We start from the raw sequence: 55,466 nt of genomic DNA, 5'->3' as shown, positions 1-55,466 counted from the left end.
CTCGCCGTTGCGCAGCGCCTCGCACGCGATGTGCAGCGCCACCAGCGCCGTCGAGCACGCGGTGTGCACGGTGTAGCTGGGACCGCGCAGGTCGAGCTTGTAGGAGGCGAGCGTGGCGCAGTAGTCGACGTGGTTGCCGACCATGATGGCCAGCCATCCGGCGTTGGCGTGCGCCTGGGCGTTGCTGCGGATGTTGATCCACTGGTAGAAGTCCGAACCCGACCCGGCGTAGACGCCTATCTCTCCCGGGTAGCGGAACGGGTCGTAGCCCGCGTCCTCCAGCGCCGTGTGCGACAGCTCGAGGAACAGCCGGTGCTGCGGGTCGCGAACCTCGGCCTCCCTGATCGACATGCCGAAGAACGCCGCGTCGAAGCCCTGATGGTCGTCCATCACCATCGCCGCCGGCACGAAGGCCGGGTCGGCGAGCGAGCTCTCGGACACGCCCAGCGCCCGCTGCTCGTCCAGCGTGTAGGTGGTCAGCGACTCCACGCCGTCGGCGAGGTTGCGCCAGAACTGCTGCGCGTCACCCGCTCCAGGGACCCGGCACGACAGGCCGATGATCGCGATCGGCTCAACCGTGGGCTCGTCGGTCATGCGCCCTCCCTGTGTGATTGATGACCTGGACAAGCTCGGTCATGGGGTCGTCCCTTTCTCGGTTCGGTTCCTCAGCCGGTCTCGCCGCACGGCGAGGCGGCGGGCCGCCCTGTCCAGGCCGGGGCTGCCGCCCCCGCCGTCGAGGTGGGCGGCGAGCGAGCTGATCGTGGGGTGGCGGAACAGCTCCACGATCGGGATGTCACGGCCGGTCGCGGCCTTCAGCCGCGCCTGGACGGCGGCGATGGCGAGCGAGTGGCCGCCGATCTCGAAGAAGTTGTCGTCGGGCCCGAGCCGTGGCACGCCCAGGACGGCGTGCCACACCTGGGCGACCACCTTCTGCGTGGGCCCGTCCAGATGGCTGTCGCCCTTGGCCGTCTCGGCGGCCCGCGCGGGCCGGCGGCGCAGTGCGTCCCTGTCCACCTTGCCGTTGGGCGTGAGCGGCAGCGCGGGCAGCAGCACCACCTCGCCGGGGACCGCGTGCTCGGGCAGGACGCGGCGGAGCTGCTCCAGCACCCGGTGCGCGGTCAGTCCCGGTCTGGCGGGCACCACGTAGCCGGTCAGCGTCCCGCCCTCCGCCAGGGCGGCGGGCACGGCCGCGGCGGCCCGCACGTCCTGGCAGGCGGCCAGGGCGGCCTCCACCTCGCCGAGCTCCACCCGGAAGCCGCGGACCTTCACCTGGTCGTCGGCGCGGCCGGCCGGGGTCACGGTGCCGTCGGGGTTGAGCCTGCCGAGGTCACCGGTGCGGAACCTGTCGCCGTCGAAGCGGTCCTTCGTGAGCTCCTGGTCGAGGTAGCCGGTGGAGAGGTGGCGGCTGCGCACCACCACCTCGCCCAGCTCGCCCACCGCGGCGCGGCGGCCGTCCGGGGCGAGGACGAGGATCTCGCTGCCCTCGACCGGCCGGCCGATGGGCACCGGGTCCGCCGTGGGCTCGCCCAGCTCGTACCACGCGTGGGCCTGCGGCGTCTCGGTGGTGCCGTAGAAGGCGACCAGCCTGGCACCCGGCACGAGCCGCCGGAGCCTGGCGGCCTCGGCCCAGATGAAGCGATCGCCGCCCACGCCGACGAGCCTGACGGCGGGCAGCGTGGTGCCGGTGCCCGCCAGCATGGCGGCGAGTTGCGGTGTCAGGTGCAGGACGGTGATCGCGTGCTCGGCCAGCCACGCGGCCAGCCGTACCGGGTCGCGGAGGAGCTCCTGTTCGGGGACGGACAGCGTCGCGCCCGCTCTGACCGGGACGAACATGTCGCGCAGCGCCGGATCGTGGCCGAGTCCCGACAGCAGCGCGAACCGGTCCTCCGGCGTTATCCCGAACGTCCTGACGTACCAGTCGGCGAAGTGGGCGAGCGGGCGGTCCGTGGTGACGACCGGCTTGGGGTCGCCGGTGGTGCCCGACGTCAGCGACAGGTAGCCGCGCTCGGCGTGGATCGTGGCGTCCTCCTCGTCGGTGAGGACGATCTCGGGCAGCCCCTCCAGGCCGGGCGCCAGCTTGATCACCGCCCGCGCCCCCGCCGCCTGCCTCTCCTGTACGGCGGGCGGATGGGCGGAGTCGACGACCAGCCACCGCGCCCCCGAGGCGAGCACGCCGAGCAGCAGCCCCGGCAGCTCCGGCACCCTGGACGCCAGCACGGCCACCGTCTCGCCGGGCCGTACCCCAGCGCGCCTGATGGCCGCCACGGTCCTGCGCCGCAGGCTGCCGTAGGCGTCGCCGTCCAGCAGCCCAGGGCCGTCCCAGCCGGGAAGCTCGGGCTCAGGGGCCTGCGGCTCACGACGTCCGGTCAGCAGCTCGCCGAGCAGGTCCACGTAGCCCTTGAGCATCGCGTCCATGCGTTCGGCCGAGTACAGGTCCGGGTTGTAGACCAGTTCGAGCGCGTAGCCGTCGGCGCGCTCGCTCACGTACATGGTCAGGTCGAACAGCGCGCCGGGCAGCCCAGGCCGCAGCGGCTCGCTCGCGCAGCCCGGCAGGTCCAGCCGCGCCTCGGCGAAGTTGTACATGTTGAACAGCACCTGCGTGACCGGGTTGCGGCCCAGGTCGCGCGGCAGGCGCAGCAGCTCCATCAGCGGCGTCAGCGGCACGTCCCTGTGCCTGATGGCCGCGTTGAGCTCCCTCGCGCATGCCGTCACCTGCTCGTCGAACCCGTCCTTGGGCCGCAGCCGCAGCGGGAGGATCTGCACGCACATGCCCACCAGCCGGTCGAAGGCCACGTGCGGCCGGTCCGCGTACGCCGCGCCGATCACCAGGTCGTCGCGGCCCGACAGGCGAGCCAGCTGCAGGCCGAAGGCGGCCAGCAGCACCGAGTAGGGCGTCGCGCCCAGCCTGGCCGCCAGCGCGCCTACCTGGCCGGCCGTCGCCGCGTCCAGTCCCGCGCGGCAGGCCGCTCCCCTGAACGTCTGCTCCGGCGGCCTGGCGTGGTCCCTGGGCAGGTCGAGCACCAGCGGCGCGTCGTTCAGGTGGTCGCGCCACCAGGTGAGGGCGCCGCCGCCCTGCTCGCGCAGCCAGCGCACGTAGTCGGCGAAGCCGTGGCCCGGCTCGACCAGTGAGTGCCCGCGGTAGGCGGCCGCCAGGTCGCGGTACAGGACGTCCTGGGACCAGCCGTCGAAGACCAGGTGGTGGACGGTCAGGCAGAGGACGTGGTCGTCGGGTGCCAGCCGGATCAGCCTCGCCCGAAGGAGCGGCCCCGCGGCCAGGTCGAACCTCGCCCGCGCCTCGGCCTCCAGGAGCCCGGCGAGATCCTCCGCGTCGGCGAGCTCGTCGACCGGGAGCTGGACCTCGTACGGCGGCGCCACCGACACCTCGGGCATCCCGTCACGCGAGGCGACCCGCCAGCGCAGCACCTCGTGCGCGGTCACGACCGCGGTCAGCGCGCTCCTCAGCGCCGCCGGGTCCAGCGGGCCGCGGACCCGCTCGGCCATCGCGATGTTGTGCGCCGTCGAGCCTGGCGCGAGCTGCTCCACGAACCACATCCGGCGCTGGGCCGGTGACAGGGCCGCTGGGCTGCCGGTGGGCGGGGCGTCACCGGTGTCGAGCGGCGCCCGCTCGACCAGGGTGTTCAGCCCGCCGAAGGTGCGCGCCGCGTAGACGTCCTCGACGGAGACGTCCCTGCCGAGTTCCGCGCGGACCGCGGCCACCAGGCGCATCGCCCGCAGCGAGTGGCCGCCGTGCTCGAAGAAGTCGTCCTCGTCGCCGGGGACGGGCGCGTCGAGCACGCGGGCCCAGATCCCGGCCAGCCCGCCGGCCTCGCCCACCTCTTCGGCCCGATCGGCCCGATCGGCCTGCGCCGTCCCGCCGGCGCTCGGCCGCGCCTGCGCCGTCCCGGCCTGGGCCGCCGCCTTGAGCGCCGCCAGATCCACCTTGCCCGAGGCGTTCAGGGGCAGCATGGCCAGCCGTACCAGCCTGCTCGGCAGCATGTACGGCGGCAGCCGCACCGACAGGTCCGCGCGCAGGGCCGCCAGGTCGGGCGCGTCCTCCGGCGTCACGTAGGCGACCAGCTCGCCCGCGAAGTCCACGACCGCCTGCAGCACTCCCGGGTGCGCCCGCAGCGCCGACTCGACCTCGCCGATCTCCACCCGCTGCCCCTGGACCTTCACCTGCCGGTCGAGGCGGCCCATGAACGAGATACGGCCGTCGTCCTCCCACGCCACGTGATCGCCCGTCCGGTACAGCCGCGCCCCGGGCTCGGCCGAGAACGGGTCGGGCACGAAGCGCTCGGCCGTCAGGCCTGGGCGGCCGAGGTAGCCGCGGCTGACCTGAGGGCCTCCGATGAACAGCTCGCCCGGCACGCCCGGCGGGCACTCGTTCAGGTCGTCGTCCAGGATGTGCGCCCTGCAGCCGCCCAGCGGACGCCCGATCGGCAGCGGGCGCTCCCACACGCCGTCGAACGCGCCGCCGACCACGCACACCGTCGACTCGGTCGGGCCGTACCAGTTGTGGAAGCGCGCGTGCGCCGACCAGCGCGCCACCTGCTCGGGGCCGGGCGGCTCGCCCGCCGTCACGAGATCCAGCAGGTGCGGCAGCCGCGCGGGATCGACGAGCGGCAGCAGCGCCGGAGGGATGAACCCCCAGGTGACCTCGTGCTCCTCGAGGAAGCGCTGCAACCTGGCGGGGTCCACCCTGTCCTCGTCGGGCACGAGCTGCACGCATCCGCCCGCGGTGAGAGGAGCCAGCATGTCCATCACCGAGACGTCGAACCCGAGGGCGGAGAAGGCGATCGAGCGGCAGGACCCGTCCAGGCCGAAGTGCGCGACGGTCGCGGTGGCGAAGGCGACGGCGCTGCGGTGGCTGACGACCACGCCCTTAGGCCGGCCCGTAGACCCCGAGGTGTAGAGAACGTACGCGGCGTTCCCCGCCACGGCCGGTCCCGCCGTGGCGCTGTCGCCTCCTGTGCCGTCCGTTCCGGGGCGCGCTCCTAGGCCGTGCGCTCCGGCGCCGTGGGATGCGGAGCCGCCGGCCCCTGTGCCGTCGGCCGCGACGAGCGTGCGGCCGCAGCCGTCGAGCAGCTCCCTGCCGGCTCCGTCCACGACGACCACGGCGATCCCGGCGTCGTCGAGCACCTCTTCGAGCCGCCTGCGCGGATGCCCCGGGTCCAGCGGCACGTACGCGCCGCCGGCCAGCAGCACGCCCAGCACGGCCACCGGCATCAGCGGCGTCCGCCGCGCGCACAGGCCCACGCGCGTCTCCGGACCCACCCCGAGCTCGGCCAGCCGCGCCGCCAGGCGTGCCGCGCGCGCGACCAGCTCGGCGTACGTCAGCGTGGCGCCCCACTGCCGGATCGCCGGCGCGTCGGGCGTCCGCGCGGCCTGCGCCAGGATCAGGTCGCTCAGCAACCCGTCCGGTGGCGTGTGCGCGGGCCCGTGCGTCCAGCTCGTGCCGAGCGAGGTCAGCGTCATCCTGCGGCCTCCACGCGATGCGGTTCCGTCTGGCCCTGCCGTACCGTTTCGAAACGCAGGCGGAAGCGGGGGGAACGCACGGCGACCGCGCCGATCGCCCGTCCCAGCGGCAGGTGCGTCACCTGCCACTCCGCCAGCCTCGCCACCTCGGGCGCCGCCTCGGGAACCCACGTCGCCCCCGGCTGCTGCCCCGCGAACCCGAACAGCGCGGGATCCACCCGCAGCCCGTCCCCGCTCGCCTTGAGCACTGCTTCCTTGGCCGTCCACGTGCGCAGCGCGCTCTGCAGCCGCAGCTCCTCGGGCAGCGCCGCGAACTCGGCCGCCTCCCGCTCGTCGAGCGCGCCCTCGCAGAACGCCTGCTCGTTGGCAAGCGGGCGGATCCGCTCGACGTCCGCGCCCACCTCGCGGCCCCAGGCCAGCGCCACCAGCACCAGCCCGCCCGACTGGCTCATGCTGAACGTCAGGTCCGTCCCCGTGTACGGCTTGCCGCCTGGCTTGATGCGCAACTCCTCGACGCCGGTCTCGACGCCGTAGTCGCGCAGCAGCCGCCTGAGGACCACCGAGCGGCCCACGTACCAGTCCTTGTGCTCCTGGCGCCGGAACCTGGCGGCCCGCGCCGCCTCCTTGGGCGACAGCTCGCCGACCGCCGCGCACGCCTCGGGCAGCCGCGCGAGGTCGGCCAGCCAGACGTGCACATCGTCCTCGCCGGGCTGGTCCGGGGTGCCCGTGCCGTGGAAGTCCTCGGCGATCGCCCTCGCCACCTGCTCGCCGTGCGTGTTGAGGAAGAGGTGGCCCGCGTCGAGCGTGTGGAGGCGGAACCCGGAGGAAGTGTGGCGGGCCCAGCCGAGCATCGACGGGTCAACCACTTCGCGGTCGTGCGCGCCGGCGAAGGCGACGATCGGGTGCGACAGGGGGGCCTGCCGCGTGTGGCGGTAGCCGCGCAGCCACGCCATGTCGGTACGGAGCGCGGGGACGAGCAGCGCCTTGACCTCGGGCTGCGACCGTAACTCCGTGGGCGCGCCGAGCCGGTGGATCACCTCGTCGAGGAGTTCCTCGTCGTCCAGGCTGGTCCACCGGGCGAGCGTCTCCTGGCGCTCCGGCGGGTGCGCGGCGCCGACGTAGAGGCGCAGGGGCGGGTGCGCGCCGAGCCGCCGTAACTCGCGGACCACCTCGAAGGCCAGCCGCGCGCCCATGCTGTGCCCGTAGATCGCGTACGCCGGGCCGGCGACAGGGGGGAGGTGGGCGGCGATGGAGCGGGCGATGGATTCCGGGGCGAGTGCCCCGGGCCTCGCGATCCGGCCATCACGGCCGGGGAGCATCACCACCCGCACGTCGAAGGCGCCCTCGAAGGCATGCCGCCACGCCCAGAAGGCGGAGACGTCGCCGCCGGCGTAGGGGATGCAGAACAGCAACGGAGCGCCGGGCAGGGATCGCGTCAGCGAGGCGAACGGTGGATCGAGTAGCACGTCATCCTGTCGCATTGCTACGCGAAGTCACCCCCAGACGGATCCGTCAGCCCATGCGAGGTCGTCGCACGAACAGCGGAGTACGGGATCGCTCGTGCAGGGTTTCGTCCTGCCGAGGATCGGTCAGCGCCAAGCCACGCCCTTCCTATTATTTCGTCCGAAACTCAGTCAAGGGGTGAAGTTTCAAGCAATGTCTAAATATTGATTTCGGGCATTGTGACAAATTGGACATTCAATTGTCTCGAAACGAACAAGATCGAGGTCATGGGGGGTTTCGGTTGGGGCGAGGTCTGACGGTTGGGGCGCTGCGCTCCTGGTGCGACGTTGTATCGGACACTCCCTGTCACGGTGGATCACCAGGAGGATATGACCGAAACGAGTGTTCCGGTCCCTTACTTTCGGGCAACGGACGCCCGAATCGACCTGTGGAGTCGATTTTTGGTCAACCAATGTGTCAAACAGGGCATAAGTGCTGGCTGGCGCGTTACCGGCGCGTTTACCAGGAGAAATGGCGCGTTCCATTCCGTCCGGTCAGGTGCTCAGTCCGTGATCGACCTGACCGGTCGCCTGCCGCCGCCGGGCCGGCAGGCGGCTCGGCGGCGCGACCGTGACGGGCAACTCTGCTTTCCTGTTCGTGCAGGACGACGTCGCTCGCCGGCCACCAGGAGGCTCGATGACGCTGGAAAAGCATCCAGGCATGTGGACCTACGATCCCGAGGCCGAGGCGGCCTACATCTACCTGCGCGGGCCGATCGCGCCCGGCGGGGTGGCCAGGACGGTCCCCGTGGACCACGCGATGGTGAACCTCGACCTGGACGAGGACGGTCAGGTGATCGGCATCGAGATCGTCGCCGCCTGGCCGGCGAAGGAGGCCTGAGGCGGGTCGAACGCTCTCCTGCGGCTCGGGCCGGTCACGCGGTGGCGGGGACGTCGTCCGGGGCTCGGAGTGGTCACGCGGTGGCGGGGACGTCGTCCGGAGCTCGGAGCGGTCACGCGGTGGAGGGCAGGACGTCGTCAGCGATCCGCTGGAGTTGGCTCGCGAGCCGCTCGGGCGGGAACAGCCAGAGCCCCAGGGAGTCGGCGCCGGCGGCGCGCAGCTCCAGGAGCCGGTCCCGCACCCTGTCGGGGGTGCCGGCCACCGCGAACTCGTCGATCCAGGCGTCCTCGACGACGGGGGGCTCGCCGTCCGCCAGGCCCGCGATCCGCTCCCGTACCTCGGCGCCGTGCTTCGACCGCGTGACCAGCGCCGTGTGGGACTCCGCTCTGAGGAAGAAGCCGACGGCCTCCCGTGCGGACTCCCGCGCCACCTGCTCGTCGTCGGACACCGAGGCCAGGACGAACGCCGTGATCGGCGGGGCCGGCCGGTCCGCGGCGGCCGACCGCTCCCTGGCCCAGGACACGTACGAGGGGCCGGCGAGAACGGACAGCAGGATCCCGTCGGCGACGGCCCCCGCGGCTCGGAGCGCGCGCTCGTTGACGGCGCCGATCCACAGCTCGGGCGGCCGCTCCGGCGGGAACTCCAGTCGGATCCCGGCGAACTCGTGCGTGCTCGTCCGGCGGTCGACGGCGGCGCCGTTCAGAAGCTCCCGAACCACAGCTCGCCGAAACCGAGCCGCTCGGCGAGCGCCGCGCCCCCGGTCAGTTCCTCCGGCGGCGTCAGGCTGCCGAAGACGACCCCGATGTTGCTCGTGTCCATCGTGCTCCCTCCGGATCGGAGGCCAACCGGACGGTGTGCCCACTTGGCATGGAACCGTAACCGGACGGATCGTCCACTTATTCCGAGAGGCGCAGGGCGGTGGCGACCGCCTGGCTCATGGCGCGGTAGCCGGCGTCATTGGGGTGCAGCTTGTCCCCGCTGTCGTAGGCGGGGTCGAGCAGGTCGGGGTCGGACGGCGCGGCCATCGCCCGGTCGAGGTCGGCCACGGCGTCGTACTCACCGGAGGTACGGATCCACCGGTTGAGCTCGTCACTGACGGCCGCCGCGTGCTCGCCCCAGTGGTCGGAGCCCTTGAACGGCAGCAGCGTCGCGCCGATCACCTTGACGCCCCTGGCGTGCGCCTCCCTGATGAGCCGCCGGTGCCCGTCGATCATCTCGCGTGCCGACACGACGGGATTCGGCTTGTAGGTGGGTGTGTCCGACTCGCTGAAGCCGATGTCGTTGACGCCCTCCAGGACGATCACCGTGCTCGCCCCCGGCTGGTCGAGCACGTCGCGACGGAACCGGGCCGTCGACCTCTCCCCGTACCAGGCGGAGTCGTTGAGCACCATGTTCCCGCCGATCCCGGCGTTCAGCACGGGCCGTGGGTCGCCCGCGGCGGCGAGAAGCTCGGCCAGCTCGTCCGGGTAGCGGTTACCGGCGTCGTTCGTGGACCCGAAGCCGTCGGTGATGGAGTCGCCGAAGGCCACCACCGCGCCGCGGCCGCCCGCGCCGCCGATCACGTCGACGCCGGTGAGGTAGTACCACGAGTGCGTGGTCCGGGTGAACGCGGCACCGCCCTGGTCGTCGCGATGGTCGCCGGCCGCGCGGTAGCTGGTGGCGTATGCCTGGGAGTGGAAGGTGGCCGGACCGGTCGTCCCCGCGAAGTACAGGGTGACGGTCAGCGACTCCATGGGTTCGACCTGTAGCGGCACGGGGTCGCTGGCCGCCTGGCCGTGCGCGGGGACGAGCGTCGACCTCGTCCGTCCGAACGTCAGGTGCCGGAGCGAGCCCGGCCGTATCGAGGCGCCGTCGCCCGCGCGGGCGACGGTCGCGCCCGTCAGCCGCAACGGCGAGGTGCCGTAGAGATTGGACAGCCGGACACGGAGCGCCGAGCCGCCGGCGGTCATCCTGACGACCTGCCGCACGCTGTGCTGGGAGAAGCCCTCCTCCGACCAGTTCGGCTCGAACCCCGCGCTCGCCCGTTGCGGCGAGGCGATCCAGCCGGCGGTCCAGCCGCGACCGCCCGCCGCGGCGGTGGGGGCCGCGCTGGAGGCCGGGGTGGTGGCCGTCGCGTGAACGGGGGTGGGGGCGGCCTCGGGTGGCTGTGCGGCGGCGCCCTCGACGCCGACCGCCATCGCGGAGAGCGCGAGCAGCGGAGCGACGAGCAGCCCTGCGCGGATCTTGCGCTTCAGCGGGCTCATGGAGATCTCCTTCGTGGCGGTCCATCTAACGGGGCTGTTTTCCCGTTAAGATGTGAACGACGGTAGCAGAATTAACGGAACTGGAGAACCGTTATGACCGGTGAAGGCGCGGAGCCCGGCACGACCAGGCCTGGAGGCCGCACCGCCCGGGTACGCGCGGCGGTGCTTCAGGCCACGGGGGACGCCCTGGTGGAGAAGGGTTTCGCCGCCCTCGACCTGGCCGACATCGCACGCCGCGCGGACGTGGGCAAGACGACGCTGTACCGGCGCTGGGGAACCACGGCCGCCCTGGTGGCCGACCTGCTGGTCGACATGGCCGAGCAGTCGCTGCCGCGCGCGGACACCGGCACCCTGCTCGGCGACCTCCAGGCCAACGCCCTCCTGGTACGGCGCACGCTGACCGACCCCCGGCAGGGAGAGCTCTTCAAGGCGATGATCACCGCCGCCACCTGCGACGAGAGGACGGCCGCCGCGCTGCACCGCTTCTACGAGATCCGCATCGCGGAATGGGCGCCCTGCGTCGAGCAGGCCGTAGAGCGGGGAGAGGTGCCCGAGGGAACGGACGCGCACGAGGTGATCCGCGCCGTCTCGGCCCCGCTCTACTACCGCCTGCTCGCCAGCGGCGACCCGCTGGACGAGGCGGCCGCCCACCGCGCCGCCGAGGCGGCCACCGCCGCGGCCCGCGCGGGGGTGTACGCCGGCGAGGCGGGGAGGGTTGGATAGGTTTCCACCGCGGACGGGGGTTCGAGGGATCACCTGCACATGGCGACTGCGGTTCCCGATCGGATACGGCCGCATCCGCGTGATCTTTCTGGCCCTGATGTACGTGACTATGGTGATCTAGTTCTGTTGAGGGGCGAAAGGCGAACAATGGCGACGGGCGGGTCCGAGGAGTCTCTGGGAAGCCGGTACGTCCTCGTGGAGGAGATCGGCGCCGGCGGGATGGGAACCGTCTGGCGGGCGCGCAGCCGGGACTCCGGCGAGATCGTGGCGGTCAAGCTGCTGCGCGACGGTCTGGCCGGAGACCAGGACCTGGTCCTGCGGTTCGTCCAGGAGCGCAACGTGATGCGGGCGCTGCGTCACCCCAACGTCGTCACCGTGCGGGACTTCGTGATCGAGGGCGAACGGCTGGCCCTCGTGATGGACCTCGTCGAGGGCGGGGACCTGCGCGCCCTGCTCCAGCGGTCAGGCACGCTGCCCCAGGCGGCGGCGGCCGAGCTCATGGCGCAGGTCGCCGACGCGCTGGCGGCCGCCCACGCGCTCGACATCGTGCACCGCGACGTCAAGCCCGGCAACGTCCTCATCGACGCCGCCACCGGCCAGGCGCGGCTGACGGACTTCGGCGTGGCCCGCATCGTCCACGGTCCCGGACTGACCCAGACCACCTCGGTCATCGGCACGCCGACCTACCTGGCGCCCGAGGTGGCCGACGGCAGCGCCCCCACGCACGCGGTCGACGTCTACGCCGTGGGCCTGATCCTCTACGAGCTGGTCGCCGGGCGGCCGCCGTTCGTCGGCGAGCATCCGATGGCGCTGCTCAGGCAGCACGCGAGCGCGACACCCCGGCGGCTGCCCGGCATGGCCGACGCGCTGTGGGCGGTCGTCGCGGCCTGCGTCGCGAAGAACCCGGCCGAGCGGCCCGGCGCGGCACAGGTCGCGACGGCACTCCGTACGGCGGCGCCGTCGCTGGAGGGGCTGCCCGCGCTGCCCCGCGTCGCCAGGCAGGAGCCCCCCTCCGCCACCTCGAAGCCCCTCCCGGTGTCGGCGGCGTCCGCATCGGGAGCGCCGGTTCCCCCGGTCGCGCCGGGTTCGCCCGGAGGAGCGTCGCGGCCTCTCGTGAGCGCCGAAGAGACCGTCGCCTCGGCTCGGCGCGGGCCTTCCCGCCGGCCGTTGACGGTCGCCCTCGCCGCCGTCGCGGCCCTGGCGCTGAGCGCGGCGGCCGTGGCCTTCGTGGCGCCGTGGCGGGCGCCGGAGGCCGTGGCGAACGCCCCGGGCGCATCCGGCGGGTCGACCGCCGACTCGAAGGCCGACGTGGGGACGGAGGCCACCACCCCGCCTCCGCCGGTCGTGACGACGGAGACGAAGCAGGACAAGACCGGCAGGAACCCCCCGGACCGCTCGGAGACCACGAAGGTGGCGGAGGCGCGGCCGCCGCAGGACCACGACGAGAAGGAGACCGACACCGAGCAGGTGAAGACCACCAAGGAACAACCGCCGGAGACGCCGCGCCCCGAGGAGACGACGTTCGTGGACGGCGATCCGGTGGGAGGGGATCGCCCGGACGGCTCCGCGAAGCCCGACTGGAAGTGCCGCCCGTGGATCTCCGCCGGGCCGGGCACCGACGTGGAGATGTCGCCCTGCATCGCGGTGAAGGGCGACACGATCCTCCTCAAGGGGAAGCTGAGAGGGCCCACCCGGGTGCTCTCCGACATCCACGTCCAGGTGTACGACACGGTCGCCGAACGGGTCGTCTCCCGGCCCTTCATCTGCAAGGGCCGTCCCCTGCCCGGAGGCGGCGGCATCGTGCACTGCGGCCCGCACGCCGCCACGGTCGCGCAGAGCGGTGCCACGCTCGACGTGCGGCAGCGGTGGAGGAGGACGGGAACGATCACGTGGGCAGGCGGTCGCGAGAGTCCCACGATCATCTGGTAGCGCTACGTCCCCGCGATCCGTAGGCGACGAGCGGTCCCACGGCCAGCAGGACGGCCAGGGCGGCGAAGCCGTACCCGAGACCGAAGACGGTCGCCACGCCCGCCACCAGCAGCGGGCCGCCCGCGTCGCCGAGCTCGCGGCCCAGCTCGGCCGACCCCATCGTCTGGCCGAGGCGCTCGTGCGGGGTGGCGGCTGCCAGGGCGGCGAACCCGAGCGGCGTGATCAGCCCTGTGCCCGCGCCGACCAGGGCGGCGGCGGTCAGGATCCCGGGCAGTCCCGGCAGGACCGCGCAGCCCAGTCCCGCGGCGGTGACCAGCAGTCCCGCGGTCAGCCCGGTGCGGGTGGTGAGGCGTCCCGCGTCGAGGGCGCGTCCCGCGGCCGGTTGCACGACGGCGGCGCACGCGGCAAGCAGGGACACGGCCGCGCCTGTCGCCACGGGGTTGAGACCCGCGGCGGCGCCTGAGACGGGCAGGAAGCCGACCCCGACCGACAGCGCGGCGGTCGCGCCCGCCAGGGCGGCGGTCGGGCCGAGAAAGGCGGGGGAGGCGAGCCGCCTGGCCAGGTCGAGCACCGTCTGACGGGCGCGGGGCAGCGGGGGCACGGCCGGAACGGCGACGGCCGACCAGCCCGCGACCGCGAGGCCGAGCACGGCCATGATCGCGAACAGGAGCGACAGCCCGCCCGCCCAGACCACGACCCCGCCGAGCAGTGGTCCGAGCGTGTAGCCGATGGACTTGTAGAACCCGTAGCCGCCGAAGGCGCGGCCGTGCGCGGTGGCCGGGTTGAGCCTGGCGACCAGGGCGGAGGCCGAGGGGGAGAAGGCCGAGGCGGCGGCGCCCTGACCGAGGCGGGCCGCCCACAGCCAGCCGGGGCTGTCGGCCACGGCGTAGAGGGCGGAGGCGGCGGCGAAGGCGAGCAGACCGCCGAGCAGGACGGGGCGGGCGCCGACGCGGTCGGCGAGAGTGCCGAAGACGGGTTTGAGCAGGACCTCGGCCCCGTCGTACAGGGCCAGCAGCCCGCCGAGCACCAGCAGCGAGGTCACCGCGTCGTCGCTGAAGCCGCCCAGGTTGGCGGCGACGCCGTGGGCGCCGAACGCGGTGGTGAACCCGGCGGCGTACAGCGGCCACATGGCGCGAGGACGCCCGCTCACGCCGCGCCCTTCCCGCGCGGGACGGCCGCCCGGCGCCGCGAAGGCTCCGCCGCGGGATCGGTCACCAGGATCGGCCGCCGCATGTCCATTACACCCGTTCCATGATGACCAAGGGGATCTCGCGATCGGCCTTGGCCTGGTAGCTGTCGTACAGGGGGAAGATCGAGGTCATCGCCGCCCACAGCGCGGGCTTCTCCTCCGCTGTCGCGGTGCGCGCCCTGGCGGCGAACCTGTCCGCCTTCACCTGCAGAGTCACGTCCTGGTCGGCCATCACGTTGAGGTACCAGGCGGGGTGCGCGGCCGAACCGCCGTTGGAGGCGACGAGCAGGTAGCGGTCGGCGTCCTGACCGTAGATCAGCGCCGTCCTGCGCAGCCTGCCCGACTTCCTGCCGCGCGTGGTGAGCAGCAGGGTCGGCCAGCCCTGGTACATGTGGCCCTTCTCGCCGCCGGTCTCCAGGTAGGTGCGGATGTGGTCGGCGACCCAGCCCGTCGTGCTGTCGTAGATCTCTTCGTCCATGGGGATCAGCTTCGGACTTCAACAGGGGTTCACGTCAAGGGTGGATACGGTGTGTTCATGGTGGATTGGGTACGGCTTGAGCTGGATGTGGACGGATTCGACGAGGCGGTCTTCGAGCCGTACCTCCAGCGGGCGCAGGGCGCGGGGATCGTCTTCACGACGATGGCCGAGCTCGGCGACACGGCCGAGCACCGTCGCGCGCTCTACGACCTCAACAGGACGTGCAGCGCCGACATCCCTGAGCGGGGCACGTTCTACACCTACGACGAATACGTGGCCCAGCGTATCGAGGTGCCGTCGTTCGAGGCCTCAGGGGTCATGCTGGCGGTGCACGACGGGCGGTGGGTCGGCATGTCGGGGACGTCGCTGCACCCGGACAAGGGGTACGCGTTCAGCGAGATGACCGGCGTGCTCGCGCCGTACAGGGGGCGGGGGCTGTCGCTGGCGCTGAAGCTGCTGGCGGTCCGCTTCGTCAGGGCCGCCGGATACCGCAGGCTGGCGACGTTCCACCACCCTCTCAACGCGTCGGCGATCGCGATGAACCGGCGGCTCGGCTTCGTCGACCAGCCCGCCCGGTGACCCTCCTGGAGATCGCGGCGCACCTCCCGCCCGGGGACCGTCAGGCGCGGCCGGCGACCTCCGTCCAGGGAGACATGACGATCTCCTCGTCGACGTTGTCCTCTTCGTACCAGCCGCGGCCTGCCAGCCATCGTTCGAGCCACTCGGCGAGGCCTGGCGCGTCGACGAACCAGGCGTCGGCCCAGTTGCCGTCGGAGATCGGGTTGGGCTCGAACAGCAGGACGGCGCCGTCGTCGCTCCTGCAGTCCACGCACGCGTACATCGCGCAGCCCCAGGTGAGGATCGGCAGCACGCCCTCGGGCCAGAACCAGCCTGGATCCGAGGGGTCGGCGTCGCGGCGGCTCCCGTACTCCTCGACCGCCGAGCGCAGGCCGAGCACGCCGTAGTCGGGGCCGAAACCGCCGTCGCCCACCCGCTCGTAGAGCGCGCGCAACAGGGGGTGGAGGGGAAAGCCGAGGCGGGTCTCGGCCTCGGCGACGGCGTCCTCCGAGGCCGGCCGGAGGTCGTCGCATTCGGCGGAGGCGCGGGCAAGGACCCTGCTCACCAGGTCGTCGGATTCGATCACCGGCCCATCATGCCCGCCGCCGGGCGGGATCGGGACGGCGGCACCGAGCAGGTCTCGATGCCGCCGCCGTACCGCGATCAGGTGGTCGACAGGGCCACGGTGGGGGACAGGCGGGCCGCGCGCATGGCCGGGTAGAGGCCCGCGATGGTGCCGATGACCAGCGTGGCCGCGACCGCTCCGCCGATCGCCCACGGGGGCACGACGGGGGGCCAGTCGCGCGACATCGCGTACCCGATGGTGGCGAGCGCCCCCAGGAGCGCGCCCGCCACCCCGCCGAGTGCCGACAGCAGCAGCGACTCCGACAGGAACTGGATGCGGACCTGCCCGCGCGTCGCCCCGAGCGAGCGCCGCAGGCCGATCTCCCGACGGCGTTCGAGCACGGAGATGACCATCGTGTTGGCCACGCCCACCCCGCCGACCAGCAGCGCGACCGCGCCGAGGCCGAGCAGCAGGTTGGTGAAGGCGCCCGCGGCCGCGGCCTTGGCGGTCAGGGCGTCGGAGGGGCGGCTGACGTCGACCTCGTTGGGGTGCTCGGGGTTGACCGTGCGCGGCAGCACGTCGCGCACCGCCTCGACGGCCTCCTCGGCCGAGCGCTCGTAGAGCGTCGTGGGATGCCCGTCGAAGCCGAGCAGTTCCTCGGCGACGGGGAAGCCGACCAGCGCCGAGCGTTCGATCTCGGGCGCCAGCGGCGTGGGACGCAGGATCCCGATCACCGTGAACCAGCGCCCGCCCATCCACACCCGCACACCGGTGCGGGTGATGCCCAGCCGTTCGGCGGCCTTGGCGCCGAGGACGACGGCGGGCTGGCGGGAGGTGGCGTCGTTCAGCCAGGTTCCCCTGGCCACGCCGCCCTCCAGCGTGGCCAGCAGCGACGTGGTCGCCGCCTGCACGCTGATGCCGCTGGTCACCGCCTCGTCGATGTGGGAGGTCCGCCGCACGGTCGCGGGCACGGTCCCCGTGGCCGAGGCCGAGGTGACGGGGCCGATGCGCGCGACCATGTCCACGGCCTCGACGGGCAGCTTGGCGGGCTCGCCGAAGACGGTGTTTCCCGCCGAGACGGTCAGCATGTTGGTGCCCAGCTTGTCGAGCTGGCGCAGCAGCTGCTCCCGCGAGGACGACGAGATGCCGATCACCGCGATCATCGTGGCGATCCCGATGGCGATGCCGAGCGCTGACAGGATCACCCTGGTCGGGCGGGCGCGCAGCCCCGACGCCCCGACCCTGAAGACGTCGGGGAGGCTCAGCCTGGCCGGTTTCATGCCAGCACCAGCCCGTCCCTGACCCGCACCTGCCGGGGACACCATTCGGCGATCTCGTTGTCGTGCGTGATGATCGCGATGGTCGTCCCCGCCTCGCTGAGCTCTTTGATGATCTTCAGCACCTCGGCTCCCGCGGCCGAGTCGAGGTTGCCCGTCGGCTCGTCGGCGAGCAGCAGCGGAGGGTCGCCGACGACGGCCCTGGCCACCGCGACGCGCTGCTGCTCGCCGCCCGACATCTGGTTCGGCTTGTGGTCCAGCCGGTGGCCGAGGCCCACCCGGTCCAGCGCGGCCGCGGCGCGCTCGCGACGGACCCGCAGCGGGGTGCCGGTGTAGAGGAGGCCGTCGGCCACGTTGTCCAGCGCGCTCACCCCTGGCGCGAGATGGAACTGCTGGAAGACGAAACCGAGATGGCGGGCGCGCAGCGCGGACAGCTGGCGGTCGTTCAGGTCGAGGACGGAATGGCCCGCGATCCGTACGGTCCCCGAGGTCGGCCGGTCGAGCGTGCCGATGATCTGCAGCATCGTGGACTTGCCTGACCCCGAAGGCCCGATGATCGCCAGCAGCTCCCCGGCGGAGACCGTCAGATCCACCCCGCGCAGCGCGTGGACGTGCCCGTTGTAGGTCTTGGTGACCCCGCGCAGCTCGATGATGCTCATTCCGCGGGCACCCCGACCTTCATGCCCTCGGCCAGCCCCTCACCGGTGACCTCGACCATGCCGCTGCCGAACGCCCCGACCTTGACCGGCAGCAGCCTGGTGCGAGCGCCCTCGACGACCTCGACGCCGAACCCGCCCTCGCGGAGGGCGAGCAGCGCCTCCACCGGTACGGCGAGCACGTCCTCGCGCCGCTCGCTGACCAGCTCGACCTCGACGGGCGCCTGGTCCAGCTTGGTGCGAGGAGTCTTGTTCAGCGTGATGTCGACGTCGACGGTCGTGCTCTCCTTGGCGGTCTTGGCCACCGTGCCGACCGAGGTGATCCTTCCGGCCATCTTCTCGCCGCCCGGCAGCTCGACGCTGACCTTGGCCCCCTTCTTGGCCAGCGTCTGGTCGTCGGTGTCGAGGTCGACGTGCACGACCCTGTCGAGGCCGCTGACCGTGAGCACCTGCCGGCCAGGGGCGGTCCTGGCGCCGACCTCGCCCCTGGCGTCGGTCACCCTGACCGGCGACGGCAGGAACACCACCTGCGCCGCGTCCACCCGTCCCGTCTCGGGCAGTCCCCTGTCCTCCTGCCACTCGACGACGGCCTCGTAGGTCGCGTAGGTGAACTCGTCGTCCACCGTGAAGCCGTCGTAGCCGAGCGCGGCCAGGTTGCGTTCGAGCTGCTCGACGTCCGGCCCGTCCTCGACGCCGAGTTGCAGGGTGCGGTAGAGGGGGAGCTTGCCGTACATCAGGACCGTGGGGTGGCGGTCGGTCCTGAACAGGGGGCGGCCCCGCCTGATCACGGAACCCTCGTCCGCGACCCAGGTGAGGGTGCCCGTCGCGCCCGCGGCCACCTGGCGTTCGCCCGAGTAGGTGAGCGCGCCGTCGACGGTCTTGGTGTCGATCAGGTCCTGCTTGGTGACCTGTGCCGTGGCGGGCGCCACCGCGGCGGCCGGCGCCGCCGCCCCGGTGCCGCCATCGGCCAGTACGGCGACCGCCGCACCCGCGACGGCGACCGCGAGGACGCAGGCGCCGGCGAGAGCGACCTTCTTCACGATCCGCCCCCCTTCATCATGCCGGGGGCGAACTCCTTGCAGGCTTCCTGGGCGGCCTTCATCGCCTGCTCGCCGCCCTCGTTGCCGAGCATCTTGATCATGCCGTCGGCGCCGGGGTCCTCCATCTTGACGCCGTGCTCGCGCATGCACTGCGCGAACTTCAGCAGCTGGTCGCGTTGCGCCGGGTCCATGGCCTTGCGCTCGCCCGCCGCCGCGTCGAGGTACTGCTTGCACGCCTTCATGGCGGCTTCGGTCTTGGCCTGCTCGCCCTTCTTCCCCTGGATGCGGATGCCTCCGCTGCCGTCGGGGTCGGGCATGTCGACGCCGTTCTCGCGCATGCACTGCGCGAACTTCAGCCGTGCCTCGTCGCGGTCCATGCTGGCCGAGGCGCTCGGCCTGGCGGCGGCGGCGGTGCCACCGTCGCCCGTACTGGCCACCTGCGCGGTGGTGGAGGGGGCCGATCCGCACGCGGCGGCGAGGAGCAGTGGCAGCGCGGCCACGAGTACTCGTGTTCTCATGCGGCTCACTTCACCCAACCGGGCGCTAAAGCCAGATAAGCGGCTTACTCGCGGCTAACAGCCCTTGCTGCACTCTCGTCAGCATGCGGGTGCTGATCGTGGAAGACGAGGAACAGCTGGCCGACGCCGTGGCGCGCGGTCTCAGGCTGCACGCCATGGCCGTCGATGTGGCCTACGACGGTCAGGAGGCGCTGGAGCGCGCCTCCTACACCGACTACGACGTCGTCGTCCTCGACAGGGACCTTCCCGAGGTGCACGGGGACGACGTCTGCGGCGAGCTGACGCGAAGGAGCAGCATCCTGATGCTCACGGCGGCAGGGCAGGTACGCGACAAGGTGGAAGGGCTGTCCCTCGGCGCGGACGACTACCTGGTCAAGCCGTTCGCCTTCGCCGAGCTGGTGGCAAGGATCAGGACGCTGGCCCGCCGTACCTCTTCCGCGGCGCCGCCGGTGCTGGAGCGGGCGGGGGTCAGGCTCGACCCCGCCCGCCGTACGGTCACCAGGGACGGGCGGCCTGTCTCGCTGAGCCGCAAGGAGTTCGACCTGCTGAGCGAGCTGATGCGAGCGGAAGGCGCGCTGGTGACCTCGGGTGAGCTGCGCAGGAGCGTGTGGGACGAGTACGCGGGCACCGACACCAGCGTCCTGCGCGTCACCATGACCGCGCTGCGCAGGAAGCTCGGCGCGCCCGCCCTCGTCGAGAACGTCCCCGGCAAGGGGTACCGGTTGTGAGGCTCGGGCTGCGCGCCAGGCTCACCGTCCCGTACGGCGTGCTGTTCTTCGTCGCGGGCACGGCGCTGCTCTGGCTCACCTACCTTCTGACCGCCAACGCGCTGAGCAAGCAGTTCGTGCTGGCCTTCGCCAAGATCGGCCCGGAAGCGGCGCTGCCGACCAGGGAGCAGATGCAGACCGCGCTCAAGAGCGACGTGCAGGCGCGGGCGAACGAGGTGCTGGCCGAGATGCTGCGCTCCTCTCTCATGGTCATGATCCTCATCGGCATCATCGCGGTGGGGCTCGCCTACCTGATCGCCGACCGCGCGCTGCGCCCGATCGACAGGGTGACCGAGACCGCGCAGCGCCTCTCGGAGAGCACCCTGCACGAGCGGATCGGGCTGAACGGCCCCGACGACGAGGTCAAGCGCCTGGCCGACACCTTCGACGCGATGCTCGACCGGCTGCACAAGGTGTTCGACGCGCAGCGCAGGTTCATCGCCAACGCCTCGCACGAGCTGCGCACGCCGCTGGCGATCAACCGCACGGTGCTGGAGGTGTCGCTGGAGGAACCCGAGGCCTCGCCCGACCTCAAGGCGCTGGCCAGGGCACTGCTGGGCACCAACGCGCGCTACGAGCGGCTGATCGAGGGACTGCTGCTCCTGGCGCAGTCGGAGCAGGAGCTCACCGCGCGCAGGCCGGTCGAGCTGCGCCACATCGTGCGCACCGTGCTGGAGCAGTTGGAGCTGCAGCCGCGCAGACGCCGCGTCACCATCCACCAGGACCTGTCCGACGCCGAGGTCGAGGGCGATCCGCTCTTCCTCGAAAGGGCCGTCTTCAACCTGGTGGAGAACGCGATCAAGTACAACGTGCGCGACGGCCAGGTCTGGATCAGGGTGTCGGCCGACGGGCTCATCACGGTGGAGAACACCGGGCCCGTGGTCCCGCCGTACGACGTGGACGACCTGTTCGAGCCGTTCAGGCGGCTGTCGGGCGAGCGCGTGCGCTCCGACAGGGGCGCGGGGCTCGGGCTCTCGATCGTGCGTGCCATCGTCGAGGCGCACGGCGGCACCGTCACCGCGCTGCCCCGGCCGGAGGGCGGTCTGGGCGTCACCGTGAGCCTGCCCGGACCCGCGGCGGCGAGCGCCGCGGCCCCGGGCAGGCCACTGAGGGGGACCGGTGTTCTCAGAGAGATCAGCAGGTGAAGTGGACGCCGGAGAAGTTCCGCCGCCACGCCGTGACCTCCGGCGCGACCGACGCGGGATCCACGGAGGGGTCCAGGCTGCGGGCGATGAATCCGGCCAGGGCGGGCATGTCGTCCTCGGTCATGCCCAGGCGCGCCACCTCGGGCGTGCCCAGGCGCAGCCCGTTGACGTCGCCGGGCACCGCCGCCATGGGCAGTCCGATGCCGCAGGCCAGCAGGTTCGCCTGGCGCATCCTGCGGGCCGCGGCCTGGCCGCCGCCCCTGGCGACGAGCGCGAACTGGTGGGAGTTGGTGCCGCCGCCGAAGACGGGCAGGCCGAGCTCCTGCAGGCCGGTGGCCAGCTGGTGGGCGGTGCCCACCATCATCTCCGCGTACGCCTTGCCCGCCACCTTCCAGTCCAGCAGCGCGATGGCCAGCGCCGCCGTACGGCCGGCGTCGAAGTTGGCCGTGAGCCCCGGGTAGGCGATCGCGTCGAGCCGCTCGGCCAGCGCGGCCGAGTCGGTGACGACCAGGCCGCCCGCGGGGCCGCCCAGGCTCTTGTAGGTGCTCATCGTCATCAGGTGCGCGCCCTGGGACAGGGGGTTCGGCCAGACACCCCCGGCGATCATCCCGCACACGTGCGCGGCGTCGAACAGCAGGGAGGCCCCGACCTCGTCGGCGATCTCGCGAACGGCGGCCACCGGGTGGGGGAAGGGGTTGAGGCTGCCGCCGATGGTGATCAGCCTGGGCCTGGCCCGTACGGCGAGCTCGCGCAGCGCGGGGACGTCGACGGTGTAGCCGTCGGCCATGACGGGGGCGTCGAGGGTGGTCAGGCCGTACAGCCCGGCCGCGCCCGCCGCGTGGTGGGTGACGTGCCCGCCGATGGAGGGCGGCGGGGCGATGATCGTGTCACCCGGCTTGCAGGTCGCCATGAACGCGTAGAGGTTGGCCAGCGCGCCCGATCCCACGCGGACCTCGGCGTAACGGGCGGAGAACACCTCGGCGGCCAGCTCGGCGGCGATGATCTCGATCTGCTCGATGGCCTCGAGACCCATCTCGTACTTGTCGCCCGGGTAGCCGAGCGAGGGCCTCGAGCCGAGGCCGGCCGACATCAGGGCCTCGGCGCGGGGGTTCATGATGTTGGTCGCGGGGTTGAGGTTGACGCATTCCACGTCGTGGATCCGGTGGTTGCGCTCGGTGAGCCTGCTGATCTCGGCGAGTGTGTCCGAGGCGGGCTGGGAGGAGACGGTCGCCGCGCCGCGCTGCACGAGGTCATCGGAGGCGGCGGGCACCCATGAACGAGGGGCGAGCATACGGCCAGGTTAGGCACACGCCTGCCGCGAGCGCATGGTGTGGATGAAGGGACCCGCTCCTACACTTGTCGGAATGCAGGCATGGCTCGACGCGCTCGCCGCGGCCATCGAGAGGAGCGTCTCCGTCGACGACTCCGACGGCCGCCTGATCGCCTACAGCTCCCGGCATGCCGACGCCGACCCCGTCAGGGTGGCGGCGATCCTGTCCAGGCAGGTGGCGCCCGAGGTCAGGCGGTGGCAGGACCTGCACGGCATCGCCACCGCCACCTCGCCGGTGCGCATGCCCGCCAACGAGGAGCTGGGGATGGGCGCCAGGGTCTGCGTGCCCATCAGGGACGGCGGGCGGACGCTGGGCCATCTGTGGCTGCTCGACCCCGGCCAGACGCTGGACGGCAGGGCGCTGGCGCTGGCCGAGGAGACGGCCCGCGAACTGGCGGCGGCGTGGCACGAGGACCCCGACGCGATGGTCCGCCGCCTGCTCACCACGGGCCAGGGCTGGAACAGGACGGCGCCGAGGCTCGTCCAGGTGTGCGTCGTCCTTCCCGGCTCGGGGCGGCCTGAGCGCAACGCCATCGGCGGGTTCGTGACCGATACCCATGCCGCCTACCTGCTCCGCCAGCCGGCGGACGGCATGCCGGAGGAGGAGGGCGTCACCCGTGGTTACAGCGAGACGACGGGGCCCGAGGCGGCTCCCGAGGCGTACCGGCAGGCGTTGACCGCCGCCCACCTGGCCGCCGCGGATCCCGCGCTTCCCCGCCACGTGTCGTGGGCGGGGCTGGGGCCGTACCTGATGCTGCTCGGCGCGGCGGACGACCCGCTCGCCGCGCTGGACGGCGAGCAGGCGCACACTCTGGAGACCTATCTCGACCTCGGCGGTAACGCGCAGCGCACCGCCGCCGCACTCCACCTGCACAGGACGACCCTCTACTACCGGCTCGGCCGCATCGGTGACGCGCTCGGCGCGGACCTGGACGACGGCATGACCAGGCTGCATCTCCACCTGGCGCTGAAGAAGAGAAGGCTCGACTCGGGCTTTCCGGAGTGAGCCCCTGCTCCAGCTCCCCTGCCGGAGGCGGAGAGCTGGAGCCCGTTCATTCGGCGGCTAGCCGTTCGGCCTCCTCGTGCAGCGCGACGACCAGCAGGAGCTCCAGCCCCAGCTCGGTCAGATCGGGCGCCGCGAGGCCATCGAGAACCTGCATGGTGGGCCTCCCTGATCAAGAGACGCCCCAGTGGTCACAGTGGTTTACCTGAACCTTTCCCACGCCGACTGGCGGGTCATGTTCAGGGAGGCGCCGATGCGCTCCCAGCTCACGTCGCGGGTGCGGAGGTGGCGCACCCAGTCGTGGAGGTTGTCGTCGATCTGCACCTGCACCGCCGCGATCTTGGGAAGGTGGTCGAGGATCTGGTCCACGGACATCTCCTCCCACATGGGCAGCCGCGGCCCTGACTGCGCGGCGAGCCGCTCGGTCTCGAGGATCTCGTTGCACAGGGCGACGCACTGGTCGCAGATGTGCACGCCTGGACCCGCGATGAGCTTGCCGACGTCCGCGCTCTTCTGGTGGCAGAACGAGCAGCGGAGCTTGTCCTTCCAGTTGTCAGGCATGGCCTGACGTTAACTCTGTCAGGCCACACCTGACAAGCCCTCGTGGACGGCGGTTCTGGTCTCCTGGACCTGGGCCATGATGATGGCGTTGCGCTCCTCGCCGATCTTGCGGCAGATCGTGGTGTATGCCTGCAGGATCCTGCGGTAGGCCGCACGTGCCTCCTCGAGTTGGGAGCTGAGCGCCAGCACTCTGATGGGGTCGTCGTACAGCTCGGCCTCGGCGAGCATGGCACGCGCCTCGTTCACGATCTGCTCCGCCCGCTGACGCGTACGGCGTAGCAACGCCGAGCACTCGTAGAGCTCGGCGAGTCGTGCGGAGGAGACGACGCGTTCGGCAGATCGCACGGCTGGATCCTCGGTCGTCTGACGGCTGAGTTCCGTTCCCATTCCCGCCACCTCTCAGTCAAGGTTGCCTGAGTGTAGACGCGCCATTCCCGCCTCTGGATCACGCAGGTTGGCAGGGGGTAGGGCACTGTTCCCTGAGGGGATGATTCTCTACGCGCGGGGGAATTCAGCGCCACCGCGGGACGGCTATTCACCCAACTTAATCAGCAAATTTGCGCTGTCGGGGGATATGTCGGTTGTCCTGAAAGTAAAGCCGTCAACACGCCGGATCGGCCACGCGAAACCCCGGCATGGTCACATACTGGATCGGAGTGGAAGCGGAACGTGACGGCTGAGGGGCGCGGCTGTGGCTGAACAACCAGCGGGGTGCGACGAGGACAGTGTGGACGTCAGCGTCATCATCCCCGTCCGCAACTGCCGTGACTATCTTGATCGCAGCCTGACCTCCGCACTGGTCCAACGAGTGAAGAAGGAGATCGTCGTCGTCGACGACGGGTCCACCGACGGCAGTGCCGACCTGCTCGAGCTCTACTCCCACTACCACCGCGGCATCGTGCGGGTCATCCACAAGAAGCACGCGCTCGGCGCCGGCGGCCCGCGCAACACGGGGCTCGAGCACGCCAGGGGCCGCTACGTCTTCTTCTGCGACGCCGACGACTACCTCGGTCCCGAGGCGCTCGAGCGCATGGTCGCCATGGCCGACAGGAACGGCTCCGACATCGTGCTCGGCAAGATCATCGGGCACGGCCGCCGCGCGCCCGTCTCGATGTTCCAGCGCAGCGTCGACCGGGCCGACCTGGGCGAGAGCGCCGTCTACAACAGCCTCAGCTGCTTCAAGCTCTACCGCAGGGAGATGCTCGACCGCCACCGCGTGAGGTTCGCCGAGGGGCAGCTCATCGGCGAGGACATCGTCTTCAGCGTCCACGCCTACTGCCACGCCGAGGTCATCTCGATCGTGGCCGACTACGACTGCTACCACCTGGTGGCCAGACCCGACGGCAGCAGCATCATGCAGCAGCCCGCCAGCCGCGACCCGCTCGGGTGGCTCAGCATGATCAGCAAGCCCATCGAGCTGATGGCCGCCCACGTCGAGGCGGGCCCGCTGCGCGACCACCTGCTCCGCCGTCACTTCAGGCTCGACATCTTCGCCCAGCTCGGCGCCCCCTTCCTGGCGGCCGACGACATGCGGCGCAAGGAGATCGCCCACGAGGTGGCCGCGCTGTGCGACAGGTGGCTGACCCCCGGCGTCGAGGACAGGCTCACCACGACCGACCGGAAGCGCCTCGCCGCGCTCGACGACCTCGACAGGCTCGTACGGCTGGCCGGGATCGAGGCCGCCACCGTGCGCAGGCGGCTGACCGGGCTCAGGTGGGAGGGCGACAGGCTGATCGTCGAGGGCGAGGCCGCGCTCGAGGGCCCGCAGCGGCACGGCGGCCTCGCGCTGGTGCTGCGCTCCAGGCAGGAGGAGGGCGGCGAACTGGTCATGCCCGCCGATCCGGTGGGCGAGAGCGGATTCACCGCGACGATCCACCCCGGCGAGCTCTCCTCTGGCGTCTGGGACTTCCACGTCGCCGTCGAGTGCGAGGGCGTCATCCGCCTGGCCAGGCTGGGCGGCGAACGGGACGGCGGCATCACCAGGCCGGCACCGCGCCTGGTCGGCACCGTGATCGCCCTGCCGTACTTCACCAGGACCAACGGCAATCTGAGCCTCGACGTCGGCGGGCACGTGCTCACCGTGCCGGGCAGCGTGCGCCTCACCCGCACGCGGTGGACGCTGGGGCACCGCCTGATCCTTGACGGGGAGATCACCGTGGGCGGCGGGGGGATCCCCGAGGCGGGAGCGGTCAGGCGGCTGGTCTGGAGGGAACGTCACACCGGCAGGGAGCGCGCGGAGCGGGTGGTGGCGCTGCCCGGCGGCGTGTTCGCGGCCAGGCCCGCGATCGGCAGGTTCGCGCCAGGCACCTGGGACGCCTACCTGGAGCTCGAGCTGGGCGGGCCGCCCGCGAGGTTCAGGATCGAGGCCGACGCGGGCATGGTGGCCGAGCCGCGCAGCTGGTGGCGGGGCCCGGTACGCAGCAGCGCCAGGCCCTATGCCACGGCGGGCAAGGGCAGGCTGAGCACGGTCGTCCGCAAGCTCACCCCCATGGCCATCCTGCGACGGCTGCTGGGCGGTTCCAGTTGCTAGTCATATGCAGGTGCAATGCCATGTCTTAAAGTAAGGAGGGTTTCATCCCCCTTACTGGAGGCTTGGTCGTGCACGTACCCGATGGCTTCTTCAATGCCGCAACATCCATCTCGGCAGGTGTCGTCGCGGCCGCGGGCGTGGCGGTCTGCCTGCGCGGAGCCCGGCGGGAGCTCGACGACCGCACCGCGCCCATGGCGGGGCTGGTCGCCGCCTTCATCTTCGCCGTCCAGATGCTCAACTTCCCCGTCGCCGCCGGGACCAGCGGACACCTGCTGGGCGGCGCGCTCGCCGCGATACTCGTCGGTCCCTACACGGGCGTGCTGTGCATGACCGTCGTACTCCTCGTGCAGTGCGTCTTCTTCGCCGACGGCGGGCTGACCGCGCTCGGCATCAATGTCGTGATCATGGGCATGGTCACCGTGCTGGTCGGGTGGGGGCTGTTCCAACTGGTCACCAGGGCGGCCAAGGGCAAGGCGGCGATCAGCGCGGCCACGTTCCTCGCCGCGCTGGTCTCGGTGCCGGTCTCCGCGCTGGCGTTCTCGCTGCTGTTCGCCGTCGGCGGCACCGCGCCGATCGACGCGACCGCCGTCGCCGCGGCCATGGGCGGCGTCCACGTGCTCATCGGCATCGGAGAGGCGCTGATCACCACCGCGACCGTCGGCGCGGTGCTGGCCGTACGGCCCGACCTGGTGTACGGCGCCCGCGGCCTTTCCACGCCGCTCGTCCTGAAGGGCGCCGACGGCACGACCTCGCCCGTCGACGCGGCCCCCGCCGCCAGGCCCGCCGCCCGCGGCATCAGGCCGTTCCTGGTCGGCGGCATCGGCGTGACGCTCGTGCTGGCCGGCCTCGTCTCCTTCTACGCCTCCTCCAACCCCGACGGCCTCGAGGCGGTCGCCGAGAACAAGGGCTTCCTCGACCAGGCCACCGACCATCTGTTCGGCTCGTGGGCGCTGGCCGACTACGGGGACGTCGGCGGCATCCCCGTCGGCATCGCGGGCGTGGTAGGTGTCGGCATCACGCTGATCGTCGCGGGCGCCGTCGCGTTCGCGGCCCGCCGCCGTTCCGGCGTCGGGGTCTAGCGATGGGCGCGGGACACCACCACCAGCTCTACCGGCCCGGCGACACGCCCGTCCACCGGCTGCCGCCGCAGTGCAAACTGGTGGCGGTGCTGGTGTTCGCGGGCGTCGTCGTCGCCACGCCGCGCGAGGCCTTCTGGGCGTTCGGCGCCTACGCGCTGCTGCTGGCGCTCGTGGCGGGCATCGCGCGGGTGCCGCTGCCCTACGTGGCAGGGCGGATGGTGATCGAGATCCCCTTCGTGCTGTTCGCGCTGGCGATCCCGATCATCGGGATGGGGGAGCGGACCGAGGTCCTCGGGCTCTCGCTCAGCGTGCAGGGGCTGTGGGCGGCGTGGAACATCCTGGCCAAGGCCTCTCTCGGCGTCGTCGCCTCCATCCTGCTCGCGGCCACGACCGAACCTCGGATGATCCTGCTCGGCGCGCAGCGGCTGCGGCTGCCGTCGCTGCTGGTGCAGATCGCGATGTTCATGCTGCGGTACCTCGATGTGATCATGGACGAGATGCGGAGGATGCGGGTGGCGAGGGAGTCGAGGGGCTTCGAGGCGCGCAACCTCAGGCAGATCCCGGTGATCGCCAGATCGGCGGCCGCGCTGTTCATCCGCTCCTACGAGCGGGGCGAGCGCGTCCATCTGGCCATGCTCAGCAGGGGCTACACCGGCTCCCTGCCGATCATCCATGACCTCGCGGGATCCGGGCGGCAATGGGGGATCGCGCTGGCCCTGCCCGTCACGGCGCTGGCCGTCCTTGGAGTGTCACTGTGGTGAAGTCTCTGGAAGTGAGCGAGCTCGCCTACGCCTATCCCGACGGCACCCAGGCGCTGTTCGGGGTCGACCTGTCGATCGGCAGGGGCGAGCACGTCGCGCTGCTCGGGCCGAACGGCGCCGGCAAGACCACGCTGGTCATGCACCTCAACGGCATCCTGACCGCCGGGCACGGCACGGTGAGCGTCGCCGGCACGCCCGTGCGCGCCGACACGCTCAAGGAGGTCAGGCAGCGCGTGGGGCTGGTCTTCCAGGACCCCGACGACCAGCTGTTCATGCCGACCGTGCGCGACGACGTCGCCTTCGGCCCCGCCAACATGGGCGTCAGGGGCGAGGAGCTGGAGCGCAGGGTCAAGAACGCGCTCGACAGGGTGGGCATGGCCGACCACCTCGACAGGCCGCCGCACCACCTGTCCTTCGGCCAGCGCAGGAGGGTGGCGGTGGCCACGGTGCTCGTCATGGAGCCCGAGATCCTGGTGCTCGACGAGCCGTCGTCCAACCTCGACCCCGCGGCGCGCAGGGAACTGGCGGAGATCCTGCGCTCGCTCGACGTCACCGTGCTGATGGTCACCCACGACCTGCCGTACGCGCTGGAGCTGTGCGAGCGCTCGCTCATCCTGTCAGGCGGCGTGATCGCCGCCGACGGGCCGACCCGCACCCTGCTGGCCGACTCCGCGCTGCTGGCCGAGCACCGCCTGGAGCTGCCGTACGGCTTCGCTATTCCTGAGGAACGTGGATGACCACCAGACGGTCGCCCTCCCTCACCGAGGCGGCCCTCGGATCGGCGTAGGGAACGATCTCGCCGTCGCGGACCACCGCGATCACCATGCCGTCGCACTCGATCGCCGCCTTGCCGACCTCGTGCGGCCTGACGGGGCGCTCGGTCAGGTCGAGCCCCTTGCCGTAGACGAGGAAGTCCTCGATCAGCGCGCTGACGGCGGGGCTCTGCGTGGCCACGCCGAGCATCCTGCCCGCCGCGTCCGACGAGGTGATGACGACGTCGGCGCCGCTCTGCCGGACGAGAGGGTCGTTCTCCGCCTCGCGAACGGCGGCGACGATCGTGGCCGACGGGTTGAGCTGGCGGGAGGTCAGCGTGACCAGCGCGGTGGTGTCGTCGCGCTGGACGGCGATGATGATCTCCTTGGCCAGGCGGACGCCCGCCCTGTTGAGCACCTCGCTGCGGGTGGCGTCGCCGACGACGCCCACGAAGCCGTCGGCGTTGGCCTCCTCGATCGCTTCGGCCCGCGGGTCGACGACGACGATCGACTCCTTCGCACGGTCGTTCTCCAGCAGCGTGCGGGTCGCGGCCCTGCCCTTGGTGCCGTAGCCCACGATCACCGTGTGGTCGCGCAAACCGGACCTCCAACGTTGGATCAGGAAGTTCTCGCGGGTGCGCTGGGTCAGCACCTCCAGTGTCGTGCCCACGAGGATGACGAGGAAGACGATGCGCAGCGGCGTGACGGCGACGATGTTGATCGCCCTGGCGAGCGGTGACACGGGGGTGATGTCCCCGTACCCCGTCGTCGACACGGTGACGGTCGCGTAGTAGAGCGCGTCGAGCAGCGAGACCTTGCCGTCGTAGCTGTCCTTGTACCCGTCGAGATCCACTGCGACCAGCAGGAACACGGCCGCCAGCGCCCCGCAGGCGTACAGGACCCTGCGCAGGACCGCCCTGATCGGGCTGATCGCGAGGTTCGGCAGGCGGACGCCGGTCTCGGGAAGGTCGTCCCGCATGTTGGTGATCGTAGTTTGTCCATGGCGCCCGTCTGGGGATGTCGAAGTACAGTGGCTCATCGAGGAGGGCCGAATGAAGCTACGGCTGGCGCGCCATGCCATGGGAGACGCCGTGGTGGTCGCGGTGGAGGGGGAGCTGGATCTGTTCACGGCGCCCTTCCTGCGCGACGAGGTCCGTGACGCGATCAAGCAGGACGGCGCGCGGCTCGTGCTCGACCTGCAGGAGCTGTCGTTCATGGACTCCAGCGGGCTGTCGGTGCTGATCGAGGCGTGGCGCCTGGCGACCGGCGAAGGCGGGTGCGTCTCGCTGGCCGCGCCCCAGGCGCCGGTGGCCCGCATCCTGCGCACCACAGGGCTCGACCGCCGCATCAAGGTCTATGCGGACGTCGACACCGCCGTGGGCGCGATCTGACGAGAACCGAGCGCCGTGCGGCCGCTTGGGGCAGGCGTTTCTCATTAGTGGGCCACCCGAAGTAGAACTTCGTTCGGTTCTCGCGTTAAGGTCCGTGACATGGACGTCAACGGAGCAGTAGCAATCATCTCGGGTGGGGCCAGCGGCCTGGGCGAGGCCACGGCCCGCGAGCTTGCCCGCCAGGGCGCGACCGTGGTCATCGCCGACCTCAACGAGGAGCGCGGCAAGTCGATCGCCGACGAACTCGGCGGCGTCTTCGTCAGGACGGACGTGTCGGACGAGGGCGACGTGCAGGCGGCCGTCGACGCGGCCGTGGCCACCGGCAAGCCGGTCCGCGTGATCGTCAACAGCGCGGGCATCGGCTGGGCCGAGCGCACCGTCAACCGCGACGGCGCCCCGCACAGCCTCGCCAGCTACCGCAAGGTCATCGAGGTCAACCTGATCGGCACCTTCAACCTGATGCGCATCGGCGCGGCCGCCATCGCCAAGACCGAGCCCGTCTCCGAGGACGGGCACAGGGGCGTGGTCATCAACACCGCCTCCGTCGCGGCGCTGGAGGGCCAGACGGGTCAGCTCGCCTACTCCGCGTCCAAGGGCGGCATCGTGGGCATGACCGTGCCCGCGGCCCGCGACCTGGCCGCCATCGGCGTGCGCGTCAACACCGTCTGCCCCGGCATCATCGACACCCCGATCTACGGCTTCTCCGGCAACGCCGAGGAGTTCAAGGCCAAGCTCGTCGCCCCCGTCGTCTTCCCGAAGCGCATGGGCCGCGCCGACGAGTTCGCCCACCTGGTGCGCTCGCTGATCGAGAACGACTACATGAACGCCGAGGTCATCAGGTTCGACGGCGGCATCCGCTTCCAGCCCAAGTGATGAGGTGCCCGTGTCCTCCGACGAAGTTCTGATCGAGGAGTCCGACGGCGTCGCGGTGATCACCATCAACCGCCCGTCGGCCCGCAACGCCGTCAACGGAGCCGTCGCGCGTGGCCTCGCGGCCGCGCTCGACGCGCTCGACACCCGCTCGGACATCTCCGCCTACGTCCTCACGGGGGCGGGAGGCACGTTCTGCGCGGGCATGGACCTCAAGGCCTTCCTCGCCGGCGACTTCCCCGTCATCGAGGGCAGAGGCTTCGGCGGCATCGCCGAGTCGCCGCCCAAGAAGCCCCTGATCGCGGCCGTCGAGGGGTACGCGCTCGCGGGCGGCTTCGAGCTCGCGCTGTCGTGCGACCTGATCGTGGCCTCGTCCGAGTCGAAGTTCGGCCTGCCCGAGCCCAAGCGCGGGCTCGTGGCGGGGGCGGGCGGCATCATGCGGCTGCCGCGCAGGATCCCCTACCACGTGGCCATGGAGATCGCCCTGACCGGCGACCACTACCCGGCCTCCCGGCTGTACGAACTCGGGCTGGTCAACAGGATCACCTCCCCTGGCGAGGCGCTGGCGGGCGCGCTGGAACTGGCCAGGAAGATCGCGGCCAACGCGCCACTGGCGCTGGCGGCGACCAAGAAGGTCATCATCGAGTCGGTGGACTGGCCGTTGGAGGAGATGTTCACGAAGCAGGGGCCGATCATCAACCCGGTGTTCGGGTCGAAGGACGCGATGGAGGGCGCGGCCGCCTTCGCCGAGAAGCGCGCTCCCGAGTGGAGGGGCGAGTAGGTTCTCCCGGCTCCTCCCCCGTGGCGGGAGGAGCCGTCCTCGCGGCCGGCCGCGGTCCGCCTTCTCACGGCGCCCGGTCGGCCGGACGCCGCGGTACGGCAGGCCGTCGCGAGAGGCTCGCCGCCGAAATGGACGCCGCGCGCAGGGGACGTCCCGCATTACCGTGAAGGGAGACGTTTTCAACCCCCGGCGGCAGGAGAGCCCATGAGTTCCCCTTACGAGTCGGCCAAGCGCGGCGCGAGCGGCCTCCTGCAGGGCGCGCTCGGTGCCCTCCTGCTGGTCGGTGGCATGCTCGTCGTGATGTGGGCCGTCGAGATCTTCGACTACGTCACCCCGGGCAGCCTCGACTACGAGCTCGGCATCATCGCCTGGTCGCCCGACGGCCTGGTCGGGATCCTGTTCGCGCCCTTCCTGCACGACGGGTTCGGGCACCTGATGGCCAACTCGCTGCCGCTGCTCGTCCTGGGCTTCCTCGCCGCCTTCCGCGGCCTCGGGAAGTTCCTGTGGGCGACGCTGATCATCATGGTGATCGGCGGCGTCGGCACCTGGGTCACCACCACGCCCGGCGTGCCCACCGTGGGCGCGAGCGGGCTCATCTTCGGTTACTTCGGCCTTGTGGTGGCCCGCGGCCTGTTCGACCGGCGCCTGCTCGACATCGCGGTGGGTCTCGGCGTGGCCGTGGCGTACTACTCGCTGGTGTGGGGCCTGCTGCCCAACGACCAGAACATCTCCTGGCAGGGCCATCTGTTCGGGCTCGTCGGCGGTGTGGTGGCCGCGTGGGTGCTGCGGCGCAAGCGGGCGATCAGCTCGGCGTCGCCGTCCTTCTGACGCCCTGGACAGCCGATCTTCCTCCGGCGCAGGGTGGGAGTCCCGGCCGCCGCCCCGAAGCCCTCAGCGGGCCTCTGGGCGGCGCGCAGCGTCAGTGGACCGCGGGCGCGTGGGTGCGCTCGGCAGGGGAGGCGGACAGCAGCCGGTCGATGTAGGCCAGCCCGATGGCCGAGGCCACGAAGGCCAGGTGCATGAACGTCTGCCACATCATGGTCTGCGTGGGCGTGTCCTTGGCCCTGATGAACGTCTGGAGCAGGTGCACCGACGAGATGCCGACGATGGCGGTGCCCAGCTTCACCTTGAGCACGTTGGCGTTGACGTGGGAGAGCCATTCGGGCTCGTCGGGGTGGTCCTTGAGGTCGATGCGCGAGACGAACGTCTCGTACCCGCCCACGATCACCATGATGAGCAGGTTGGAGATCATCACGACGTCGATGAGCCCGAGGACGGCCAGCATGACGATGACCTCGGGACCGGGAAGGGACTCGGCGCCGCCGAAGGCCTTGATCGTCGCCGCGCTCACGTGGCCTGTGACGATCGTGTCGCCCAGATGCCACAGCTCGACCATGAACTGCCACACGTAGAGGGCCTGCGCCGCGATCAGGCCGAGGTAGAGCGGCGCCTGCAGCCACCGGCTGGCGAACATCACGTAGCCGAGACCCCGCATCCTCACGGCGCGCGCCTCCGAGGTGGACGTCACTCCTGTCACTCCTGTCGCAGTGCTCGCGCCGCGCTCTGGCAGGCTCGAGCGAGATAGGTAACGATTGGTCCGCGGCCCACACACGCGACGAGCACGTCACCCAGCTGATGCTCGAGGCGCCGGCCGCCGGCACCGACAGGCTGCCGGTGCCGGCGAGGTTCGCGCAGAGCGTCGAGATGGAGGACGCGCTCGCGTTGCCCGACGAGCCGACTCGCCGGGCGGAGGAAGGCTAGAGGCGCTCGACCACGTAGTCGACGCAGGTGGTCAGCGCCTCGACGTCGGACGGCTCGATCGCCGGGAACATCGCGATCCGCAGCTGGTTGCGGCCGAGCTTGCGGTACGGCTCGGTGTCGACGATGCCGTTGGCGCGCAGCACCTTGGCCACCGCGGCGGCGTCGACGGCGTCGGTGAAGTCGATCGTGCCGACCACCTGCGAGCGGAACTCGGGAGCGGCGAACGGCGTGGCGAACGACGACTTCTCCGCCCACGTGTAGAGGCGCTGGGCGGAGTCGGCGGTACGCGAGGTGGTCCACGCGAGGCCGCCGTTGCCGTTCATCCAGTCGATCTGGTCGGCGAGCAGGAACAGCGTGGCCACCGACGGCGTGTTGTAGGTCTGGTCCTTGCCGGAGTTGTCGATCGCGACCGGCAGGCTGAAGAACTCGGGCACGTAGCGGCCGCTCGCGGCGATCTCCTCGACCCGGGCCAGCGCCCGCGGCGACATGATCGCGATCCACAGGCCGCCGTCGGAGGCGAAGCTCTTCTGCGGGGCGAAGTAGTAGACGTCGGTCTCGGCGATGTCGACGGGCAGGCCGCCCGCGCCCGAGGTGGCGTCGACCAGGACGAGGGCCTCGTCGCCGCCGACCCGCTTGATCGGCATCGCGACGCCGGTGGAGGTCTCGTTGTGGGTGAGGGCGTAGACGTCGACGCCGTCCTCGGCGACGGCGGCCGGGTGGGTGCCGACCTCCGACTTGATGATGGTCGGGTCGGCCAGCCACGGCGCCTTGCTGACGACCGCGCCGAACTTCGAGGAGAACTCGCCGAAGGACAGGTGCTGGGACTTCTCGCGCACCAGCCCGAAGGCGGCGATGTCCCAGAACGCGGTGGTGCCGCCGTTGCCCAGCACGACCTGGTAGCCCTCGGGCAGGGAGAACAAATCGGCGAGCCCGGCACGGACCCTGCCGACCAGGTTCTTGACCGGCTTCTGCCGATGGGAGGTGCCCATCACGCCGGCGCCGGAGGCGGCGAGCGCGGACAGCTGCTCGGGTCGGACCTTCGAGGGCCCGCAGCCGAAGCGGCCGTCGGCGGGCTTGATGTCAGCGGGAATCACGATGTCAGCCACCTGCCCAAGCCTACTGAGCCGTCCCGCGTGGCTTGTCCTGGGTCCGGGATATGAGATGCGTGCCGACCTGCGGCCTGCGGGTGGAAACGAGAAACGGCCCGCTGATGACCAGCGGGCCGTTACCGAGGAAGAAGGCGTCAGATGGTGCCGACGACCTCGCCGGCGCCAGGGACGTCGCTCAGCGGACGCGTGGCGGGGCCGACGTAGTTCGCGCTGGGGCGGACCAGCCTGCCCGTGCGCTTCTGCTCCAGGATGTGCGCGGCCCAGCCGGCCGTGCGCGCGCAGGTGAACATCGAGGTGAACATGTGCGAGGGAACCTCGGCGAAGTCGAGGACCACGGCGGCCCAGTACTCCACGTTGGTGGCGAGCACCCGGTCGGGCTTGCGCGCGTGCAGCTCCTCCAGAGCCGCCGTCTCCAGTGCGGCGGCGACCTCGTAGCGAGGAGCGTCGAGCTCCTTCGCGGTACGGCGCAGCACGCGGGCGCGCGGGTCCTCGGCGCGGTAGACGCGGTGACCGAAGCCCATCAGGCGGTTGCCCTTGTCCAGCTCGCTCTGGACGTACTTCTTGGCGTCGCCGAGCTGCTCGACGCCCTCGATCATGTGCAGCACGCGGGCGGGGGCGCCACCGTGCAGCGGACCGGACATCGCGCCGACCGCGCCGGAGAGCGCGGCGGCCACGTCGGCACCCGTGGAGGCGATGACGCGGGCGGTGAACGTGGAGGCGTTCATGCCGTGTTCGGCGGCGGAGGTCCAGTAGGCGTCGATCGCCTTGACATGCTTGGGGTCGGGCTCGCCCCGCCAGCGGACCATGAACCTCTCGGTGATGGTCTTGGCCTCGTCGACCCTGCTCTGCGGCACCATCGGCAGGCCGAGGCCACGCGCCGACTGCGCCACGAACGACAGGGCCATCACCGACGCGCGCGCGAGGTCGTCGCGGGCCTGCGCGTCGTCGATGTCGAGCAGAGGCTTGAAGCCGTAGGCGGGAGCCAGCATGGCCAGCGCGCTCTGCACGTCGACGCGGATGTCACCGGAGTGGACAGGGATGGGGTACGGCTCCGCAGGGGGTAGGCCCGGCTGGAACTTGTTGTCGACGAGCAGACCCCAGACGTGCCCGAACGGGACACGGCCGACCAGATCTTCGATGTCGACGCCCCGATAACGAAGGGCGCCCCCCTCTTTGTCCGGTTCCGCGATCTCGGTCTCGAAAGCTACGACGCCTTCGAGGCCGGGTTTGAAGTCGGACATTCTCGGCCGCCTCCCTTTCTTGCCGTGTGGGCAATCCTGTTCTCATGGTCGCGGCCGCCTCGGAGCGTGTTCGCATCCCCGGAGCTCGTCCGCTTCTGTTGATGTCGAGATACCGGCGGGTCAATTTAACCCCCTAACCGGACGTGCTTCGTCTTCGGGCACGCCGAAACGCCATAGGCGCTGGTAGGGGGTTGTGTGTGGGATCGCCACCAAGCGCGCAAGAATACCTTCTCGTGGACGCACCATCGCTGGCGGGGCTCCGCCGTACCTATGAGGGACAGCCGTTGCTCGAATCAGACGTCGCGGCCGACCCGATCGCGCAATTCACCCAGTGGTTCGACGAGGCGCTCGACGCGGGGCTGCCCGAGCCCAACGCGATGGTGGTCGCCACGGCCTCGGCCGGGGGGCGGCCGAGCGCCCGTACCGTGCTGCTCAAGGGCTACGACGAACGCGGGTTCGTCTTCTTCACCAACTACGAGTCGCGCAAGGGTCGTGACCTGGCCGAGAACCCCCGCGCCTCGCTGCTGTTCCCCTGGCATCCGATCCGGCGTCAGGTCCGCGTCGAGGGCAGCGTGATCCGCCTGCCGCACGAGGACTCCGCCGCCTACTTCAACTCCAGGCCGTACGGCTCCCGCGTCGGCGCGTGGGCCTCGCGCCAGTCGGCCGTCGTGCGCTCGCGCGAGGAACTCGACGCCCGCTACGCCGAACTCGCCGCCCGCTGGCCCGAGAATCCGCCCGTCCCCGACTTCTGGGGCGGCTTCAGGGTGGTGCCGACCGAGGTGGAGTTCTGGCAGGGCCAGCTCGACCGCATGCACGACAGGCTGCGCTACCGGCGGGTTCACCCTGGTTGGGTATTGGAGCGACTCGCCCCCTAATGTGCCGTGAGTGGCTTTCGGGGATTTTGTTGTCGACACGCGCCCTCTTCGGGTCGCCGCCTACCGGCGGCTCTGGTGGGGACAGGCCGTCTCCCACATCGGGGTGGCGGTCACCGTGGTCGCGGTCAGCCAGCAGGTGTGGGACCTCACGAGGTCGTCCTTCTGGGTGGGGATGCTGGGCCTGGCCAACCTGATCCCCCTGGTCGTCTTCGGCCTCTGGGGCGGCGCGGTCGCCGACGCCATGGACCGGCGCAAGCTGCTGATCGTCGGCTGCGTGGTCGCGTGGGCGAGCACGCTGCTCCTCGTCGCCCAGGCGCTGCTCGGGCTCGGCAACGTCTACGTGCTCCTCGTCGCCGTCGCGCTGGGCGCGGCCGGGTTCGCGATCAGCTCCTCCACCAGGGGCGCGATCATCCCCAGGCTGCTCGTCCCCGAGTACGTGCCGGCCGCCAACGCGCTCAACTCGCTCGTCTTCAGCATCGGCGCGGTCTTCGGCCCGATGATCGGCGGTGTCGTGCTCGCCACGGGCGGGTTCGCCTCCGCGTACGCCATCGACGCCGTGCTGTTCAGCGCCAGCCTCTACGCGGCGCTCCGGCTGCCGACACTCGAACCGCTCGGCTCGGTGGTACGGCCGGGAGCCAGGGCCGTGTGGGAGGGGCTGCGCTTCATCACGGGCAGTCCCGTCCTGCTGATGTCCTTCGTCGTGGACATCATCGCCATGGTCTTCGCGCTGCCGAGGGCGCTGTTCCCCGAACTGGTCGCCGAGCGCTTCGGCGGCTCGATGATCGCCCTGGGCTGGCTGACCTCGGCCATGGCGCTCGGCTCGGTGGTGGGCGCGGTGTTCTCCGGCTGGGTCGGCACGATCAGGCGGCAGGGAGTGGCGCTCGTCGTCGTCATCGCGGTGTGGGGGCTGGCGGTGGCCGCGGCGGGGATGGCGCACGAACTGTGGCTGGTCGTGACGTTCATGGCCGTCGGCGGCATGGCCGACGTGGTGTCCTCGGTGTGGCGGCAGTCGATCCTGCAGCTCCACGCGCCCGACGAGATGCGCGGGCGGATGCAGGGCGTGTTCATGGTGGTCGTGGCGGGCGGGCCGCGGCTGGGCGACCTGCGCGCGGGCGCCACCGCCACGGCCTTCGGCCTGACGGGCTCGTGGGTGGGCGGGGGCCTGGCGTGCGCGCTGGCCGTCCTGCTGGTGGGGCTGGCCGTACCGGCCTTCAGGAACTACAGGAGCGGCGGGCGAGAATGAGGTCGGACAGGAAACCCTTGTAGGCCTCCTCGCGGTCGGGCGCGCGCAGGACGGCGGAGGGATGGATCGTCGCCACCGCCAGCGCCTCGTCGAGTTCCAGCACCTCGCCGCGCCGCTGGGTCACTCTGAACGCCGGGCCCAGCAGGGCGCGGGCGGCCGTCGCGCCGAGCACCACGACCATCTTCGGCTTCACCAGCGCGAACTCGGCGGTCAGCCACGGCGTGCAGGCCTCGATCTCGGCGGCCGTCGGCTTCTGGTGGATCCTCCTCTTGCCCTTGAGCGTGAAGGAGAAGTGCTTCACGGCGTTGGTCAGGTACACCTCGTCCCTGGCGATGCCCGCCTCCTCCAGACCCCTGTCCAGGATCCGGCCCGCGGGGCCCACGAAGGGGGCTCCCTTGCGGTCCTCCTGGTCGCCCGGCTGCTCGCCCACGATCAGGAAACGCGCCCCCTCGGGCCCTTCGCCGAACACCGTCTGGGTGGCGTTCCGATAGAGCTCGCAGCCCCGGCAACCGGCCGCCGCACTCCGCAGCTCGGTCAGGGTGAGCCGCTCGGGAAGGAACGGGGCCGCCCCGGTGTTTCCGTCCTTTGCCATCGTCGGTCGTTCTCCCACTAGGGTTTCTACGGCTTCTGTGCCCCATGACCGACGTAGCATTCAGGACGGGAGGAGCCTTGACCGCACACGGCTTGATCGATACGACGGAGATGTACCTCCGCACGATCTACGAACTCGAGGAAGAGGGGATCGTTCCCCTTCGTGCGCGCATCGCCGAGCGGCTCCAGCAGAGCGGCCCCACCGTGAGCCAGACCGTGGCCCGCATGGAGCGCGACGGGCTGGTCCGTGTCGAAGGCGATCGCCACCTCGCGATGACCGACCTCGGCCGCACCCTCGCCACCCGCGTCATGCGCAAACATCGCCTGGCCGAATGCCTGCTGACCCAGGTCATCGGGCTGCCATGGGAAGAGGTGCACATCGAGGCGTGCCGCTGGGAGCACGTGATGTCCGAATCGGTGGAGGAGCGGCTGGTGAAGCTGCTGGACAACCCCACCTTCGACCCCCATGGCAACCCGATCCCCGGGCTGGAGGAGCTGGGCGCCGCGGGCCCTGAGGCCGAGGCGTGGTCCGCCTTCCCCAGCATGGCCGATGTGGCGGGACCCAGGGATGTACCCGTAGTCGTGCGTCGAATTAGCGAACAAGTGCAAAGCGATCCCGCTGTGATGCTTAAACTCAAGCAAGTTGGGATACAACCCGGACGCGAGGTGACGCTCGCGGCGAGCGACGACGGTGTGCGGGTGACAGGTGATAACGACGCGACGAACACTCCCGCGGAGCTTCCGCGTGAGGTTGCCGCGCACGTATTCGTCTCCAAGCGCTGACGGCGGCGCTGCTGCTTGGTTGAATCCCACATGGGAGTCCCTCCACTCCCCGGACACGACTGTTGCAGGAGCGCCCGTGGTTCGCTTTGCGCACATGCCTCCCCGAGGAGTGGTCGCCGGATGAAACGCTGGGGGGATCTGTCCCAGGAAGCGGCCGACTTCTTGTCGGCGTCGTCGGTCCTCGACCACGCAGAGATGGCGGTCGTGGTCACGGATCGCTTCAGCAACCTGCTCTACTGGAACCCGTTCGCGGAGAAGCTGTTCGGCCGTCAGGGCAAGGGGTCGGTGCGAGAGGGCTCCGTCCTCTCGCTCGGGATCATGGAGAAGGACCACCCGCTCGCCGTCGAGCTGGCCAAGCACGTGCTCAAGGGCGGCGTGTGGGAGGGCACCTTCGACGTCAAGCGCGGCGACGGCACGATGATCTACGTGCGGGCCCAGGCCGTACCGCTCAGGCACGACTCCGGCTCGGTGACGGGCATCGTCATCACCGCCCGCGAGGCCATGCGCAGCAACGAGCGGGAGAAGGACCGCTTCGGCCTGCTCGAGCGCATCGGCGAGCGGCTGGCAGGCTCCCTGTACGTCGAGGAGACGCTCAAGCGGGTCGCCGAGATGCTCGTGCCCCAGTTCGCCGACCACTGCTTCATCGAGCTGATGGAGGGCGAGCGGCTGGTGCGCAGGGTATCCCAGCACGTGCAGGGATGGACCCCGCCGCCCGACACGTGGAAGCCGGTCGGCTCGGAGATCCGCTACCCGGCGGGCCACTACGCCGACACCGCGATGCGCCGCCAGGAGACGATCCTGGTCGAGGACTTCGCCTCCAGCAGCTTCCCCAGCCCGCACGAGGGCAGCGCGCGGCTGTGCGGTGAGATCGGGATGACCTCCGCCGTGGTCGCTCCGCTGTGCGTGCGCGGCGAGACGCTCGGGCTGATGTACCTCGGCCTGTCCAACCTCACCGACCGGCGCAGCCCCCACTACGACGCCTTCGACCGTGACTTCGTCGGCGCCATCGCCACCAGGGTCGCCCTCGCCGTCGACAACGCGCTGCTGTTCGAGGAGGAGCGGCACACCGCCGAGTCCTTCCAGAAGCACCTGCTGCCCAGGGCTCTGCCCACCCTCGACGGGCTCGACATCGCCGTCCGCTACTACCCCGCCGCCCCCCTCGCCTCGCACGGCCAGGGCATCCAGACCCAGGTCGGCGGCGACTGGTACGACGTGATCCCGCTGTCGGCCGGACGGGTCGGCATCGTGATCGGCGACGTCGAGGGACGCGGCGCCAAGGCCGCGGCCATCATGGGCCAGCTGCGGGCCGCGCTGCGCGCCTTCGCCCAGGACGACAAGCCGCCCGCCGAGATCCTGGCCAGGCTCGACGAGTGGACCCGCATCATCGCCACTCCCGAGCAGGACGAGTCGGGCGCCGACATCAGCGTGCCGCCGATCGTCACCTGCCAGTACCTCGTCTACGACGCGTGGTCGCGGCAGCTGTCCTTCGCCAACGCCGGCCACGCGCCCCCGCTGCTGCTGCACGACGGCCAGTGCCTGGAGATGAACATCGAGGAGGTCGGCCAGCCGCTCGGCGTCCGCGCCAAGGGCATGCACGCCGACCTGGTCTACAAGGAGGAGTCCCGCACGCTGCCGCCCGGCGCGGCCCTCGTCCTCTACACCGACGGCCTCGTCGACCGGCGGCCGGGACGCGACTTCGGCGGCCGGATGCCCTCCGACGAGGAGACGCTGGCCATCCTCCAGGAGAAGCTGGCCGCCTGCACGAAGGAGAACGTCGAGCGCATCGCCGACACCGCGACCCGCGCGGTGCCCGGCGAGATCGACGACGACATGGCGATCCTGGTCCTGCGCGCCAGCCCCGTCGACCTCGACGTCGAGGAGCGCGACTTCCCCGCCCAGCCGATCATGGTGGGCGAGGCCCGCAGGATGGCCGCCGAGGCCTTCGCCGGCTGGAACGTCCCCGAGGAGCGCGCCGAGCTGGCCTGCCTGCTGGTCTCCGAGGTCGTCACCAACGTCGTGCTGCACGCCGCCACCGCGAGCATCCCGCGCAGGGAACTGGTCGTCGAGGGGCCGCCGCTGCCGTTCGAGGAGTCGTGGGACGTGCCCGGCTTCGAGGAGGAACTGGTCGGCGACAAGACGTTCACGCTCAGGCTGCGCAGGGGCGAGGAGTCGGTGTGGGTCGAGGTGTTCGACCAGGACCTGCGCCTGCCGCGCATCCGCAGCGCCGGCGAGAACGACGAGGGCGGCCGCGGCCTCTACCTGGTCGACCAGCTCGCCAAGCGGTGGGGGTCGCGACCCACCAAGGAAGGCAAAGCCGTCTGGTTCGAGATTCCCATGCGCAGCAGGTGAGTGGTTCACTCGATGGCATGGAGCTGGCCTTCGAGCGGCGCGGCAGCGGCCCGCCGCTGATCCTCGTCCACGGCATCGGCCACCACTGGCAGGCGTGGTTGCCCGTCATGGACCGGCTCGCCGCCTCCCGTGACGTGATCGCCATCGACCTGCCGGGGTTCGGGAACTCGCCGGAGCTGCCGGCCGGCACGCCGTACACGGCGGAGTCGCTGGCGGACGCGGTGGAGTCGTTCTGCGCGCTGCTGGACGTGCGGGAACCGCACGTGGCGGGCAACTCCCTCGGCGGCTACCTCGCGTTGGAGCTGGCTTCCAGAGGGGTGGTCCGTACGGCCACCGCGCTCTCTCCCGCGGGGTTCTGGTCGCGCAGTGAGCTGTTGTGGTGCCAGAACGTGCTGCGCTCGATGCGCGCCTCGGCGGAGTCCGCCTCCAGCTCCCACAGGCTCGGCCGCCTGATGTCCTCCGAGGCCTTCGGCCTCGCCGGCGCAGCGCTCCTGGTCGCCCACCCGTCACGGCTCGACCCCGTCGCCCTCGCCGCCGCCACCCAGGCGCTCGCCTCGGCGCCCGGCTTCCACCCGACGCTGGAGTCGTTCTCCTGCGTGATGCCGCCCGCGCCGCCGAAGGCGCCGATCACGATCGCGTGGGGCGCGCGCGACCGGCTGCTGCTCCGGCGGCAGGCCGTCAGGGCGGCCAAGTGGTCGGGACAGCGGGTGAAGCTGCTGCACGGCTGCGGGCACGTGCCGATGAGCGATGACCCCGAGCTGGTCGCCAGGGTCATCCTCGAAGGGTCTGCCCCCAGATGGCCAGCATGACGATCACGAACACGACGACCACGCCGACGTAGCCGACGGGGCTCAGTCGCAGCGCTCGCCGTACGCGATTGAGGGCCCAGGCGAACAGCAACGCCAGGAAGACCAGGAGGATCAGGCCGCCGTCCATATGGACCAGTATGGGCTAGAAGTCGAAGGAGCGGCCGATAATCTCCTTCATGATCTCGGTGGTGCCGCCGTAGATGGTCTGCACCCTGCTGTCCACCCACGCCTTCGCGACCGGGTACTCCATCATGTAGCCGTAGCCGCCGTGCAGCTGCAGGCAGCGGTCGATCACCTTGTTCTGCAGCTCCGTCGTCCACCACTTCGCCTTCGCCGCGTCGACCACCGACAGCCGCCGGGCGTTGAGCGCGGTGATGCACTTGTCCACGTAGTGGCGGGCGATCTCCGTCTCGGTGGCCAGCTCGGCGAGCACGAACCGGGTGTTCTGGAAGCCGCCGATGGAGCGGCCGAAGGCCTGGCGCGTCTTGCAGTACTCGATCGTCTGCTCCAGCACCGCCTCGGCCGCGGCGACCGCGCCGACCGCGATGGACAGCCGCTCCTGCGGCAGGTTGTTCATGAGCTGGAAGAAGCCCTGGCCGTCATCGGCGCCCAGCCTGTTGGTCACGGGCACCCGCACGTTCTCGAAGAACAGCTCGGCCGTGTCCTGCGCCTTCATGCCGATCTTGTCGAGGTTCCTGCCGCGGGTGAAGCCCTCCATGCCCCGCTCGACGACGAACAGCGTCGTCCCCCTCGCGCCCTGCTCCGGATCTGTCTTGGCGACCACGACGACGAGGTCGGCGTTGATGCCGTTGGTGATGAACGTCTTCTGCCCGTTGATGACGTAGTGGTCGCCCTCGCGGACGGCGGTCGTCCTGATCCCCTGCAGGTCGCTGCCGGCGCCCGGCTCGGTCATCGCGATCGCGGTGATCAGCTCGCCCGTCACGAAGCCGGGCAGCCAGCGCTGCTTCTGCTCGTCGTCGGTGAGGTCGACCATGTAGGGGGCCATCACGTCGTTGTGCAGCGAGAACCCGAGTCCTGACGCCCCGGCGCGGATGATCTCCTCGACGATCACCGTGTTGTACCTGAAGTCGGTGACGCCCGCGCCGCCGTACTCCTCGGGGACGGAGAAGCCGAACATGCCGATCTCGCCGGCCTTCTTCCACACCTCTCTCGGGACGATTCCCTCCTTCTCCCACCGGGCGTGGTGGGGGAGGACCTCGCGGGCCATGAACTCGCGCACGGTCTCCTGGAAGAGCAGGTGCTCCTCCTCGAAGAGGTCTCGCTGCATGTGTTGCCTCCATGGTGGGGTACGGCAACAGAATACGATTCTGTTCGCTGGTACGGCGAGATCCCGCCGCCATGCCGTCCGGTGGAGCACCGGTCAGGCGTCGCGGAGCCGTAGCAGCAGGCCGGCGCCGAGAAGGGCCGCGAGCGCCCAGCCGGCCAGGACCGAGAGGCCCGCCCACGGGCCGAGGGGAAGGGCGGACAACTGCGTGGTGGCCTGGATGGTGAGCCCCGCGTTCATCGGCGAGATGCTGTACAGGAGCCGCTGCCCGTCCGGGTCGGAGATCAGGTGCATCACGACCGTGGGGATGTACAGCAGGCCGAGCACGGCGCCGATGGCCATCGCGGAGTCGCGGACGGCGGTGGCGACGCCGAGACCGAGCAGCCCGACCAGCGCCAGATACAGGACCGACCCGGCCGCCGCGCGCAGCGTCGGCCCGTCCGCCAGGGACAGCAGCTCGTGGCCGTGGGCGGGGGTGAAGCCGCCCAGGGGCAGGATGAGCCGTCCGGCCAGCACGGAGGCGAGGACGGCGACGGTCCCTGCGGCGAGCGTCAGGCCGGTGAGGACGGTCGCCTTGGCGGCCAGGACGGTGGCCCGGCGCGGGATTGCCGTGAAGGTCGTGCGGACCATGCCGGTGCCGTACTCGCCGCTGATCGACAGCACGGCCAGCATGGCGACGAGCGCCTGGCCCAGCTGGACCCCGATGAGGCTCAGCTTGGGCACGTCGTAGGCACACCCTTCGGCGGGGCAGGTCACGGCCGCGCTCGACACGGCGCTCACGGTCACGGTCAGCGCGACGATCGCCAGCAGCAGCCAGCCGGTGCCCGCGACGGTGCGCGCCTTCGTCCACTCCGCGTGCAGCGCGCGTCTCATGCCCGTCTCCCTTGCGGCCCGGCGGCGGTCGGGTTGTGCGCGCCTCACGCGTCCCTCCTTCGCAGCCGGACGACCGCCAGGCCGAGGGCGAGCGCGGCGTAGGCGCAGAGGACGGCGAGCCCCGCCCACGGCGGCAGCGGGAAGTAGCCCATCTGCGGCGCGTAGTGGCTGAGCACCTGCGGGTACTCGGGGACGCTCTGCTGGATCGCGAAGCCGGCGGCGGGAGTGACCCGCAGCAGCCACTGCGCCACGCCCAACGGCAGGACGGAGGTGGTGGCGAGGATGTAGGGCAGGACGATCACCGCGATGGCGGTGATGACCGCCACGGCGCCGCGCCGGAACAGGGCGCCGAGCGCGAGGGCGAGGACGGCGGTGGCGGCCAGCAGAGCCGCGGTGCCGACGATGACACGCAGTTCGGTGAACCAGGACACAGGGAGGATCTGGTTGCCGTTGGCGCGCAGGATCGAAAGGCAGACGGGGACCGTGACGGCGACGGCGGCCAGGCCGGTGGCGAAGGTGACCGTGCCGATCACGAGGGCCTTCGCGACCAGCACCCGGCCTCGGCGCGGGCTGGCCAGCAGGGTCGTGTGGATCAGGCCGCGCCGGTACTCGGCGGCGACGAACCCGACCGCGACGACGATCACGACGATGAGGCCGGTCAACGCCCCTGAGAGGGTGCGTTCGACGGGCTGGGCGTACTCGGCCCCCGCCGGTCCGACGTCGCCGACCCCTGTCACGGCGAACCTGCCTCCCGACTCGACGAGCCTGCCCGGATGGTGTGGCGTCCCGTCGAGCTCCGTCGTGACGCCGATGTCGTCCCTGCTCCAGGCGCCACGAGCGCCGCCGCCCCGCAGGCTGACCTGGTCGAAGACGCCGGTGGCCTCGGTGAAGCGGGACGCCGCGATGGCCCCGCCGAGAACGTCCTGGGTGACGCGCAGGTCGCCGGGGGAGGTGGCGAACAGCCCGATCCTGACCGTGGCGGGCAGCCCCGGCAGGCGGGCGGACCCGACCTCGGTCCACCGCCTGCCGTCCGGGGACTCGTAGCCGGTGAGCGTGTCGCCGGAGCGGGTCAGCCGCAGCCAGCGGGGGGCGGTGGCGGAGACGCCGCCTGGACGGCCCGCGACGTCCTCGGTGAAGTCGTGCTGCATCCGCACCCCGTGCGCGCCGGTGAGCATCACCGCCGCGTAGGGCGATCCCTGCGCGGTGCTCTCCTTGACCATGAGTCCGGCCTTCGCCCACGGCACGAGACCCGCGACGACCCGACGGACCCCCGGGTTGGCGTCGGGCAGGCGGATCTGGCCGGTCAGGGAGGTCAGACGGGCGGTGATGCCGCCGTCTCCGGTCAGCGACTGGTGCACGAGGTAGAGCCGGTCGTTCACCGCCTCGCCGCCCGGCCCCGTCGGCAGGGCGGGACAGGGCACCTCGACGGGACCCTTGCTGCACGACATGTGGCTGCCCGCCGCGGACAGCAGCCCGAGCCCCAGGACGACCAGCGCGGAGAGCGTCATGCCGATCACCCAGCCGCGGACCGTCCTGAACTTGGTCCACTCCGCCAGCAGCAGGCGCCCGAAGCCGTCGCGCCCCGCCCGCAGGCCCGACCGGTAAGGGGTGACGGTGGTCATCGTGCCGCCTCCCGCCCCGTCGCCGCGCGGAACTCGACCGCGTCCCTCGTGAGGTCCATGTAGGCCTCTTCGAGCGTCGCGCGGTGGGCCGCCACCTCCGAGAACGGCACCGCGTGCGCGCTGAGGACCGCCACGACCCGCTCGGCGGTCAGCCCCGAGACGATGATCGTGTCGCGGTCCGTGACGGCCACGGCGGCGCCGGCGTGCGTCAGCGCCGTCACCGCCTCGGGGCGCGCCGAGGTGCGCAGCGTGACCCTGCCGTCGGAGGCGGCCGCGATCAGCTCGGCGACGCTGGTGTCGGCGACGACCCTGCCCCGGCCGACCACGACGAGATGGTCGGCCGTGTCCTGCAACTCGCTCATCAGGTGGCTGGACACCAGCACGGCGCGGCCCTCGGCGGCCAGCGACCGCAGGAAGCCGCGCATCCACACGATGCCCTCGGGATCCAGGCCGTTGGACGGCTCGTCGAGCATGAGCACCGGCGGGTCGCCGAGCAGCGCCGCGGCGATCCCGAGCCGCTGCCGCATACCCAGGGAGTAGCCGCCCGCCTTCCTGCGGGCCGCGGACCGCAGCCCGACCTGCTCGATCACCTCGTCGACCCGCCGGGCGCCCAGCCCCTGTGAGTGGGCCAGCCACAGCAGATGGTTGCGTGCCGTACGGCTCGGCTGCAGTGCGGCGGCGTCCAGCAGCGCCCCGACGTGGTGCAGGGGATCGCGCAGGCTCGCGTACGGCCGCCCGCCGACCAGCGCGCTGCCCTCGTCGGCCGCGTCCAGGCCGAGGATCACCCGCATCGTGGTGGACTTGCCCGCGCCGTTGGGGCCGACGAAGCCGGTCACCTGCCCGGGGGCCACGACGAAGGACATCCCGTCCAGGGCCATGGTCTGGCCGTACCGCTTGCGCAGCCCGGTGACCTCGATGGTTGCTTCCATGCCAGGAAGGTTAGGCAGCGGCGAGGGGCGCGGTCGTCCCGCCGCCGAGCCATCTTCGCCGTCACTGGCGCCAGGGACGCGGTGTCCCTCCCACGAGGGATGCCAGAACGCGGGGAGGCCGACAGAATGACGTTCGTGGAGGTGGCGGACATGCGGCGAGGCGGACGGGCCGCCAGGTGGGCGCTTCCCCACGCGCCCGTCGTGGCGAGCGTTCTGCTGGCGGTGCTCGCGCTGGCCGAGTCGATGGTGCACGCCCGCGGCGCCCGGCTGGTGTCCTCCTTCGGGTACACAGTGGCCAGGCCGGTGGGCGAGACGCTCGCCCACACGGGTGGCGCGCCCCTGGTGGAGAACGCGCCCACCGGGCTGTACTTCGTGGTGTTCGGGCTGCTCGGCCTCGCCACCACGCTGCCGATCGCGCTGCGGGGACAGCAGGCGGTGGCCGCCGTGGTCGTCTCCGCGTCGGTCGTGCTGTCGCTCGTGGCCTTCCAGACGCTGACGGTGGCGGGCGTGGTCGCGCAGTTGGTCGCCGGGTACCGGCTGGGCCGTACCGGCTCGCGGTGGCCCGCTGTCCTTCTCGCGGCGCCGTACGCGGTGCTGGCGCTGGCCGACACGGCAGTCGGCGCGGCACGGGTCCACACCCTGCTGCTCGCCTGCCTGGCCCCTGCGGCGGCACTGGCGGGGATCGCCAGGCGGGCGCAGCACGAGGCCGAAGGGAACAGCGCCGCCCGGCAGGTGGTCGCCGACAGCCTGCTGGAGCACACCGCGCGCGGCGAACGCGCGCGCATCGCCCGTGAGCTGCACGACGTCGTCGCCCACCACATCTCCATGGTCGCGGTGCAGGCGGAGACGGCAAGGCTGACCACCCCCGGGATGCCGGACGCGGGCGCGCAGCGGCTGTCGGCCATCGGCGACACCGCCAGGGCGGCGCTGACCGAGATGCGGCGGCTGCTCGGGGTGCTGCGCGAGGACGCAGGAGCGGAGGCGGGGGAGCGCAGGCCCCAGCCTGGCCTGCGCCTGCCGGAGCTGATGGGGCTGCTGGACGAGTCCCGCGACGCGTCGGGCACCGGCGTCCGCCTCATCCTGTACGGCACGCAGGTCACGCTCGATCCCGGCGTCGAGCTCGCGGCCTACCGCATCGTGCAGGAGGCGCTCACCAACGCCAGGCGGCACGCGCCAGGAGCGGCCGTCGACGTCGAGCTGCGCTACACCGGCGAGGCGCTGAGCCTGCGCGTCCGCGACAACGGGCCTGGCCCCCGCGACGCCGTACCTGGAGGTGGGCACGGGCTGTCCGGCATGCGCGAACGCGCCGCGGCCGTCGGCGGCGAGCTGCGCACGGGTCCGGCCACGGGCGGCGGCTTCCTCGTCGAGGCACGCCTGCCAGGGGCGGCCGGATGACCGCCACACCGCCGGCCGTGCGCATCGTCGTCGCCGACGACCACCTGGTCGTCCGCACCGGATTCGCCGAACTGCTCAACACCCAGCCCGACTTCGACGTCGTCGGCACAGCCTCCGACGGGGCCGAGGCCGTACGGTTCTGCCGCGAGCTGTCGCCCGACGTCGTCCTCATGGACATCCGGATGCCGGGCACCGACGGCATCGAGGCCACCAGGCAGCTCGCCGGCTCCGCCGCCGCGGGTCCCCGCGTGCTCATCCTGACGACGTTCGACCTGGACGAGTACGTCTACGACGCGCTGCGCGCCGGAGCGAGCGGCTTCCTGCTCAAGGACGTCACGGCCGAGCGGCTCTTCGACGCGGTACGCGTCATCGCCGCCGGCGAAGCGCTCCTGGCCCCGGCCGTCACCCGCCGCCTCATCAGCGAGTTCGCCCAGCTGGGCCCCAAGCCCGCGGCCTCGGCCGCGCTCACCACGCTCACCCCTCGCGAGACGCAGGTCCTGCGCCTGGTCGCCGAAGGGCTGTCGAACCCGGAGATAGCGGGCCGCTTGACCGTCACCGAGGAGACCGTCAAGACGCACGTGAGCCGCGTGCTGAACAAGCTCGGGCTGCGGGACAGGACACAGGCGGTCGTGGCCGCCTACGAAAGCGGGCTGGTCGTCCCGCGGTCCCGGCCTTTCTGAAGCGAACATGATCACCCGATGACCGTGATTGACACGGTCGGACACGGCTTCATCACAAGTGTCATTCGCCGCCCGTTTCGCCTGTGTCCCAGGTGCTTGAAACCTTAAGATCTCCTCTTGGCTTTCTGTGAGATCGGAGTGTGCGGTGGCTCGATGGCGGAGCGCTTTAGCAGCCGGATCGGTGGGGCTCGTGGCCGGCGTATGCGTGGTCCTGCCGTCAACACCCGCGTCGGCCGCGCCGGCTGACCTGGTCATCGACTACGACTGCTACGACGTCGGCAACGCCTACTCCATCGCCAAATACGCGCCGGTCAGGCTGCGGACCCGGCTGACCTTCGCGACGGACCTCGTCGTCGGCGGGGCGCTCGACCTGAAGTGGTCGATCGCCTACAAGGACGGCAGCCGCTTCTCCTCGCCCGGCTACTACGCCAAGGGCGCGCAGATGAACGTCCTGGGCAACGCCCAGATCACCGGCGCCTGGCAGGGTGTGCTCCAGCCCACGGGTGCCACGACGATCGCCAACGGCCTGCGCATGGACGACCCGCTCGCGCTGCCGGCGGGCATCGCCGACCCCGGGCAGATCACCAGGGCCGGCGTGATCAAGATCGAGCCCAAGGACATCGTCGTCGACTTCGCTCCGCCGGACGGCGAGGCGACCGTCAACAACGGCAACGACGACGACAACCCGCGCAACCACACGATCACCTACAACGGCGCGTGGACCGAGTTCAACGACCGGCTCTCCTCCGAGCACCACGTCCACAACGACTACCACGAGACCGCGCAGCAGGGGGCTTCGGCGGAGCTGAAGTTCATCGGCACGGGCGTGCAGTACATCGGCCCGCACGACCGCGAGGGCGGCCCCGTCAAGGTGTACCTGGACGGCGCGCAGCGGGCCGAGGTCGACCCGTCGAGGGACGCCAACGACGACCCGGTGAACGAGGTGCGCAACGGCGGCTTCACGCTGTGGGAGTCGCCGCAGGACCTCGCGTACGGCGAGCACACGATCAAGATCGAGAACGGCAGCACCAGCAAGGCGTGGCTCGACGCGTTCCGGGTGACGACCAACACCTCCAAGGTGCCCACGGACTTCCACCGGGCCTCGTGCAAGCTGGTGAGCGCGCCGGTGGCGGTCGAGGTGACGGTCAGGGACAAGCCCGGCACCTCGCCGACGCAGTCGCCGAGCGGGTCGCCTTCGGCTTCGCCGTCCGCCACCCCCACGCAGACGCCCACAGGGACGACGACCACTCCGGGCAACAACAACGGCAACCACAACAACAACGGGAACCAGACCACGGCCGACCGGCTGGTGTCGGTGCACGGCAACACGACGGTCACCGCCACGCCGACGGCCAAGACGTCGACGGGGCCCACGGCGACCACCTATATCGCCGCTCAGGTGAAGAAGACGCCGTCCGGCGGCGTGCCGTCCGGACAGGCGCCCGAGCCTTCACGGCAGCCGTACGCGCTGATGGCCGGCGGCGGCGTGCTGCTGCTCGGCAGCGCGGCGGGCGGACTGGCCATGAGACGGCGGCGGGCCGCGCACGCCGGGAACCTGCGCTGAGGGAGGGCGAATCATGACCGAGCAGAAGTCGCTGCTGAACAAGGCCCTTCCCGGGCTCCTGATCGCTGGGTCGCTAGGTGGCGTGGCGGCCATCATGGCGGGGCTGCTGTCGTTCATCACGCCGGTCGACGACGGATCCGACGGCGCCGCGCCTCTGGCGCAGGCGGGACAGGACCCCGAGACCGTCGCCATGTACAACGTGGCCAACTCGTTCGTCCTGCCGTCGGTGGGGCCGGGCGGGCCGAACTCGCCGCTGGCGCCCGCCGTGCTGACCGCGCCGCCGCCCGCGCCCGCGGGTGCCGTCGTCGCGCCCATCAAGCCGAACGCCAAGGCCAAGCCGCTGCGCATCAAGATCCCCAAGATCAAGGTCAACGCGCCCATCGGGAGCGTGACCGTCGACGCCAAGGGCGAACTGCAGGCGCCGCCGCTGAGCAAGCCGAACCTCACCGGTTGGTACCGCTTCAGCCCCGTGCCAGGCGCGAAGGGCCCGGCGATCATCAACGGGCACGTGACGACGAAGAGCGGCGCGGCGGTGTTCAGGCGGCTGAAGGAACTGGCCAAGGGCGACCAGATCTACGTGTACCGGACCGACGGCAAGGTCACCCGCTTCACGGTCAGCGGGATCGAGCAGGTGAAGAAGTCGGCGTTCCCGACCAAGCGGGTGTACGGGAACACGGACAACTCCCAGCTGCGGCTGATCACGTGCGGCGGAATGGTCGGCGGCAACGGCCACTACGAGGACAACGTCGTCGTCTACGCCACCCTGTCGAAGAAGAAGGGGTGACGGCAGGGAAATTTGTGCTGAATTTTGGAGTTTCAAGACGATTCACAGGGACAGTTCGTAGGATCTCTACCGAACCGTGACCATGGACTGGAATCCTGTTACGCCAGTTGAAGTGGTCACCTGCTGTTGAAACGGAGAGAGACAGTGCTGAAGTCCGTGGCGCGGCGCCGCCTCGCCCTGAAGACCTCCGCCCTGGGCCTCGCGGGAACGCTGGCTCTCTTCGTCGGATCGATCGCCGGCCTGGCAACCCCAGCCGAAGCCTCCACGGCCGCTCGTGCCGCGGACCAGACGATGACCATCCCCTTCAACTGCACGGGCGGTGCGTTCGAGGGCCCCGGCACGGTTCAAGTCAAGATCACAATGCCGGACAGTGTGGCGACCGGCACGACGACCGTGCCCATCAAGTGGGAGTTCGTCACCGCGAAGGTGAAGGACAACCTCACGGCTCAGGCGAAGGTCGAGGTGGAGGCCGATCTCGACGTCACCGGAGTGAGCACCTCGGGCTCCGACCTCGTGTGGGACCAGGAGTACACGTTGACCAGCGGGGTGAACGCCGGAGCCTCCGTCCCGATCCCCGCGAAGACGGCGAACGGGACGCTCACCGCGGGTGCCACGTCCGTCGTCGCCAAGCCCCTCACGCCAGGGACGTCGCCCAGCCTCGACCTGGTCGTCACACCGAGCACTGGGACAGCGGCCCTGACGAGCGCCTGCACCGCGCAGACTTCGACCCCGGCGAGCTTGACGACCACGGTCGGCGGGACCGGCGGCGGCACCGGCACGCAGGACATCGTCACCTACAGGTGCACGGGGCCGGGCACCACGGACACACAGGATGTCCAGATCAAGGTCGAACTGACCATGCCTACCACCGCCAAGACGAACGAGCAGTTCTTCATCGGGTGGAAGGGCACCTACGTCACCGGCAAGGAGCTCAAGGCGCCGACCACCGGCACCCTGAGCGCGAAGATCTTCCCCTACGCCACGCTCACCGGTATCACGAACCTGACCTCGGCCACGGGCGAGGGTGTCACGGGAACCGTCACGGCCGGCCAGATCATTCCGCTGCCCACCAGCGCCTTCAACATGAAGACCACATCCGCGAATGCGGGCACGGCGACGGTGAAGCCGGGAAACGTCAACTTCGGATCCAACGCGGCTAGCGGGACCGACCCCGCGATCCGTTGCGAAGTCCAGAACGCGGCCAACCTCAAGACCTACACCCTCACCGTTGGCACGGGGACGGGTACGACGCCGTCGCCGACCCCGACGCCCACGCCGTCGGCGACGCCGAAGCCGACCCGTACCGTCACCGCGACCGTCACCCAGACGCCCGTCGGGGCGGGCAACGGCAAGGTGACCAAGACGCCGAAGGGCGCCGCCGAGACCGGTGGTGGTGGCGAGCTGGGTCCTGACGGGCGGATGTTCGTGGTCACCGGTTCGCTGATCGTGCTGGCCGCCGCCGTGGGCGGGCTGGTGCTGCGCCGCCGTACCACGTCTCGGGGCTGACCCGGTGAGCGGGCAGTACCCCGAGCCGCACTACGACGATCGCGGCAGCCAGATCCTCAGGTCGACGCTGATCTTCGCGGCGGTGGCGGGGGTGCTGACCGTGGTCGTCGGGCTGGTGTTCATGCTGATGAGCCCCGAGGAGTACGGCCTGGCGGAGGGACGGCAGTCGCTGTCGCTGTCGAGCCAGCCGGACGCGATCGCTCCGGGGGGTGAGCCGAAGCAGGTGCTGTTCGAGGCGCCGCCGACGGCGCCGCCGCCGCTGCCTCAGGTGGTTCCCGCGCCGCCGATGCAGCCGTCGAACCCGATCAGGGTGGTCATCAAGCGGCTCGGCATCAACGCGCCCGTCACGTCGGTGGGCGTGGACAGGAAGGGCGCGATCCAGACGCCGCCGATCGACAACCCGAACCTGGTCGGCTGGTACCGGCACGGGTCCACGGCGGGCGAGGCGGGCCCCGCGGTCATGCTGGGGCACAAGGACACGCGCACCAGGAGCGCGGTGTTCAGCAGGCTCGGTGAGATCCGCAACGGCGACGTCATCGAGGTGAAGCGGCGCGACGGCACGACGGCCGTGTTCACCGTGGGCGGGGTCGAGCAGGCGGGGAAGGCGACCTTCCCCACGCAGCGTGTGTACGGTGACCAGGCCAACGCCCAGCTGCACCTGATCACGTGCGGCGGGATCTATAACCGCTCCACGGGTCACTACACCGACAACATCATCGTCTACGCGACGATGACGAGCTCGCACCGCTCCTAGGCGGGCGGTCAGAGGCGTTCGGCGAGGTCGCGCAGGTCGTCGGCGCGGAGCACGCGGGCGGGTGTGGCGCCGGGCAGCGGGACGTGCAGCGGTTCGAGCCAGCGGCCGGGGATCGCGTCGATCCCGTGGACGGCGCCCGCGAGCCCGCCGGTGACCGCGGCGACGGTGTCGGTGTCTCCGCCGACGTCGACGGCCGCGCGCAGGGCCTCCTCGTACGACGAGGTGGTGCGCACCGCCCACACCGCCGAGCCGAGGCACGGCCAGACGGCGCCGTTGAGTTCGGTGGCCTGGTCGGGACGCCATCCGGGGGCGAGGACGACCGCGTAGCGCTCCCGCTCGCCGGGGTCCACGTGGGCGAGGATGTCGGGCACCGCGGCGAGGGGGTCGTCGCCGTCCAGCGCGATCCGCACCAGGTCGTGGAAGATCGCGGTCCCCTCCCACGCCGCGGGGTCGCCGTGGGTGAGGGCGGCGATGCGCCTGGCGGCGTCCATGGTGGCGGCGCGGCCCGCACTCGCGAAGTGGACGGCCGGCGGGGTGGCCCGCATCAGCGAGCCGTTGCCCGCTGCCCGTCCGGTCGAGCGGAAGTGAGCGGCCGCGGCCTGGTCCCATGGCAGGCCGCTGGTCAGCACGGCCTCGGTCTGGAGCCCGATGTCCTTCGGCTCGGCCGCCGCCCAGCGCAGGAACCGGTCGAAGACGTCGGCGAGGTCGAGCTTCCCGCGTTCGAGCAGCGACTCGGCGACGTGGACGGCCATCTGCGTGTCATCGGTCGCCTCGCCCGCCTCCCAGCCGCCGCCGGGACGCATCTCCCCTGCGCCGGGGAACGCGGAGGAGAACGCGCCCGCGGGTCCGAACTCGTACGGTGCCCCCAGCGCGTCGCCGACAGCCGATCCGACCACCGCGCCCACGGCCCGCCGTACCCGATCCATGCTCGTCCTCCCTCTCGAGACCCTGATCCTTTCTACCCGACGATAAATAGGTTGCGGGGGGTACGAGAGAGCACCTAATGTCGTCGACATGCGCCTTTACCAGTAATGCGCGGGGCTGACCTGATCAGCCGACCGCCTCTCAGCAGTCAGACCTCGTCCGTTCAGACGCGGCAGCTGAGCTTGCCAGACCGGCCATCTCCCTGATGCGGCCGCGTCGCAAGTCGCGTAAAGGAGCATTCTCATGCGAGTTCGTTCAGGCAAGAAGAATCACGGCACCGCCCTGCCAGGCAGGGAGATGCCGCAGGTTCCCCGCCAGATGCCCAAGATGCCGCAGCGGCCCATCGCGCCGCCGCGCCGCATCCCGCCCAAGGGGCGGTAGTGGGCGGTGGGGGGGGGGGGGGGGGGGGGGGGGGGGGGGGGGGG

General features: G+C 71.2%; 53 protein-coding genes and 1 pseudogene (1 of these 54 running past the window's edge). 28 read left to right on the top strand and 26 right to left on the bottom strand.

The annotated features are described in order from the left end of the window. The 3 genes in view from AC3EO4_RS49130 to AC3EO4_RS49120 are tightly spaced (at most 39 nt apart) and all read right to left on the bottom strand, a layout consistent with a single transcriptional unit that may run on beyond the window. Window positions 1-594 carry the 5' portion of a type I polyketide synthase gene (locus AC3EO4_RS49130; protein ID WP_431902928.1) on the bottom strand. It extends 4,791 nt beyond the left edge of the window, so the window shows 594 of its 5,385 coding nt (coding positions 1-594); its start codon is at window positions 592-594; its stop codon lies off the left edge, out of view. 39 nt (window positions 595-633) lie between these two features. Further along, window positions 634-5,475: an amino acid adenylation domain-containing protein gene (locus AC3EO4_RS49125; RefSeq protein WP_431902927.1), complete on the bottom strand. Its 4,842-nt coding sequence runs from the start codon at window positions 5,473-5,475 to the stop codon at window positions 634-636. Beyond that, entirely contained in the window at window positions 5,472-6,941 is a 1,470-nt protein-coding gene (locus AC3EO4_RS49120; protein ID WP_431902925.1) for a thioesterase domain-containing protein, read from the bottom strand. The genes AC3EO4_RS49125 and AC3EO4_RS49120 overlap by 4 nt, the downstream gene beginning before the upstream one ends. A gap of 673 nt (window positions 6,942-7,614) precedes the next feature. Between AC3EO4_RS49120 and AC3EO4_RS49115 the strand changes: the two genes are divergently transcribed. Beyond that, window positions 7,615-7,818 (top strand): DUF2283 domain-containing protein, encoded by a 204-nt coding sequence (locus tag AC3EO4_RS49115; protein WP_431902923.1) that lies wholly within the window; start codon window positions 7,615-7,617, stop codon window positions 7,816-7,818. 112 nt (window positions 7,819-7,930) lie between these two features. Here AC3EO4_RS49115 and AC3EO4_RS49110 read toward each other — a convergent pair whose 3' ends face one another. Together AC3EO4_RS49110 and AC3EO4_RS49105 are read right to left on the bottom strand one after the other, a co-directional pair. Next, the gene (locus AC3EO4_RS49110) at window positions 7,931-8,536 is read right to left on the bottom strand and encodes an LLM class flavin-dependent oxidoreductase (RefSeq protein ID WP_431902922.1); all 606 of its coding nucleotides are present in this window, start codon (window positions 8,534-8,536) and stop codon (window positions 7,931-7,933) included. A gap of 178 nt (window positions 8,537-8,714) precedes the next feature. Next, entirely contained in the window at window positions 8,715-10,061 is a 1,347-nt protein-coding gene (locus AC3EO4_RS49105) for an SGNH/GDSL hydrolase family protein (protein WP_431902921.1), read from the bottom strand. Window positions 10,062-10,154: 93 nt separating this feature from the next. Between AC3EO4_RS49105 and AC3EO4_RS49100 the strand changes: the two genes are divergently transcribed. Together AC3EO4_RS49100 and AC3EO4_RS49095 are read left to right on the top strand one after the other, a co-directional pair. Beyond that, complete coding sequence (locus tag AC3EO4_RS49100) at window positions 10,155-10,784, top strand: TetR/AcrR family transcriptional regulator (RefSeq protein WP_431902919.1); 630 nt, start codon at window positions 10,155-10,157, stop codon at window positions 10,782-10,784. A 147-nt stretch (window positions 10,785-10,931) separates the two neighbouring features. Beyond that, the gene (locus AC3EO4_RS49095) at window positions 10,932-12,713 is read left to right on the top strand and encodes a serine/threonine-protein kinase (RefSeq protein ID WP_431902917.1); all 1,782 of its coding nucleotides are present in this window, start codon (window positions 10,932-10,934) and stop codon (window positions 12,711-12,713) included. Here AC3EO4_RS49095 and AC3EO4_RS49090 read toward each other — a convergent pair. Further along, the gene (locus AC3EO4_RS49090) at window positions 12,703-13,863 is read right to left on the bottom strand and encodes an MFS transporter (RefSeq protein WP_431902915.1); all 1,161 of its coding nucleotides are present in this window, start codon (window positions 13,861-13,863) and stop codon (window positions 12,703-12,705) included. The genes AC3EO4_RS49095 and AC3EO4_RS49090 overlap by 11 nt on opposite strands. Window positions 13,864-13,951: 88 nt before the next feature. After that, window positions 13,952-14,380, bottom strand: coding sequence for a nitroreductase family deazaflavin-dependent oxidoreductase (locus tag AC3EO4_RS49085; RefSeq protein ID WP_431902913.1), 429 nt, complete (start codon window positions 14,378-14,380; stop codon window positions 13,952-13,954). 57 nt (window positions 14,381-14,437) lie between these two features. Here AC3EO4_RS49085 and AC3EO4_RS49080 point away from each other — a divergent pair, with 57 nt between their 5' ends. Next, window positions 14,438-14,959, top strand: coding sequence for a GNAT family N-acetyltransferase (locus tag AC3EO4_RS49080; protein WP_431902934.1), 522 nt, complete (start codon window positions 14,438-14,440; stop codon window positions 14,957-14,959). A gap of 40 nt (window positions 14,960-14,999) precedes the next feature. On the opposite strand, the gene AC3EO4_RS49075 is transcribed toward AC3EO4_RS49080, so the two are convergent. The 5 genes from AC3EO4_RS49075 to AC3EO4_RS49055 form a co-directional block, all read right to left on the bottom strand. After that, entirely contained in the window at window positions 15,000-15,524 is a 525-nt protein-coding gene (locus AC3EO4_RS49075) for an SMI1/KNR4 family protein (RefSeq protein ID WP_379573112.1), read from the bottom strand. A 77-nt stretch (window positions 15,525-15,601) separates the two neighbouring features. After that, on the bottom strand, window positions 15,602-16,783 hold the full coding sequence (locus tag AC3EO4_RS49070; protein ID WP_379573111.1) for an ABC transporter permease: 1,182 nt from the start codon (window positions 16,781-16,783) through the stop codon (window positions 15,602-15,604). Beyond that, complete coding sequence (locus tag AC3EO4_RS49065; protein ID WP_379573110.1) at window positions 16,780-17,439, bottom strand: ABC transporter ATP-binding protein; 660 nt, start codon at window positions 17,437-17,439, stop codon at window positions 16,780-16,782. Before AC3EO4_RS49065 ends, AC3EO4_RS49070 begins: the two co-directional genes overlap by 4 nt. Beyond that, window positions 17,436-18,476 carry a peptidoglycan-binding protein gene (locus AC3EO4_RS49060; RefSeq protein ID WP_379573109.1) on the bottom strand — a complete coding sequence of 347 codons (1,041 nt, stop codon included), beginning with the start codon at window positions 18,474-18,476 and terminating at the stop codon, window positions 17,436-17,438. Before AC3EO4_RS49060 ends, AC3EO4_RS49065 begins: the two co-directional genes overlap by 4 nt. Then, complete coding sequence (locus tag AC3EO4_RS49055) at window positions 18,473-18,994, bottom strand: hypothetical protein (RefSeq protein ID WP_379573108.1); 522 nt, start codon at window positions 18,992-18,994, stop codon at window positions 18,473-18,475. Before AC3EO4_RS49055 ends, AC3EO4_RS49060 begins: the two co-directional genes overlap by 4 nt. A gap of 83 nt (window positions 18,995-19,077) precedes the next feature. On the opposite strand from AC3EO4_RS49055, the gene AC3EO4_RS49050 reads away from it, so the two are divergent. Next, window positions 19,078-19,722 carry a response regulator transcription factor gene (locus tag AC3EO4_RS49050; RefSeq protein ID WP_379573107.1) on the top strand — a complete coding sequence of 215 codons (645 nt, stop codon included), beginning with the start codon at window positions 19,078-19,080 and terminating at the stop codon, window positions 19,720-19,722. Continuing rightward, window positions 19,719-20,906 (top strand): sensor histidine kinase, encoded by a 1,188-nt coding sequence (locus AC3EO4_RS49045; RefSeq protein WP_431902910.1) that lies wholly within the window; start codon window positions 19,719-19,721, stop codon window positions 20,904-20,906. The genes AC3EO4_RS49050 and AC3EO4_RS49045 overlap by 4 nt, the downstream gene beginning before the upstream one ends. Here AC3EO4_RS49045 and AC3EO4_RS49040 read toward each other — a convergent pair. Further along, the gene (locus tag AC3EO4_RS49040; RefSeq protein WP_379573105.1) at window positions 20,896-22,197 is read right to left on the bottom strand and encodes a serine hydroxymethyltransferase; all 1,302 of its coding nucleotides are present in this window, start codon (window positions 22,195-22,197) and stop codon (window positions 20,896-20,898) included. The genes AC3EO4_RS49045 and AC3EO4_RS49040 overlap by 11 nt on opposite strands. 73 nt (window positions 22,198-22,270) lie before the next feature. Between AC3EO4_RS49040 and AC3EO4_RS49035 the strand changes: the two genes are divergently transcribed. Then, window positions 22,271-23,242 carry a helix-turn-helix domain-containing protein gene (locus AC3EO4_RS49035; RefSeq protein WP_431902908.1) on the top strand — a complete coding sequence of 324 codons (972 nt, stop codon included), beginning with the start codon at window positions 22,271-22,273 and terminating at the stop codon, window positions 23,240-23,242. A 417-nt stretch (window positions 23,243-23,659) separates the two neighbouring features. Here AC3EO4_RS49035 and AC3EO4_RS49030 read toward each other — a convergent pair. Further along, a pseudogene (locus AC3EO4_RS49030) lies at window positions 23,660-23,800 on the bottom strand (ClpX C4-type zinc finger protein); the annotation flags it as partial. Between the two features lie 18 nt (window positions 23,801-23,818). After that, window positions 23,819-24,145 (bottom strand): hypothetical protein, encoded by a 327-nt coding sequence (locus tag AC3EO4_RS49025; protein ID WP_379573103.1) that lies wholly within the window; start codon window positions 24,143-24,145, stop codon window positions 23,819-23,821. A 346-nt stretch (window positions 24,146-24,491) separates the two neighbouring features. Between AC3EO4_RS49025 and AC3EO4_RS49020 the strand changes: the two genes are divergently transcribed. The 4 genes from AC3EO4_RS49020 (at window position 24,492) to AC3EO4_RS49005 (ending at window position 28,907) form a co-directional block, all read left to right on the top strand. Then, window positions 24,492-26,330: a glycosyltransferase family 2 protein gene (locus tag AC3EO4_RS49020; RefSeq protein ID WP_431902906.1), complete on the top strand. Its 1,839-nt coding sequence runs from the start codon at window positions 24,492-24,494 to the stop codon at window positions 26,328-26,330. A gap of 68 nt (window positions 26,331-26,398) precedes the next feature. Beyond that, window positions 26,399-27,409, top strand: a complete 1,011-nt coding sequence (locus AC3EO4_RS49015; RefSeq protein WP_431902904.1) for an energy-coupling factor ABC transporter permease — start codon at window positions 26,399-26,401, stop codon at window positions 27,407-27,409. 2 nt (window positions 27,410-27,411) lie between these two features. Beyond that, complete coding sequence (gene cbiQ, locus AC3EO4_RS49010) at window positions 27,412-28,170, top strand: cobalt ECF transporter T component CbiQ (protein WP_431902902.1); 759 nt, start codon at window positions 27,412-27,414, stop codon at window positions 28,168-28,170. Beyond that, window positions 28,167-28,907, top strand: a complete 741-nt coding sequence (locus AC3EO4_RS49005; RefSeq protein WP_431902901.1) for an energy-coupling factor ABC transporter ATP-binding protein — start codon at window positions 28,167-28,169, stop codon at window positions 28,905-28,907. Before cbiQ ends, AC3EO4_RS49005 begins: the two co-directional genes overlap by 4 nt. On the opposite strand, the gene AC3EO4_RS49000 is transcribed toward AC3EO4_RS49005, so the two are convergent. Then, window positions 28,885-29,901 carry a potassium channel family protein gene (locus AC3EO4_RS49000; protein ID WP_379573098.1) on the bottom strand — a complete coding sequence of 339 codons (1,017 nt, stop codon included), beginning with the start codon at window positions 29,899-29,901 and terminating at the stop codon, window positions 28,885-28,887. The two genes, AC3EO4_RS49005 and AC3EO4_RS49000, sit on opposite strands and share 23 nt — an antisense overlap. Window positions 29,902-29,974: 73 nt before the next feature. On the opposite strand from AC3EO4_RS49000, the gene AC3EO4_RS48995 reads away from it, so the two are divergent. The 4 genes from AC3EO4_RS48995 to AC3EO4_RS48980 all read left to right on the top strand — a co-directional run bounded on the left by AC3EO4_RS48995 (window position 29,975) and on the right by AC3EO4_RS48980 (window position 32,792). Then, window positions 29,975-30,313 (top strand): STAS domain-containing protein, encoded by a 339-nt coding sequence (locus AC3EO4_RS48995; protein WP_379573097.1) that lies wholly within the window; start codon window positions 29,975-29,977, stop codon window positions 30,311-30,313. A gap of 99 nt (window positions 30,314-30,412) precedes the next feature. Then, window positions 30,413-31,186, top strand: coding sequence for an SDR family NAD(P)-dependent oxidoreductase (locus AC3EO4_RS48990; protein WP_379573096.1), 774 nt, complete (start codon window positions 30,413-30,415; stop codon window positions 31,184-31,186). 10 nt (window positions 31,187-31,196) lie between these two features. Beyond that, the gene (locus tag AC3EO4_RS48985) at window positions 31,197-31,964 is read left to right on the top strand and encodes a crotonase/enoyl-CoA hydratase family protein (RefSeq protein ID WP_431902899.1); all 768 of its coding nucleotides are present in this window, start codon (window positions 31,197-31,199) and stop codon (window positions 31,962-31,964) included. Window positions 31,965-32,168: 204 nt separating this feature from the next. Continuing rightward, window positions 32,169-32,792 (top strand): rhomboid family intramembrane serine protease, encoded by a 624-nt coding sequence (locus tag AC3EO4_RS48980; RefSeq protein ID WP_431902897.1) that lies wholly within the window; start codon window positions 32,169-32,171, stop codon window positions 32,790-32,792. Window positions 32,793-32,883: 91 nt separating this feature from the next. On the opposite strand, the gene AC3EO4_RS48975 is transcribed toward AC3EO4_RS48980, so the two are convergent. After that, entirely contained in the window at window positions 32,884-33,492 is a 609-nt protein-coding gene (locus AC3EO4_RS48975; RefSeq protein ID WP_379573093.1) for a TIGR00645 family protein, read from the bottom strand. A 107-nt stretch (window positions 33,493-33,599) separates the two neighbouring features. Between AC3EO4_RS48975 and AC3EO4_RS48970 the strand changes: the two genes are divergently transcribed. Next, window positions 33,600-33,725 carry a hypothetical protein gene (locus tag AC3EO4_RS48970; protein WP_379573092.1) on the top strand — a complete coding sequence of 42 codons (126 nt, stop codon included), beginning with the start codon at window positions 33,600-33,602 and terminating at the stop codon, window positions 33,723-33,725. Here AC3EO4_RS48970 and serC read toward each other — a convergent pair. Next, a complete protein-coding gene (gene serC, locus AC3EO4_RS48965) occupies window positions 33,722-34,831 on the bottom strand; it encodes a phosphoserine transaminase (protein WP_379573091.1) in 1,110 nt (369 codons plus the stop codon). The genes AC3EO4_RS48970 and serC overlap by 4 nt on opposite strands. Before the next feature lie 137 nt (window positions 34,832-34,968). Next, on the bottom strand, window positions 34,969-36,075 hold the full coding sequence (locus AC3EO4_RS48960; protein WP_379573090.1) for a citrate synthase 2: 1,107 nt from the start codon (window positions 36,073-36,075) through the stop codon (window positions 34,969-34,971). 233 nt (window positions 36,076-36,308) lie between these two features. Here AC3EO4_RS48960 and pdxH point away from each other — a divergent pair, with 233 nt between their 5' ends. Beyond that, entirely contained in the window at window positions 36,309-36,950 is a 642-nt protein-coding gene (gene pdxH / locus AC3EO4_RS48955; RefSeq protein WP_379573089.1) for a pyridoxamine 5'-phosphate oxidase, read from the top strand. 10 nt (window positions 36,951-36,960) lie between these two features. Beyond that, entirely contained in the window at window positions 36,961-38,193 is a 1,233-nt protein-coding gene (locus AC3EO4_RS48950; RefSeq protein WP_431902894.1) for an MFS transporter, read from the top strand. Here the strand turns inward: AC3EO4_RS48950 and AC3EO4_RS48945 are convergent. Continuing rightward, complete coding sequence (locus AC3EO4_RS48945) at window positions 38,162-38,785, bottom strand: UdgX family uracil-DNA binding protein (protein ID WP_431902893.1); 624 nt, start codon at window positions 38,783-38,785, stop codon at window positions 38,162-38,164. The two genes, AC3EO4_RS48950 and AC3EO4_RS48945, sit on opposite strands and share 32 nt — an antisense overlap. Window positions 38,786-38,862: 77 nt before the next feature. Here AC3EO4_RS48945 and AC3EO4_RS48940 point away from each other — a divergent pair, with 77 nt between their 5' ends. The 3 genes from AC3EO4_RS48940 to AC3EO4_RS48930 all read left to right on the top strand — a co-directional run bounded on the left by AC3EO4_RS48940 (window position 38,863) and on the right by AC3EO4_RS48930 (window position 42,725). Next, entirely contained in the window at window positions 38,863-39,567 is a 705-nt protein-coding gene (locus AC3EO4_RS48940; RefSeq protein ID WP_379573086.1) for an iron-dependent transcriptional repressor DtxR, read from the top strand. A gap of 120 nt (window positions 39,568-39,687) precedes the next feature. After that, on the top strand, window positions 39,688-41,916 hold the full coding sequence (locus tag AC3EO4_RS48935; RefSeq protein WP_379573085.1) for an ATP-binding SpoIIE family protein phosphatase: 2,229 nt from the start codon (window positions 39,688-39,690) through the stop codon (window positions 41,914-41,916). Window positions 41,917-41,933: 17 nt separating this feature from the next. Further along, the gene (locus AC3EO4_RS48930) at window positions 41,934-42,725 is read left to right on the top strand and encodes an alpha/beta fold hydrolase (protein WP_379573084.1); all 792 of its coding nucleotides are present in this window, start codon (window positions 41,934-41,936) and stop codon (window positions 42,723-42,725) included. Here AC3EO4_RS48930 and AC3EO4_RS48925 read toward each other — a convergent pair. The 5 genes from AC3EO4_RS48925 to AC3EO4_RS48905 all read right to left on the bottom strand — a co-directional run bounded on the left by AC3EO4_RS48925 (window position 42,688) and on the right by AC3EO4_RS48905 (window position 47,434). Further along, window positions 42,688-42,852 (bottom strand): hypothetical protein, encoded by a 165-nt coding sequence (locus AC3EO4_RS48925; RefSeq protein ID WP_379573083.1) that lies wholly within the window; start codon window positions 42,850-42,852, stop codon window positions 42,688-42,690. The genes AC3EO4_RS48930 and AC3EO4_RS48925 overlap by 38 nt on opposite strands. A 15-nt stretch (window positions 42,853-42,867) precedes the next feature. Next, window positions 42,868-44,013 carry an acyl-CoA dehydrogenase family protein gene (locus AC3EO4_RS48920; protein ID WP_431902891.1) on the bottom strand — a complete coding sequence of 382 codons (1,146 nt, stop codon included), beginning with the start codon at window positions 44,011-44,013 and terminating at the stop codon, window positions 42,868-42,870. A gap of 93 nt (window positions 44,014-44,106) precedes the next feature. Then, window positions 44,107-44,883 carry an ABC transporter permease gene (locus AC3EO4_RS48915; protein WP_379573081.1) on the bottom strand — a complete coding sequence of 259 codons (777 nt, stop codon included), beginning with the start codon at window positions 44,881-44,883 and terminating at the stop codon, window positions 44,107-44,109. Between the two features lie 44 nt (window positions 44,884-44,927). Then, on the bottom strand, window positions 44,928-46,505 hold the full coding sequence (locus AC3EO4_RS48910) for an ABC transporter permease subunit (RefSeq protein ID WP_431902889.1): 1,578 nt from the start codon (window positions 46,503-46,505) through the stop codon (window positions 44,928-44,930). Further along, window positions 46,502-47,434 (bottom strand): ATP-binding cassette domain-containing protein, encoded by a 933-nt coding sequence (locus AC3EO4_RS48905; RefSeq protein ID WP_379573079.1) that lies wholly within the window; start codon window positions 47,432-47,434, stop codon window positions 46,502-46,504. Before AC3EO4_RS48905 ends, AC3EO4_RS48910 begins: the two co-directional genes overlap by 4 nt. A 126-nt stretch (window positions 47,435-47,560) precedes the next feature. Here AC3EO4_RS48905 and AC3EO4_RS48900 point away from each other — a divergent pair, with 126 nt between their 5' ends. From AC3EO4_RS48900 to AC3EO4_RS48875, 6 genes are all read left to right on the top strand, one after another. Further along, window positions 47,561-48,829, top strand: coding sequence for a sensor histidine kinase (locus AC3EO4_RS48900; RefSeq protein ID WP_379573078.1), 1,269 nt, complete (start codon window positions 47,561-47,563; stop codon window positions 48,827-48,829). Continuing rightward, window positions 48,826-49,509 carry a response regulator gene (locus AC3EO4_RS48895; RefSeq protein WP_379573077.1) on the top strand — a complete coding sequence of 228 codons (684 nt, stop codon included), beginning with the start codon at window positions 48,826-48,828 and terminating at the stop codon, window positions 49,507-49,509. The genes AC3EO4_RS48900 and AC3EO4_RS48895 overlap by 4 nt, the downstream gene beginning before the upstream one ends. A gap of 190 nt (window positions 49,510-49,699) precedes the next feature. After that, the gene (locus AC3EO4_RS48890) at window positions 49,700-51,073 is read left to right on the top strand and encodes a hypothetical protein (protein ID WP_488186383.1); all 1,374 of its coding nucleotides are present in this window, start codon (window positions 49,700-49,702) and stop codon (window positions 51,071-51,073) included. A 13-nt stretch (window positions 51,074-51,086) separates the two neighbouring features. Further along, the gene (locus tag AC3EO4_RS48885) at window positions 51,087-51,857 is read left to right on the top strand and encodes a class F sortase (protein ID WP_379573075.1); all 771 of its coding nucleotides are present in this window, start codon (window positions 51,087-51,089) and stop codon (window positions 51,855-51,857) included. Between the two features lie 144 nt (window positions 51,858-52,001). After that, window positions 52,002-53,363 (top strand): hypothetical protein, encoded by a 1,362-nt coding sequence (locus tag AC3EO4_RS48880; protein WP_431902885.1) that lies wholly within the window; start codon window positions 52,002-52,004, stop codon window positions 53,361-53,363. A 4-nt stretch (window positions 53,364-53,367) separates the two neighbouring features. Beyond that, a complete protein-coding gene (locus AC3EO4_RS48875; protein WP_431902883.1) occupies window positions 53,368-54,117 on the top strand; it encodes a class F sortase in 750 nt (249 codons plus the stop codon). Window positions 54,118-54,125: 8 nt separating this feature from the next. On the opposite strand, the gene AC3EO4_RS48870 is transcribed toward AC3EO4_RS48875, so the two are convergent. Further along, on the bottom strand, window positions 54,126-55,043 hold the full coding sequence (locus tag AC3EO4_RS48870; protein WP_431902882.1) for an ADP-ribosylglycohydrolase family protein: 918 nt from the start codon (window positions 55,041-55,043) through the stop codon (window positions 54,126-54,128). Between the two features lie 241 nt (window positions 55,044-55,284). On the opposite strand from AC3EO4_RS48870, the gene AC3EO4_RS48865 reads away from it, so the two are divergent. Next, on the top strand, window positions 55,285-55,422 hold the full coding sequence (locus AC3EO4_RS48865; RefSeq protein ID WP_431902880.1) for a hypothetical protein: 138 nt from the start codon (window positions 55,285-55,287) through the stop codon (window positions 55,420-55,422). Window positions 55,423-55,466: the final 44 nt, after the last annotated feature.

The organism is Nonomuraea sp. bgisy101 (assembly GCF_057708945.1).
This window is presented reverse-complemented; position numbering and strand designations above follow the sequence as displayed.

What these genes read in the sequence shown, in the direction of transcription:
- AC3EO4_RS48925 (WP_379573083.1), bottom strand. Translation starts at nt 42,852, where the DNA reads ATGGACGGCGGCCTGATCCTCCTGGTCTTCCTGGCGTTGCTGTTCGCC.
- AC3EO4_RS48865 (WP_431902880.1), top strand. Translation starts at nt 55,285, where the DNA reads ATGCGAGTTCGTTCAGGCAAGAAGAATCACGGCACCGCCCTGCCAGGC.
- AC3EO4_RS48970 (WP_379573092.1), top strand. Translation starts at nt 33,600, where the DNA reads ATGCTCGAGGCGCCGGCCGCCGGCACCGACAGGCTGCCGGTGCCGGCG.
- AC3EO4_RS49035 (WP_431902908.1), top strand. Translation starts at nt 22,271, where the DNA reads ATGCAGGCATGGCTCGACGCGCTCGCCGCGGCCATCGAGAGGAGCGTC.
- AC3EO4_RS49050 (WP_379573107.1), top strand. Translation starts at nt 19,078, where the DNA reads ATGCGGGTGCTGATCGTGGAAGACGAGGAACAGCTGGCCGACGCCGTG.
- AC3EO4_RS49070 (WP_379573111.1), bottom strand. Translation starts at nt 16,783, where the DNA reads ATGAAACCGGCCAGGCTGAGCCTCCCCGACGTCTTCAGGGTCGGGGCG.
- AC3EO4_RS49000 (WP_379573098.1), bottom strand. Translation starts at nt 29,901, where the DNA reads ATGCGGGACGACCTTCCCGAGACCGGCGTCCGCCTGCCGAACCTCGCG.
- AC3EO4_RS48895 (WP_379573077.1), top strand. Translation starts at nt 48,826, where the DNA reads ATGACCGCCACACCGCCGGCCGTGCGCATCGTCGTCGCCGACGACCAC.
- AC3EO4_RS49105 (WP_431902921.1), bottom strand. Translation starts at nt 10,061, where the DNA reads ATGAGCCCGCTGAAGCGCAAGATCCGCGCAGGGCTGCTCGTCGCTCCG.
- AC3EO4_RS48915 (WP_379573081.1), bottom strand. Translation starts at nt 44,883, where the DNA reads ATGAGACGCGCGCTGCACGCGGAGTGGACGAAGGCGCGCACCGTCGCG.
- AC3EO4_RS48960 (WP_379573090.1), bottom strand. Translation starts at nt 36,075, where the DNA reads ATGTCCGACTTCAAACCCGGCCTCGAAGGCGTCGTAGCTTTCGAGACC.
- AC3EO4_RS48945 (WP_431902893.1), bottom strand. Translation starts at nt 38,785, where the DNA reads ATGGCAAAGGACGGAAACACCGGGGCGGCCCCGTTCCTTCCCGAGCGG.
- cbiQ (WP_431902902.1), top strand. Translation starts at nt 27,412, where the DNA reads ATGGGCGCGGGACACCACCACCAGCTCTACCGGCCCGGCGACACGCCC.
- AC3EO4_RS49055 (WP_379573108.1), bottom strand. Translation starts at nt 18,994, where the DNA reads ATGAGAACACGAGTACTCGTGGCCGCGCTGCCACTGCTCCTCGCCGCC.
- AC3EO4_RS49040 (WP_379573105.1), bottom strand. Translation starts at nt 22,197, where the DNA reads ATGCTCGCCCCTCGTTCATGGGTGCCCGCCGCCTCCGATGACCTCGTG.
- AC3EO4_RS48870 (WP_431902882.1), bottom strand. Translation starts at nt 55,043, where the DNA reads ATGGATCGGGTACGGCGGGCCGTGGGCGCGGTGGTCGGATCGGCTGTC.
- AC3EO4_RS48930 (WP_379573084.1), top strand. Translation starts at nt 41,934, where the DNA reads ATGGAGCTGGCCTTCGAGCGGCGCGGCAGCGGCCCGCCGCTGATCCTC.
- AC3EO4_RS48900 (WP_379573078.1), top strand. Translation starts at nt 47,561, where the DNA reads ATGACGTTCGTGGAGGTGGCGGACATGCGGCGAGGCGGACGGGCCGCC.
- AC3EO4_RS48995 (WP_379573097.1), top strand. Translation starts at nt 29,975, where the DNA reads ATGAAGCTACGGCTGGCGCGCCATGCCATGGGAGACGCCGTGGTGGTC.
- AC3EO4_RS49100 (WP_431902919.1), top strand. Translation starts at nt 10,155, where the DNA reads ATGACCGGTGAAGGCGCGGAGCCCGGCACGACCAGGCCTGGAGGCCGC.
- AC3EO4_RS48885 (WP_379573075.1), top strand. Translation starts at nt 51,087, where the DNA reads ATGACCGAGCAGAAGTCGCTGCTGAACAAGGCCCTTCCCGGGCTCCTG.
- AC3EO4_RS49115 (WP_431902923.1), top strand. Translation starts at nt 7,615, where the DNA reads ATGACGCTGGAAAAGCATCCAGGCATGTGGACCTACGATCCCGAGGCC.
- AC3EO4_RS48905 (WP_379573079.1), bottom strand. Translation starts at nt 47,434, where the DNA reads ATGGAAGCAACCATCGAGGTCACCGGGCTGCGCAAGCGGTACGGCCAG.
- AC3EO4_RS49080 (WP_431902934.1), top strand. Translation starts at nt 14,438, where the DNA reads ATGGTGGATTGGGTACGGCTTGAGCTGGATGTGGACGGATTCGACGAG.
- AC3EO4_RS48910 (WP_431902889.1), bottom strand. Translation starts at nt 46,505, where the DNA reads ATGACCACCGTCACCCCTTACCGGTCGGGCCTGCGGGCGGGGCGCGAC.
- AC3EO4_RS48935 (WP_379573085.1), top strand. Translation starts at nt 39,688, where the DNA reads ATGAAACGCTGGGGGGATCTGTCCCAGGAAGCGGCCGACTTCTTGTCG.
- AC3EO4_RS49125 (WP_431902927.1), bottom strand. Translation starts at nt 5,475, where the DNA reads ATGACGCTGACCTCGCTCGGCACGAGCTGGACGCACGGGCCCGCGCAC.
- AC3EO4_RS48920 (WP_431902891.1), bottom strand. Translation starts at nt 44,013, where the DNA reads ATGCAGCGAGACCTCTTCGAGGAGGAGCACCTGCTCTTCCAGGAGACC.
- AC3EO4_RS49095 (WP_431902917.1), top strand. Translation starts at nt 10,932, where the DNA reads ATGGCGACGGGCGGGTCCGAGGAGTCTCTGGGAAGCCGGTACGTCCTC.
- AC3EO4_RS48980 (WP_431902897.1), top strand. Translation starts at nt 32,169, where the DNA reads ATGAGTTCCCCTTACGAGTCGGCCAAGCGCGGCGCGAGCGGCCTCCTG.
- AC3EO4_RS49085 (WP_431902913.1), bottom strand. Translation starts at nt 14,380, where the DNA reads ATGGACGAAGAGATCTACGACAGCACGACGGGCTGGGTCGCCGACCAC.
- AC3EO4_RS48990 (WP_379573096.1), top strand. Translation starts at nt 30,413, where the DNA reads ATGGACGTCAACGGAGCAGTAGCAATCATCTCGGGTGGGGCCAGCGGC.
- AC3EO4_RS49065 (WP_379573110.1), bottom strand. Translation starts at nt 17,439, where the DNA reads ATGAGCATCATCGAGCTGCGCGGGGTCACCAAGACCTACAACGGGCAC.